The following is a 57,671-nucleotide window of genomic DNA, read 5'->3' as shown; positions in this document are numbered from 1 at the left end:
CCAGGGGTGCGAGCAGGTCGGAAGTCAAGGGCTTGCCTCACGCGTCGACGACGGGCGGATCTGAAGTCACTCGCAGTCAATCTCTGCCGCCCGATTACGGTCAAGTACGATCAGGCTACGCTCAGTTAACAGCAGATTAAGTCCCGCCTCCTCCGAAAGAGACGGGACGCAGGTGGAACGTGAGGTCACTTCAGCACGGGTTGCGCCGAGCCGGGTGACGTACCCCACTCAGACGGGCGCGGGCCGACCGTGAACGCGAGCGAGCGCAGGGAGCGCAGCGCACCCGTCGTCAGATAGGTCTGGCCATGGCGGTTTCCGTCCGTGCGGACGGTCTGGATGTAGCGGTCGGTGGCGGAGGTGCCGGGCGCGGCGACGGTCAGCCGGCCGCCCGGCCAGTAGCGGCGGTCCAGGGTGAGGTCGACGCGGTCGAAGACCGGCGTGGACAGGCCCCAGGTGCCGTAGCCGGGCTGGATCGGGAACAGCCCGATGGACGACAGCACGTTCCAGGCGGACATCGTGCCCAGGTCGTCGTTGCCGGTGATGCCGGTGGGCCCGTCGGTGAAGAGGGTCAGGGCGGCGTGCACCACGTCGGTGGTCTTCCACGGCTGACCGGTGGCCAGGTAGGTGTACGGCGCGATGAGGTCGGGCTCGTTCATCGGGTTGTACTTGTCGGCGTTGTAGTACGCGTACGCGTCGCCGTGCACCCACACCTCGCGGGCCGTCTTCGCCGGGTCGGCGAGCAGCCGGTCGTAGGCGAAGAACGCGTCCAGCCGGTCGTTGGCCGCGCGCTCGCCGCCGATGAGCCGCACCATGCCGGGCACGTCCTGCGGCACGAGCCACTGGTACTGCCAGGCGGTGCCCTCGTGGAAGCCGGTGCCGAGCGCCGGGTCGGCCGAGCCGGTGAAGGCGCCGGAGGCGTCGCGGGCCCGGAAGAAGCCGGTCGTCGGGTCGAAGATGTTCCGGTAGTTCTGCGCCCGTGCCGCGTAGCGGGCGGCGTCGGCGTCGTGGCCGAGGCCGCGCGCCATCTGGGCCAGCATGGCGTCGGCCAGGGCGTACTCCAGCGTGACGGAGGCACCGTGGTGGTAGTCGGAGTCGCCCATCTTGGCGTACGGCCGGTCCTTGTCGAACGGGGCGAAGCCGTGCGCGAGGTACTCGGCGTTGGCCTCCCGGCCGATGCCCGGATACACGACCGGAGGAACGCCGTCGGCGTTCTTCTTCAGCGCGCGGTAGACCCGCTCCTCGAAGCCCTTGAGCAGCCCCGTCTGGTAGGCCGTGGTCAGGAACGGGGTGACCGGGTCGCCGCTCATGACGTTCGTCTCGACCGGGCCGTAGCCCCACTTGGGCAGCCAGCCGCCGTCCTCGTCGACCGCGAGGACCGAGCGGGCCATGTCCCGCGCCTCGCGCGGGGCGAGGAGCGCGAGGAGCTGGGCCTGGGTGCGGTAGGTGTCCCACAGCGACCAGTTCTGGTAGTACGTGAAGCCCCGGGCCCGGTGGACACGGCGGTCCCAGCCGAAGTAGCGGCCGTCGGCGTCGCTGCCGACGTTCGGCGCGAGGAAGGACCGGTACAGCGAGGAGTAGAAGGTCCGGCGCAACGTACTCGTGCCGCCCTGGACGCGGACGGCGGCGAGCCGCCTCTCCCACTCCTCGCGGGCCCGCTCCCGCACCGCCTCGAAGGACCGTCCGCCCTCGGCGGCCAGGTTGCCGGCCGCGCCGCGCGCGTCGACGTACGACAGGGCGGTGGTCGCCTCGACCGTACGGTCCTTGGTGGTGTCGAAGCGGACGTAGGCGCCGCCGGGTCCGCTGCGGGAGCCCGGGGTGAGCGTCCCGCCGTCCCAGGTGCCGTACGCGGTGAAGGGCCGGCTGAAACGGGTGATCGTGTGGACCGTGTAGGGGCCGGTGTCCCGGCAGAAGCCGTGCCCGGTGATCTCGGTGCGCACGGTGCGGTCGTCGAGGATCTCGACGGAGCTGGAGACCCCCTTGTGCAGCGACTGGGCGGCGTTCAACAGGACGTTGGCCTTGTCGGTGGCCGGGAAGGTGTAGCGCTGCACGCCGGTGCGCTCGGTCGCGGTCAGCTCGGCACGGATGCCCGAGGAGAGGCCGACCCGGTAGTAGCCGGGGCTCGCCGTCTCGTCCTGGTGCGAGAAGCCGGCCGCGTACCGGGTGTAGTCCGTCTGCGTGACCTCGCCGGTGGTGGGCAGCACGGGCAGGTCGCCGCCGATGCGGCAGCCGACGCCCGAGAGATGGACCAGGGAGAAGCCGCGGATGCGGTTCTGTGTGTAGTCGTAGCCGGTGTTGTGCCCGGTGTCCGGGGAGAACTGCACCATACCGAAGGGCACGGCCGCACCGGGGAAGGTGTTGCCCTCGTCCTGGCTCCCGATGAACGGGTTGACCAGGTCGGCGAGGTGGCCGTCGGTCCGCTCGGCGGCCCGTGCGGCGGGGGTGGCGATCAGCGTGGACGCTGCCATCACCCCGGCCAGGCACAGCCGCGTGCGCCGGGTCCCTCTCATGTCGCATGACCTCCGCAGGTTCGACATCGATGTCTGAATCCTGAAGGTCGAACGACTCAGATCCGGGCAAGGTACGGCGATCGGATCAAACGCGTCGCGCCCGGCAGGAGCCGGATGGTGACGGTTAGTCAGAGTGCCGGCCTGAAGCCCAGCCTCGCGCGCGTGCCCGTGCCACGGCCCGCTCCCTCAGGCTCCGGCCGAGCCCGCCGCCACGCCGGTCCGCGCGGATGCGCACCGCCTCGACCGGCGCCCGCTCGGCACCGCCCTTGCCGGGGCCCGGGATGTACGTCGCCTGCAGACGGCCCACGACCGTGCCGGTGCCGGCCCCGGAGGGGACCGGCAGCTCGTTGCGCGGGTCCTGCTCGACCGCCGCGAAGGCGCGTTCGAAGGCCTCCGTCACCTCGATGGCCGCCGGGTCCCCGGCCCTCTCCTCGTCGGCCGGCAGAGCGAGAACGGCGGACGGGCCGGCTCGGGTCGCGGGCCGGAACACGAGCGCGGCCGCATCGGACACGCGTCCGACCCCTACCCCCCGCTGCCGGGCGGGTCCCAGGGATGTGGTTCCGGGACGACGTCCTCGAGCTCGATCAGATCCTCGGCCGCGGCATCCAGTTCCCGCCGGTCGTACTCCGTGAGGAAGGGAAACAGCGCTCCGCAGTCGCGGCAGGCGCGCCCGAGGGAGGCCACGAACTCCGGCCGGGGCTTGAACAACCCCGGTCGGCGGAACCTCAGCCGCAGCCGCTCGAACCGCCTCTCCCCCGAGGAGAGCTCACCGACCGGGCTCAGCCGGTCGGAACCGCATATGGCGCATCGCATGCCGCGGACCCTATCCCTAGGGCACCCGCTGCCCCTTCCCCAGGGCGATCACCCCGCCCTTGGACACGGTGTACAGCTCGGTGTCCCGTTCCGGGTTGACGCCGATGGTCGCGCCGGGCGGGACCTCGACGTTCTTGTCCAGGACGGCGCCGCGCACCACCGCTCCGCGGCCTATGCGCACGTTGTCGTGCAGCACCGAGCCCTGGACCACCGCGCCCGGGTCGACCCGTACGCCCGGGGAGAGGACCGACCGGGTGACCTGACCGCGGATCAGGCACCCCGCGCTGACGATGGACTCGCTCGCGATGCCACCCGCGCTGAAGCGGGCCGGGGAGAGCTGGCCCGAGTGGGTGTAGATGGGCCACTGGCGGTTGTAGAGGTTGAACGCGGGCCGCTCGGCGATGAGGTCCATGTGTGCCTCGTAGTAGGCGTCCAGGGTGCCCACGTCCCGCCAGTAGCCCTGGTCACGGGTGGTCTCGCCGGGCACGTGGTTCTCGCCGAAGTCGTACAGCTGGGCCTCGCCGCGCAGGGTGAGCTGGGGCAGGATCGAACCGCCCATGTCGTGCACCGACTGCTCGTCCTCGGCGTCCCGGTGCAGCGCCTCGATCAGGGCCTTGGTGGTGAAGACGTAGTTTCCCATCGAGGCGAAGACGGTCTCCGGGTCGTCCGCCAGGCCCGGCGGATCGGCGGGCTTCTCCAGGAAGCGCCGCACCGTGCGGCCGTCCGAACCCGGCGTGATCACCCCGAAGGACGAGGACTCCACGCGCGGCACCCGGATGCCGGCCACCGTCACGCCGGCCCCGCCGTCGATGTGCTGGGCGAGCATCTGCCGCGGATCCATGCGGTAGACGTGGTCGGCGCCGAACACGGCCACGTACTCGGGCCGTTCGTCATGGATCAGGTTCAGCGACTGCAGGATCGCGTCGGCGCTGCCCAGGTACCAGCGCGGGCCGAGCCGCTGCTGGGCCGGGACCGGTGTGACGTAGTTGCCGAGCAGGCTGGACATCCGCCAGGTGGTGGTGATGTGCCGGTCCAGCGAGTGCGACTTGTACTGGGTCAGCACGCAGATACGCAGCACGTCGGCGTTGACGAGGTTGGACAGGACGAAGTCGACGAGGCGGTAGGTGCCGCCGAAGGTGACGGCTGGTTTGGCACGGTCGGCGGTCAGCGGCATCAGCCGCTTGCCCTCGCCGCCCGCCAGTACGATCCCGAGTACGGAAGGCCCTCCACGACGCATGGCCGCTCCCCTCACCCTGGTTGAACCATGGCTGCCCCGACCGGACGGGACTAAGCCTGCTTGAGGATCTCCTCGTACAGCGCGGTCGTGCGCCGGGCCACCGCGTCCCAGCCGAACTCCCCCACCGCGCGCTCCCGTCCGGCCTCCCCCATCCGCCGGGCCGCCTCCGGGTCGCCGAGGACGGCGTCCAGGGCACCCGCGAGACGCGTCTCGAACTCCTCGTCCACGTCGACCAGCACACCGGTGCGGCCGTCGTCCACGACCTCCGGGATCCCCCCGACCCGGGAGGCCACGACCGGGGTGCCGCAGGCCATCGCCTCCAGGTTGACGATGCCGAGGGGTTCGTACACCGACGGGCAGACGAACACGGCCGCCCGGGTGAGGAGTTGGACCACCTCGGGGCGCGGCAGCATCTGCGGGATCCAGAACACACCCGCGCGGATGCGGCCCAGCTCCTCGAACAGATCGCGGAACTCGCGGTCGATCTCGGGGGTGTCGGGGGCGCCCGCGCACAGCACGACCTGGACGCCCGGGTCGATGTCCCGTACCGCGCGCAGCAGATGGGGCACGCCCTTCTGGCGGGTGATGCGGCCGACGAACAGGACGTACGGGCGGGCGGGGTCGATGCCGTGCCGGGTGAGGGCGTCGGTGCCGCGGTCGGGCCGGTAGAGGTGGGTGTCGATGCCGTTGTGCACGACGTGCACCCGGTCCGGGTCGAGCGCCGGGTAGCAGGCAAGGATGTCCTCACGCATGGCGCCGGACACGGCGATCACCGCGTCGGCGGCCTCGACGGCGGTGCGTTCGGCCCAGCTCGACAACGCGTATCCGCCGCCCAGTTGCTCGGCCTTCCAGGGCCGCAGCGGCTCCAGCGAGTGGGCGGTGAGCACGTGCGGGACGCCGTACAGGAGTTTGGCGAAGTGACCGGCGAGATTCGCGTACCAGGTGTGGGAGTGGACGAGTTCGCGGCCTTCGAGGGCGGCGGCGATCGACAGGTCCACGGAGAAGGTACGCAACGCGTCGTTGGAGCCGTCGAGCGCGGACCAGGGGCGGTGGCGTACGACGCCCACGCCGCGGCCCTCGCCCCAGCAGTGCACCTCCAGGTCCACCAGGGAGGCCAGCTCCCGGGCCAGGAACTCCACATGGACACCGGCGCCGCCGTACACGTCCGGGGGGTACTCCCGGGTCAGCAGTCCCACACGCACCTGACAACCCCCTTGTACCTGCGGCAGGTTCCCTTCATGGTCACCCAGAAGCCGCTCCTGGGGAAGAGCGCGGCGGCCGGGTGAAGCAACAGTCGCCGCAGACCCCGCCGCCGGGCACTCGGTAGTACAGGCAGCAGCTGCGGCGGCGGAAGGCGGTGCCGGCGCGGGTGCCGGTGGTGCGCAGGAGGGGGTGCGCGAACAGTGCGTCCGTCAGGGCGCGGACCCGTCCGGCCACGTCCGTACGGTCGTGCGCGCGGGCCCAGTGGTCCAGTTGCCGGGCCGTCCCGGCGAGCGCTGAGCCCGCGTTGCCCCACAGCAGTCCGGGGGCGCTGCCGTAGCCGGTGCTCAGGGCCTGCGCCAGGGGTTCCAGGTGTCCGTGCAGCACGGCGGCGGCCAGGCCGGCGGCGTCGCCGGGCCGCGGGCGCAGCTCGGTCAGGTACAGGTCGTCGGGGGCGGAGGCGAGCGGGTCCCAGCGCAGCAGGCACGGGTCGAGGTCGGGCAGCCGGCCGTATAGGGCGGCGCAGCCGAGGGCCGCCGACCACAACCGGGCGGCCAGGCCCTGCTGGGCGATGGAGGCTGCCACCCGTGGCTCGCGGGTGCCGAGCCGGTCCGCGACCACCGCCACCCGCACCGCCAACGGGTCCGACGTCACCCGTTCGTAGGTCTCGGCGAGGGTCGGCAGTTGCCCGGGATCGGGTCCGCCGGCGGGTCCGGGCGGGCCCGGAACCGTACGCAGGACGAAGAAGCCGCCGAGCGGGCGGAGGACGGCGAGAGCGGGGTCGAGGTCCACAATGAGTACTGCTACCAGGCGCGTTCCCCGGGCCCTGCACGGGGTGTCCGTCTCGCGTCACCCGCCGCGAGGATGATCGCGCGACGGGTGTACTCCATCGGCAGTAGGACGCATTGCGTGCTTAGGGACGACGACGGGAAGAGGGCGGCCGGGCAGAGTGTTGGCCATGGAAGCCGACCGTACGTCGCGCTGGGCTCAGGGCCCCCGCCGCCCGCACAGGAGACGCCGATGAGCGCCCTCGCCTTGTCCGTGCTGCTCTCGTTCGTGTCCGCCCTCGCCTACGCGGCCGGCGCGATCGTGCAGGAGCAGGTGGCGCTCTCCTCCCCCGGCAGCGCGTACCTGCCGCTGCGGCGGCCCGGCTGGTGGGGATCCCTGGCGCTGAACGGTCTCGGCGGGGTGCTGCACGTGGTGGCGCTGGCCTACGGCCCGCTCAGCCTCGTGCAGCCGCTCGGCGCGCTGACCATCGTGTTCGCCCTGCCCATGGCGGCGCTGTGCGTCGGCCGCGCGGCCGGGACGACCGCCTGGCGCGGCGCGGTCATGGCCACCGCGGGCCTCGCCGGGCTGCTGGCCCTGGTCGGCTCCTCCGACAGCCACTCCCTCGACGCGGCCCAGCGGGTGGCGGTGGCCCTGGTCACGGGCGGCGCGGTCGTGGCGCTGATGTGCGGGGGCAGGGCCGCGCACCGGCACCCGGCGGTGCGCAGCGTGCTGCTCGCCACCGCCTCCGGCATAGCGTTCGGCATGTCGTCGGTGTTCACCAAGACCGTCGCCGTCGACTGGACGCACGGCATCGACCTGGACGACCTGCCGTCCCTCGCGGTGATCGCCCTGTTCGCCGTCGCCGGCGTCCTGGTGTCGCAGGCCTCCTACCGGGGCGGTGGCCTCGCCGCGCCGCTGGCCACGCTCACCGTGGTCAACCCCGTGCTGGCGGCCGCCGTCGGCATCCTGATGTTCGGCGAGACGTTCCGCTACGGCGGCGCGGGCACCGCGCTCGCCGTGAGCTGCGGGGCGGTCGCTGCGGGCGGCCTGATCATGCTGACGACCGAGCGGATCGAGCGGGCCGAGCCGCCCGTCCTGCCGGACGGCGGCCCGGAACCGGTCTCCGCCGCGGAAAGGTTCCCGGACATGCCCCAGCAGCGACGGGCGGCGGCACAGACCGAGCCGGGGCGGGGCGTTCCCGGGGCCGACGGCGCGTCCGACGCGCCGGTGCTGCGGGAGATGATCGTGCCGGGCCCGGGCGACGGCCTGGTCCCAGGACCGCGCCGCGGCCCGGTTCCGGGACCGGGTGGCTGCGGCGAACCGCCGGAGGTCCGCTCGCTCCCCGCGTCGTACCTCGCGCTGCCCGCGTGCGTCGGGGCACCGCTGCCGGTCCTCGACGCGCACGGCACGTGCCTCAGATCCTGACGCCGCCGGCCCGCAGATAGGCGAGCGGGTCGATGTCCGTACCGAAGCCGGGTCCGGTCCGCACCTCGAAGTGCAGGTGCGGACCGGTGACGTTCCCGGTGGCTCCGGAACGGCCGATGCGCTGGCCCGCGGCGACGTTCTGCCCGATCCGCGCCGAGATGGCCGACAGGTGGCCGTACTGGGTGTAGCGGCCGTCGGCGTGCCGGATCACCACCTGGTAGCCGTAGGCGCCGCCCCACCCCGCGGCCACCACCTGCCCGGCCTCCGCGGCCTGCACGGAGGTGCCGGTCGGCACGAGGAAGTCGACGCCGGTGTGGTAGCCCTTCGACCAGTGCGAGCCGGCCACGCGGTACCCGGTGCCGATGGGCGCGTCGACCGGGGGGACGAGGGTACGGCCGGTGCTCTTGGTGGTCCTGGTCCGGTGCGGTGCGGTCCGGTGCTCCGAAGGGTCCTTCTTCTCGGGGGACTTGGTGCCGGCGACGGCCGTACCGCGCAGGCTGAGCCGCTGGCCCGGCAGGATCAGGTCGGGATCGGCGCCGACCGTCGTGCGGTTGCGGGCGTACAGCCCGCGCCAGCCGCCGCGGACGTGGTGCTCGTCGGCGATGCCGGAGAGGGTGTCGCCGTGCACCACGGTGTACATCTCGGCCCGGCCCGCGCGGGACTGCGGGGTGGTGTGCGCCTGTACGTCCTTCAGCGCGGCGCTCTTCGCGGGGCGCACGGTGGTGCTGTCGGTGTGCACGCCGGGGTCCGCGTCCCCCCGGGTGAGCCCGGCCCGCACCGAGCAGACCGGCCAGGCGCCCGGCCCCTGCCCGTCGAGGACCTTCTCGGCGACGGCGATCTGCTGGTCCCTGGTCGCTTGGTCGGCGCGCGGGGCGTACCGGGTGCCGCCGTACGCCTCCCAGGTGGACTGGGTGAACTGCAGGCCGCCGTAGTAGCCGTTGCCCGTGTTGATGCTCCAGTTTCCGCTGGACTCGCAGGCGGCGACCTTGTTCCAGGTGGAGGCGTCGGCCGCGTCCGCCGCGCCGGCGGCGACCAGCGGGATCGCGAGGCCGGCGCCGCCCGCCGTGACCGTGAGTGAGGCGCGGTTGATCCTGTTCGGCTGGTACCGGCGATGCCGGCCGCGTACGGCCATGTCCGAATTCCCCTCGGCATGCGTCAGGAGGGGGCAAAAGTAAGCGCCGCGAACAGGCCATGACAAGACGGAAAACCGGCCTCCCGCACCGCCCAAGTGGCCGGGAACGGCCCCCGCTTGGCCCGGATCGCCGGAGACTGAGGCCGAGGGCGGCATGCGCACGTACAAAGGCGTGGCGGGTCGGATGTGCGCTCGCCGTGACGGCACGCAAGGATGGGCGAGGACCCGTACTGACGGAGCCGTAGTCACGAGGCAGCTAGGGAGCAGGCGGTATGAGCACTTCAGCGCAGATCGGTGTCACGGGCCTCGCGGTCATGGGCCGCAACCTCGCCCGGAACTTCGCCCGCAACGGCTACACGGTCGCCGTGCACAACCGTACGGCGTCGCGGATGAAGGCGCTGGTGGAGGAGTTCGGGAACGAGGGTGACTTCATCGGGGCCGAGACCGCCGAGGAGTTCGTGGCGGCGCTGGAGCGCCCGCGCCGCCTGGTGATCATGGTGAAGGCGGGCGAGCCGACGGACGCGGTGATCCAGGAGTTCGCGCCGCTCCTGGAACCCGGCGACATGATCATCGACGGCGGCAACGCGCACTTCGCGGACACCCGGCGCCGGGAGCGGGAGCTGCGCGAACGCGGCATCCACTTCGTCGGCACGGGTATCTCCGGCGGCGAGGAGGGCGCGCTTCACGGGCCGAGCATCATGCCGGGCGGCTCGACGGAGTCGTACGCGTCGCTGGGCCCGATGCTGGAGAAGATCTCCGCGAAGGCGAAGGACGGCGCGCCCTGCGTGACGCACTGCGGTCCCGACGGCGCCGGTCACTTCGTGAAGATGGTCCACAACGGCATCGAGTACGCCGACATGCAGCTGATCGGCGAGGCCTACCAGTTGCTGCGCGATGTCGCCGGGTACTCCCCCGCCGAGATCGCGGAGATCTTCCGTACGTGGAACACGGGCCGTCTCGACTCGTACCTCATCGAGATCACGGCGGAGGTCCTGTCCCACGTGGACGCGGCGACGGGCAAGCCGTTCGTGGACGTGGTGGTCGACCAGGCCGAGCAGAAGGGCACCGGCCGCTGGACCGTCCAGATCGCGCTGGACCTGGGCGTTCCGGTGTCCGGCATCGCCGAGGCCGTCTTCGCGCGCTCGCTGTCCGGTCACGCCAAGCTCCGCGAGGCCTCGCAGGGGCTGGCGGGCCCGAACGCCGTGCCGCTGGGCAAGGAGGAGGCGGCCGCCTTCGCGGACCGGGTGGAGCAAGCGCTGTACGCGTCCAAGATCGTGTCGTACACGCAGGGCTTCCACGAGATCGCCGCGGGCAGCGAGGAGTACGGCTGGGACATCGACCTGGGTGCGGTGGCCTCGATCTGGCGGGGCGGCTGCATCATCCGGGCCGCGTTCCTGGACCGGATCCGCGCCGCGTACGACGCCCGCGCCGATCTGCCGAGCCTGCTGTCGGACGAGACCTTCGCGCGCGAGATCGCCGAGGCGCAGGACGACTGGCGGGAGGTGCTGATCGCCGCGACGCGGCAGGGCGTGCCGACGCCCGGCTTCGCGGCGGCGCTGGCGTACTACGACGCGCTGCGGGCGCGGCGCCTGCCGGCGGCTCTGACGCAGGGGCAGCGGGACTTCTTCGGGGCGCACACGTACCGGCGGGCGGACCGGGAGGGTTCGTTCCACACCTTGTGGGGCGGGGATCGGTCGGAGGTGTCCGCCTGAGGCGTTCGCCTGGGGGCGGGGGAACTCGCGGCCGGCGTGTGGGGTGCGTCGCGGCTGGTCGCGCCCACGCGGCGGAGCCGCATGTCGACAGGGCCAGGCTCCCCTTCGGGGCGCATGTGTGCCCGGCGCTGTCAGGTGAGGGGCGGGCCCGGCTCGGGGTTCGGTACGGGTTCCGGGCCCGGCGGAATCGGAGACGGTGACGGCTCCGGCGGGCCGGGGGCCGGGGGCGCCGGGGGTGGGGTCGGGTCGGGACCCGGGGGCGGTGGTGTGGGCTGGGGGCCCGGCGGGGGTGGGGTCGGCTGGGGGCCCGGCTCGGGCGGGGGGACGGGGCTCGGGTAGGGATCCGGTGTGGTGGGACCCGGACCCGGTGTCTGCCCCGGGGGGACCGGGTGGAGATGCGGGTTCGTCATGGCGTCCTCCGGGCAGTCGCTGAACGTCGCCTCTGGACTACTCCCCCGCCTACCCGACCCCCGCGCGGCCACTCACCCGACAGGGCGAGCCGCCGCCCGCCCAGAGCCACGGGACGCCCTCGCACTCGGCGAGGGCGTCCGGCCTCGCGGCTCAGGCCCGGACGGCCTGCGGGCTGCGCTCCTGGTCCGTGCCGGGCACCGGCTCGGAGGGGTCGGCGCCGAGGGAGACGATCCGGTTGCCGGCGTCGACATGCACGACGCGCGGCTTCAGCTCCCGAGCCTCGGCGTCGGTGACCTGGGCGTAGCTGATGATGATCACCAGGTCCCCGGGATGCACGAGATGGGCGGCCGCCCCGTTGATCCCGATCACCCCGGACCCGCGCTCGCCCTCGATGACGTACGTCTCCAGCCGGGCGCCGTTGGCGATGTCCACGATGTGCACCAGCTCGCCCGGCAGCAGGTCGGCGGCGTCGAGCAGGTCGGCGTCGATGGTCACCGATCCCACGTAGTGCAGGTCGGCCTGGGTGACGGTGGCGCGGTGGATCTTGGACTTGAACATGGTACGAAGCACGGAGAGACTCCCGGTTTGTCTGCTCCCTGCCTGCCTTTGCAGGTCAAGGGCGGTCTTCGGAGGCTACATCGTTTCTCGTGTCCGGTCAGCCGTCGCCAGGTGTATGAGGACGCTCACCGACCCGTTGCCGACCTTTCTGACGCCGGCCGGTCACATTACGCACCGGCGTCACGGGATCTCGCACGCTTTCCGCTCCGGTCGACGTCGAGCGCCTGGTGACCGACAAGAGGCTGTCACACGCGGACTGGAATGCGGGTCCGGCGGGCGCCGGTGCCGACTGGCATGACCGCTGCGGATCCCCCCCCAGGCGATCGAGCCCCCGTGCGACCGCGACGGCTTCCTCATCGAACTGGAGCAAGTCGCGGTGGCCGCAAGGTTCCCTGCCTTCGTACGGGCCGGTCTCGACCACGGCGGGCAGTGGACGCCGGTCGTCCGTCGGTCACGCCGCGAGTTCGGGCCGTGCACGGCGCCGCGGGCCACGTGACAGCCCGCTATTGACAGGGCGAAGCCGCGCAAGTTGTCATGAACACATGATCCTGCCTCCCGGGGCCCGCTGCACTCGCCGTATCGATGGTTCCGCCCCCGGTGCCAGGTGTGCCCCCTCGCTGAAGGGATCGCGGACGAAAGCCACGGATGCCATGGATGGGCTGCTGCAGTGGAAGCACGGTCACTGACCGGGCGCCACGAGTTGTTCGACGCCGCCCGGGTCGAACTGACGACCCGTCCTGGAGTGCTCTTCCACGGCCCCCTGGGGATCGGCAAGTCCATGCTCGTGGCAGCGCTCACGGCGTCACTGACCGCGCACGCCCCGTCGGCCGGCACGGTGCTGCACTGCTCGCCCGCGGAGGAGGACGCCCGGCTCCCGTTCGTCGGTCTCATCGACCTGTTCGCAAAGGTGCCGGAGAGCCGCCTGGAAACCCTCGCGCCCGAAGCCCGTGCGGCGCTGAGGGCAGCCCTGCTGCGTGGCACGGAACCGACGGACGACCGCGGCCGTCTCGCTGTGCGCCTCGCGTTCCTCGAGGTACTGCGCACGCTGGCCGCCGCCGGCCCCGTCCTGCTGGTCCTCGACGGCCTGCAGTGGCTCGATGAGTCCTCCGCGGAAGTGCTGGCCTTCGCCGTACGCCGCCTCGACGGCCTGGACGTACGGGTGGTCGCCGCCGAGCGGGTGGCGGACGGTGAACAGCCCGAGCGACTGCGCTGCTGCCCGCCGGGCACCACCGAACTCCCGGTGCCGTCGCTGACGGACGACGAGGTGGCCCGCCTCGTGCGCGCCGGCACCGGCGCCGAGCTGCCACCCGATGTCCTGCGGGCGATCCAGGACACCGCCGGCGGAAACCCTTTGTACGCACTGGAGTTGGGGCGAGCGGTCGCCCTGCGCGGCACGGCGCCCAGGACCTTCGGCCCGGTGTTGTCCGTGCCCCGAAGACTGCGCACCCTGCTGCTGGACCGGGCGCGCACCCTGCCGGAGACGGCGCGGCGCACGCTCCTGGTCACGAGCGCCGCCGCCCGTCCCGACCTCACCGTGCTGCGTGCAGCCGGCCTCGCCGATCCCGCCGCGGACCTGGCGGAGGCCGAACGACTCGGTGTGACGGCGACCGACGCCGACGGAACCATACGTTTCCGGCATCCGCTGCTCCGGGCCGCCGTCTATGCCGACGCCTCGGAGCACGACCGCCGGCACGCGCACACGCTGCTGGCCCGCGCGACCGACGAGCCCGTCGAACAGGCCCGCCACCTCGCCCACGCATGCCCGCATCCGGATGAGGACACCGCCCGGACCCTGATGTCCGCGGCGGAGTCCGCGCGCCGCGACGGCGCGCTCGGCGCCGCCTGCGAACTGGCCGGGCTCGCCGCCCGTCGTACCCCCGGCGACCGGCCCGCCGACCGGGATGACCGGCGGCTGGCCGCGGCGGAGTACGCGTGCGACGCCGGGCAACTGGACGAGGCGGCCGAAGCCGCAGAGACGGTCCTCGCCGCATCAGGTTCGGCACGCCGTCGGGTGCGGGCCCGGCTGATCCTGCTGCGCAACGCCGGGCAGGCGCTGGAGGGTGCCCATGCGCTCATCCAGGAAGGCCTCCGGGACGCCGTCGGCGATCCAGAGGCCGAGGCCTGGCTGCACAACTGGGCGGCCGTACGCGGCCTGTTGTGCGGGGAGTTGGAGGAGGCGGCCGGGCACGCCCGGCGCGCTGAGCGGCAGGCGGCCCTGGCGGGCGACACGGAGACCCGCATCGGCGCGCTCGCCACTTACGCCCGGGTGCGGTCCCTGGCCGGCGAACCGGTCGCGGCGGATGCCGCGCTGGGGGAGGCACTCGCCCTGGCCGGCGGCGCCGACGGAGGTCCGCAGAGTTGGCGGCTGATCCGGATGCGGGCGATCCTCGCCCTGGACGCCGACAGGGTGGCCGAGGCAACAGAGCAGGTCGCCGAACTCCTGCGGTTCATCGAGGAGTTCGCGGGGGTCGAGGAGGTCATGGCGACACTGGTGTCGCTGACCCGGATCCAGGTGCGGGCCGGAGACTGCCGCGAGGCACTGTACACCGCCGCGCGCTGCTCGGGCCCCACGGCCCAGGCGGCTCCCGCGCTGTACGCGGCCGCGCTGGCGGCCACCGCGGGCGGCACCGCCGAGAAGGCCCGGCAGCTGGCCGAGCAGGCGGTACGCGCCTCGGAAGCCGACGGCGACCGGCTGTTCCTGCTGCGCGCGCTGGCCGTGCTCGGGCAGGCCGGACTGCTCGCCGGGGACCCGCAGGGGGCTGCCTCTGCGGTCGAGGCGCTGCAGCGCGTAAGAGAACTCGGCAACGCCATGTGTGCCGCCGACCCGCCCCTGCTGCACTGGTACGGCGACCTGGCCGAAGCCCTGGTCCTCCTCGGCGAGACGGACGAGGCCGGGACCGTCGTCCGAGAGGCTTACGCCCGGGTGACCGCTGATACGCCCGGCAGCGTGCTGGCGGCTCTTGAACGGGCGGAAGGACTGCGCGAGGCGGGGATCGGCCGGGCCAAGGAGGGGGCGGCGGGGCTGCGTGCCGCCGTGGACCGGCTACGTCGACTGCCCCTGCCCGTCGAGCTGGTGCGCACGCTGATCGCGCTCGGCGCGGTCGAGCGCCGCTCGCGCCGCAGGAGCGCGGCCCGGGCGGTTCTCGGCGAGGCACTTCAGATCGCCACCCGGATCGGCGCCGCTCCGCTGGCGGCGCGGGCCAGGGAGGAGCTGTCACGGCTGGACGCCGCGGACCGAGGCGGTGAGGCGGGCGCGGGCGGACCCGAACTCACCCCCTCCGAGGCCAGGATCGCCGAGCTGGTCGGGGGCGGGGCCACCAACCGGGAAGTCGCAGCCAAGCTGTTCATCAGCGTCAAGACGGTGGAGGGGACCCTGTCGCGGGTCTACCGCAAGGTCGGGGTCCGCTCGCGCACCGCGCTCGCCCACGCGATGGCGGTCGCAGTCCTCGCCTCCGGGGCGGCCGTCGACTCCGGCAACAGCGGCCAAACGGATGTCCTGGCCGGCCGTGACGGTGAGTCGGCCCAGCCGTACACAGGCCCGCAGTGCTCTCGGCACACGCCGTTGACGTGACATCGGTTGTTAACACATCAAGCAAGGGTTCCCCCGCTTATGGGGGTGGGGCCGGCGTTTCTACGGTGAAGTCGTTCCGCTTCCGGAACAACTCCCCCACTCCCCGGAGGACTTCAGTGAAGTCACGTCTGAAACTGGTCGGTCTCGTCGCCGCGCCGGCCCTGATCACCGCGGTCGTCCCCGCAGCCTATGCCGCGAACGGCGCGCAGCCCCACGCGAACCGTGCCGCCATCGCCGGAGACGTCCTGCCGGGTCTGAAGCAGAACGCCACCCGCACCGGGAAGGTCGCGGCCGGCAAGCGCATATCGGTGGCGATCAGCCTGATTCCCAGAGGCGGCGGGGCACTTGACTCCTTTGTCACCAAGGTCAGTGACCCGCGCTCGAGTTCGTACGGCCACTACCTGACGAAGCGGCAGTTCGCCGCCCGCTTCGGCCGGACCGACGCCGAGATCAAACAGCTCAAGGACTACCTGCGCGCCCACGGCCTGACCGTCGGCACCGTCCACTCGGGCAACCTGCTGGTCGACGCCAGTGGTACCGCCGCCCAGCTGGAGAACGCCTTCGGCGCCAGGCTGTCGACCTGGAAGGACACCACGACGGGGCGTTCCTTCTACGCCAACGACAGCGCGCCCACACTGCCGACCGCCATCGCCTCCCTCGTCAGCGACGTGGCAGGCCTCAACAACCGTGTCCAGCTGCACCACCAGGCGACGCCACATACCGTCAACCCGCACAACGGCCCGGGCGGCGGCTACACCCCGGCCCAGCTCAAGGGCGGCTACAACGTCTCCGGCACGTACTCCGGCAGCGGCCAGAAGATTGCGCTGCTCGAGTTCGACGGCTTCCAGCAGTCCAACATCACCGCGTACGACAACTACTACGGGCTGGGTTCGCCCACCCCGACCGTGCAGAAGGTGGACGGCGGCTCCGGCGCGCTCGGCGACGGCCAGGTCGAGGTCGAACTGGACATCGAGGTCCTGCACGCCATCGCCCCCAAGGCGAACGTCACCGTGTTCGAGGGCCCCAACTCCGACGCCGGCGAGGTCGACACCTACCAGGCCATCGTCGACAGCGGTATCCCGACCACCTCGATCAGCTGGGGCGCCGCCGAGAGCGCCCGCACCACCTCGGGCATCAACGCGGTCGACGCCGTCTTCAAGGCCGGCGCCGCCCAGGGCCTCGGCTTCTACGCGGCCTCCGGAGACGACGGTTCCGACGACGCGGGCGACGGCGGCACGTCCGTGGACTACCCGGCCAGCGACCCGTACGTCACCGGCGTCGGCGGCACCAGGCTGACCGTCACCTCGTCCAACACCTGGAGCAGGGAGGTGGCCTGGTCCGGAGGCGGTGGCGGCAAGTCCTCCGTCTTCAAGATCCCGAGCTGGCAGACGGCGGTACAGAAGAACGCCGGCGGCGGCTACCGCCAGGTGCCTGACGTCTCGGCCCACGCCAACCCCAGCCCCGGCGTCTCCATCTACTCGCAGGGTTCCTGGAGCTCGGTCGGCGGCACCAGTGCCGCCGCACCCGAGTGGGCGGCGTTCGCCGCCCTGTACAACCAGCAGGCCGCGGCGGCCGGCAAGGCCAGACTCGGCTTCGCCAACCCCGCCCTCTACTCCGCGAGCGGCACCGGCTTCCACGACATCACCAGCGGCAGCAACGGAGCCTACTCCGCGGCCACTGGCTGGGACTTCACCACCGGCTGGGGCTCGTACAACGCCGCGACGCTGGCGAGCAAGCTGCTCGGCTGACGACCGGCGGCTGACGACCGACCGTCGCAGCGCGGGCCGGCGGTGATCCCCGGCCCGCGCTGCGACGTGACGTCGAAATCCAAGTACGCCCGGCCAGGTGCTCACCGCCCGGCTGTGCGCCCACCCTCGGTCCGTGCGGCGCCCACGGCGCGATCTGTGTGCGGGAGCTCAGGCCCTGCTTTTTACGGATCTTGTCCAGATGCGTGGCGACCGTGTGGACCGAAAGGCCGAGCCGGTCGGCGATCTGCCGGTCGGTCAGCTCTTCGGCGACGAGTTCGGCCACCGTGGACTCCCTTGCGGTGAGCACCCTGGCGAACTCCGGCGTCAGCCGGGTCTTGCCCACACCGCCCGAACCGGTCAGCGTGAGCAGGCGCGAGCTCCTCAGGAGGGTGCGCAGGCCCGACAGCTCGTGCCGCCGGCCGACGAAGGAGTCGAGCGCCGGCGGCAGAACGCTCCCACCGGCCGTCGGGACCGCAGGCGTGGCACCCTCAGCCGCCCGTCGCCGCCGCGCCCGCTGCCGGCAGGCGCTGGAGCAGTACCGAGCCGGCCGACCCCCGTGCGGCCTCACGATCAGCGCCGCACCGCACACATCGCATGTTCGACTCCGGCTCATCCCCGATTCCCGGCCGCACCGCCCCGGAACGAAACCATCGCCTTCAGCCATGTGTCTCGACACAGGCCGCACCGGGCGGCTTCGGCGGGAGCGGAGCGGCCAACGTTCACCCTGCGAGGGCCGACACCGTGGCGGACATCCCCCACCACAACACCGCGCAACCGCAGGGCGCCCCCGAGCCGTCGGACCTTTCCGCGGGTGCCACCCGCAGGTCCGTCGCAGCCGCCCTGGGCGGCGCCGCCCTCGCCGTGACCGCGGTGGGTCTCGCCGCCACGCAGGCGACCGCCGCCACCGGGCACCAGACCGCGGCCCGCGCGCGCCGTCCCCGCGTCGCGTCCGTGACGATCCGGCATCAGCAGGAGGGCCGGTCGCCAGCCCGTGCCCCCGCCCGGCTCCGTCGGGAGGAGCGTCTCCGGCGGATGCTTCGGGCGCAGGTGTGCGATCGCGCTCGGAGGACGGTGCAGCGGGCTGGTCTTGCGGGTGCCGGAGGTCGGCGCACGCATGGCGGCAGCGGACACGACGGCACAGGTTGCCCATGGCCTTCTGCCTGTCCTACGGCACTGTCCCGCGGCGTGGCTACTTCTCCCAGCCCACCGTCTCCGGGAGCGGGTTGTAGAAGATGGTCGCGCCGACGTTGGCGAGGCCCTTCTTCACGCCGTAGGTCGAGGGGCCGCTGAACAGGGGGAGGAAGGCGTACTCCTGGAGCGCCTTCCGCTCGACCTGGTCGGCCGCCGCGGCCTGCTTGCCGAGGTCGGCGATCTTGCCGGTGGCACGGATCTCCGTATCCAGCGCGGGCGAACCCGCACCGGTGATGTTGGAGTCGCGGTCGGAGCAGTAGAAGTCGCACAGGTAGCGGGCGCCGAACGGGTCCATCGAGCGGTTGCCCGACAGGAACAGATCGAACTTGCGGTCGCTGAGGATCTTGGAGAAGTCCGCCTCGTCGGCCTTCCTGATGTCGAGGCGGATGCCCACCGGTTTCAGCATCGCCGCGAAGGCGCCGGCCGTCGCCTTGTCCAGCGGGTCGTCGCCGAGGAGGGTGTAGCCGACTTCGAGCTTCTTGCCGTTCCTGACCCGTACGCCGTCGCCCCCGGGCTTCCAGCCCGCCGCGTCGAGTGCCTTCCTGGCGTCGTCCGGCGCGTACTTCAGCACGGCCGAGAGGTTGTCCTGGTAACCCTTCTGGAAGCTGTAGAGGATGGCGGAACCGGGCAGCGGCTCCTTGTAGTCCAGGCCCTGGAACCGGATCTTCGCGATCTGCGTGCGGTCGATGCTCTCCTCGATGGCCTTGCGTACGGTCTTGTCGGCGAGGGCGGAGGACCTGGTATTGAAGTAGAGCGAGTACTCGAAGGGGCTTCCGCCACTGCGGATCTCCGTGCCTTGGAGCCCCTTGATCTGCTTGAGGCTCTCGGCGTCGACCGCGGAGACGTAGTCGAGTTGCCCGTTCTTGAAGGCGTTGATCGCCGCGGTTGATTCCAGGTTGACGTAGACGCGTTTGTCGAGCTTGCCCTTCCTGCCCCACCACTTCGGGTTACGGACGAACGTGATGTCGCCCGAGTGGGTGTCCCACTTGCCGACGGTGTACGGCCCCGCGCCCCACTCCGGGTGGGCCTTCTTGACGTAGGCGTTGTTGAAGTTCTGCACCGTCGCGGCCTTGGGGTGCAGGAAGGTGGTGAACAGGCTCGACCAGGAAGGGTTCACTCCCCTGAAGGTGATCACGGCCTGCTTGGCGCTCCTGCCCTTCTCGACCGAGGTGATCTGGTCGTAGCCGTCCGTGGAGGAGGCGGCGTAGGCCTTGTCGGAACCGTTGTCGGCCTTCCACGTGGCCTTGATCGCGGTCCAGTCGATGGGTGTGCCGTCGTTGAAGACGGCCTTGGGGTTGATGGTCAGCGTGACCTTCTGGTTCCCGCCTTCCACAGAGACCTTCACATCGCTGAAGTAGTCCGGGTTGTACTGCACTTCACCGGTCGGCGAGTAGGTGATCGCGTCCGCGTTGTACCAGGCCCAGATACGGGACGCCATCAGCGTGGCATTGACGTTGAACGGGTTGCCCTGGTCGTCGAAGGTCCCGACCGTGGTGTACGTGCCTCCCTCCTTGATCCGGTCGTACGGCGTGGGGTTGTAGTCGGCGACGGACGATGCGGCCGAGGGGGTGTTCTTCGCGTCCGACTGCGCGGAGTCCTTCCCTGATGAGGACTGGCACGCGGTGGCGGTGACGGAGATGGCGGCGATCAGAACGACGGGCAGGGCCAGTCTCGTGCGCATGATGGAAGGTTCCTTAGAACTCGGTGAGGGACAACGTCGCCAGGGCCGGTGTTCAGACGCCGTGGCAGGCGTACCGATGGCCGGGGTGCCCGGCCACAGAAGTCGGCACGGGGGGCTCCGTGCGACAGCGGTGCCGCAGCTCCTCGTCGGCAAGGCGGTACAGCGGGCAGCGGTCGACGAAGACACACCCCGCGGGCATGCGCGCGGCGTTCGGCTGCTCACCCTCCAGCACGACGCGTTCGCGGGTGCGTTCCCGCTCGGGGTCGGGTATCGGGATCGCCGACAGCAGCGCACGGGTGTAGGGATGCTTCGGATCGGAGAAGATCGCCTCGGTGTCCCCGGTCTCGACGATGTGCCCCAGGTACATCACCGCGATGCGATCGGAGATGTACCGGATCACGGCCAGATCGTGGGCGACCACGAGGTAGGCGAGTCCGAGTTCCCGCTTGAGCCGCGCCAACAGGTTGATCACCCCGGCCTGCACGGAGACGTCCAGGGCGGAGAGCGGTTCGTCGAGCGCGAGCAGCTTCGGCTCGGTCGCCAGGGCACGGGCGATACCGATCCGTTGGCGTTGGCCTCCGGACAGTGCGGCCGGGAAGCGGTCGGCGACCGAGTCGTCCAGGCCGACCAGGGTGAGCAGTTCGTGGACGCGTGCGCGGATCGACTCGCGATCACGCCCGATCGCCCGCAGGGGCTCGGCCAGCAGGTGGAAGACGGGCATGCGGGGGTCCAGGGCCCCCAGGGGGTCCTGCATGACGATCTGTACGTCCTGCCGCAGCTCGCGTGCGCGCGCACCGGATGCGACCGTGGCGACGTCGGTGCCGGAGATCTCGATCCGGCCGCCTTCGGGCCGTCTGAGCCGGAGGATCTCCAGCAGCGTCGTGGTCTTGCCGCTGCCGGACTCACCCACCAGGCCGAGCGTCTCGCCGGCGCGCAGTTCGAAGCCGACCCGGTTGACGGCGTGCAGCGTGCCGATCCGGCGCTTGAGGAGGGCACCTTTGGTGACCGGAAAGGTCTTGACGAGGTCCTCGACACGGAGCACCACCTCGCCGGCCTCGGCACGACGCGAGGGCGTTGGTCGGCCGACGCACGCGGCATCCCCCGTCGGGTCCAGGGATCCGTCCGCGATCTCGGCGGCGCGCAGGCAGGCCACGTGTCCGTGCCCGGTGACATGGCGCAGCTCCGGTTCGTCGGAGCGACACGCGTCGAGGGCGACGGCACAGCGGGGTGCGAAGGGGCAGCCGTCCGGGAGGCCCGCCAGGGCGGGTGGCTCCCCACCGATCGGGACCAGGGGACGGCGGGCTCCACTGTCCACGGTCGGCACGGCGGCCAGCAGCCGCGCGGTGTAGGGCATCGTCGGCCGACGGAAGAGTTCCTCGACGCCCGCGTGTTCCACGAACCGGCCCGCGTACATGACGGCGACATCGTCAGCGTGGCCCGCGACGACTCCGAGATCGTGTGTGATCAGGACGAGACCGGCGCCGGTCTCCTGCTGCGCCAGCCGCAGCACGTCGAGGATCTGGGCCTGCACGGTGACGTCGAGTGCGGTGGTGGGTTCGTCGGCCACGAGCACGGACGGCCTGTTGGCGATGGCCATGGCGATGACCACGCGCTGGCGCATGCCGCCGGAGAACTCGTGCGGGAAGGCGGCGGCCCGGCCGCGCGGGTCGGGGATGCCTACGAGATCGAGCAGTTGCACGGCTTGCTCCCAGGCCGCCCGCTTCGTCAGGTCCTGATGGACCCGCAGGGCGTCGGAGAGCAGCCTGCCCACCGAGAAGATCGGTGTGAGGGCGGACAAGGGGTCCTGGAAGACCATGCCGATGGAGTTGCCGCGGATCTTCGACAGCGCCCGGTCGTCGAGGCCGATGAGGTCCTGTCCGCCGAGCAGCACCTTGCCGCGCAGGTCGGCGGTGGGCGGCAGCAGACCCATGATGCCCATCGCGGTGGCCGACTTGCCCGAGCCGGATTCGCCGACGATGCAGAGGGTCCGGCCGGGCAGCAGGTCGAAGCTCACGCCGCGCACCGCCGCGACGGTTCCCGCCTCGGAGGGGAAGGAGATCCGCAGATCCCGCACGGAGAGGACGGGAACTGCGTCGGTGGGTGGTACCGGGGCGGGCAGCGGGATCGTGAGGGTCATCGGCGGCCTCCCGCCGAGCCGGTCACCGACGTGGGGTCGAGGGCGTCGCGCAAGCCGTCGCCGATGAAGGTCATCGACACGGTGAGCAGAACGACCAGCCCGGCGGGAAAGGCGAAGAGCCAGGGGGCGCTCGTGACGGTGCTCGCGCCGTCCGCGAGCATCGTGCCGAGAGAGACGTCCGGGGTCTGGACGCCGAACCCGAGGAACGAAAGGGCGGTTTCGCTGAGCACCGTCGCCACGACGCCGAGGGTCAGATTGACGATCAGCAGGGAGCCGAGGTTGGGGATGATGTGGCGGAAGATGATCCGCAGTGGACCGACTCCCATGAACTCGGCCGCCTTCACATAGTCCCGTTCGCGCAGTGAGGTCGATACGGACCAGATCACCCTCGCGGTGGACATCCAGCCGAACACGGTCAGCACGATGATGAGGACGCGCCAGTCGCCGGCCAGCCGGTGGGAGACCAGAGCGAGGATGAGGAACGAGGGGACGATCAGGAGGAAGTGGATGACGGCGAGGGTCACCCGCTCGACCCGGCCCCCGAAGTACGCGGCGCCGGTGCCGATGATCGCGGCCAGGACGATCGTCAGTGCCGACACGCTCACGGCGATCACCAAGGAGCGCTGGAGCCCGTGCACGGCACAGGCGTAGATGTCGTTGCCACCCTGGTTGGTGCCGAACCAGTGAAGGCTGCTCGGAGGCTGGGTGAGTGCGGTGAAGTCGGCGTCGGTGTACGCGTAGGAGGTGAATCGACCGCCGAAGGCTGCGAACAGCACCAGCAGCACGAAGATCACCACGCCGACGACGCCGAGGCGGTTGCGCTGGAAGCGCCGCAGATAGAGCCGGCCGAGACCGAGGTTCGAGTACTTCCGCGCGGTGGCCGCCGCTTCCGGAGTCTGCTCCGCGGTCGGACGGGCAGGCGCGTCGGTGGTCACGTCAGCTCACCCGCACTCTCGGGTCGAGGAAGACCGTGGCGATGTCCGCGAGGATCGCACCGATCGCGGTCAGGGCCGCGGCGAAGGCAGCCGTCGCGACCGCGCCGTGTACGTCGTTCTTGCTGATGGTCTGGATGAAGTAGCGGCCCATGCCGTTCCAGCCGAAGATCGTCTCCGTGATGACGGCACCGGTGAAGACGGCCGGGACGCTGAACGCCACGGATGCCGCCGTCGGGATGAGCGCGGCCCTCAGGGCGTGTCTGCGGATGGCCTGACTACGTGTGAGCCCGGTGGCCTGGGCGGTTCGCACGAAGTCGGCGTGGAGCGTGTCGAGCAGCAGCGAACGCTGCGTCAAGTGGTAGCCGACATAACCCATCAACGTGAGCGTCAGGGTCGGCAGGATCAGGTGCAGGAGGCGGTCACCGATCGTGGGGAGCAGTCCTTCGACGCCCGGCGAGTTCTCCCCGGCGACGTAGAGGAAGTGCAGCCCGGCGTGCTGGTTCAGCCAGATGGCGACGAAGACCACGGCGAGGGCGGCGACGGACGCGGGGATGTTGAACACCACGATGGACACCGCCTGCGACACCCGGTCGGCCCAGCCGTACTGCCGTGCGGCGGTGTAGACGCCGAGCGCGACGCCGAGTACGACAGACAGCACGGTCGCGATGACGACCAACTCCGCGCTGACCAGCGCCCGGTAGCCCACTTCGCCGTTGACGGAGACGCCGGTGGGGGACTTTCCCCAGTCGAAGCGCAGGGCCACCGAGGTCAGCCAGTCCCACCAGCGGTGCACCAACGGCACCCCGGGGTCCAGGTTGTACGGCGCGAGGGCCCGGTCGATCTGTGCCTCGCTGCGGACGGGCCGCAGTTCCTTGAAGTTCGACCGCGGATCCAGGAACCAACTGGCGAGGAAGTAGGTTGCGTTGGTCGCGACCACGATCATCGAAAGCCAGCCGAGCGCCTTGCGTGTCACATAGCGCACCACGCGCGGCACCTCCTCACCACACACGAGATGTGTGCCTCGGGAGCAGCGGAGAGACAGGTCGAATACATGCGCGGCGAAGCTTTCTGCGGGTACGGGAGGAAGGCATGGAGATGTACACGTCAGCTTGGTCCGTACTTTGCCGCGGCACCAGGTTTTGCCTGGCGACGCCACGAGGTCGACATGTTGCCGTAGCACACAGTCCGGAATACAGCGCAATTCGGATGATCCGGCTCGCCGAGAAGTGCCCAGGTGCGCCGCCGATCCTCCTTTCCCGCGGTCACCGCGCTAACGCGCGGGTCAGTCGTGGAACTGGTTCGCCGGTACCGGGAACCCGTAGTGCTCGCGCAGGGTCGTGCCCTCGTACTCCTCGCGGAACAGCCCCCTGCGCGCAGGATGGGGGGTCCGGCGATCCGCTGGGCGAACCCTCCGATGAGCAGACCGCGTTCGCCGGTCAGCGGATGCACCCGCACGGACGAGTGCTCGGCCTCGTACGCGTCGAGACGAACACCCGGTCGTACTCCTGTCGCACCGCCGTCGTGGCGGAGGGACGGGCGTAGTCGTACTGGTCGGTGTGCACGACGCGCAAGGAGTCCGCGAGGGCGCGCAAGGGTTCGGGCAGGTCGCGGTAGGCGACGGCCGCGTTCGCGATGAGCGTCGCGCCGCCGTACGGCGGGACCGCGAGGGACCGGAGGGTGGTGACCTGCGGCGGGTTGACCACGAAGGTGACGTCCGTGTGCCACTCGTTGGCCTTGGACGTCTCGCTGTCGACGGCGAGCACGTTCCTCGTACCGTCGGCGGCCGGCACGTTCGGGTGAGCGGTGGTGAGTTCGCCGAACCATGCGGCCACGCGCTCCTGACCGGCGTTGTCGAGGTTCACCTGGTCGAACACGATGGCCTTGTGTTCGTTGAGGGCTTGACGGAGAGTCGTAAAGGTCGAGGGGTCGGCCGCTGCGGTGAGGTCGACGCCCTCGACGACCGCGCCGATACGGCTGGTCAGCTTGCGGATGGAGGGAGGCATGCGGATGTCCTTCCCGAGGAGGCAGGCGCACCACAGGGTGCTGAGGGGCGAAGAGCTGAGGTGAAGGGGCGACTCGCGGGGCCGGCCCACCAGGCATTCGGTGGTCGTCAGGACGCGATGCGGGAGGGACGGAACGACGGCGCCGAGGGCGTCTGATGCAGGTATGGCGACCCGTGGGCCGGTACCGCCCCAGCTGACTCACCGGCACGTCGCGTCACAGCTCTGAAGTCCGGCCGGCCGATCATCCGATCCTCGATGACGGTATCGGCCTGCTCGCACCGGAGAGCCGAGACGTGGGGAAGAACTGGAGAAGGAGACCTTCACAAGGTGGAGACGGAGGTCTGGCAGAGCACCGTATGCCGACGTGCCGGCTCAGCGACAACAGAACGCGCTGGAGACGTGCGCCAGATCGATGTGGCGCCGCCGAGTGAGGTCCGCGCGCTGGTTCACGGGACCGGAGTTCAGCAGAGGCCCGTCGCGCCGGTCAAGAACTTCCCGGACGGGTCTTGCATGGCGGACACGGACAGCCCTTGCGTGTCCGGGAGCCCAGCCGCCCTGTGCCATGGTGATCGCATGGCCAGTGAGATCAGGTTCGAGCCCGGCCTCTACCGAGGCACCGCCGAGTACTACGACCGGTTCCGCCTCCCCTACCCCGACACGATGATCGCCGATCTCGCACGCCGGGCAGCACCGTCTGGGCAGGGACGCCTGCTCGACCTGGCATGCGGCACCGGCCAGCTCACCTTCCCCCTGCGGAACCGATTCGCTGAAGTATGGTCCGCGGACGCCGAACCGGGCATGACCGAGGTGGTCCGCGCCAAAGCGAAAGCCTCCGGCGCAGCCCACATCAGGACGGTCACCATCGGCGCCGAGGACCTCCATGCCGAGCCGGGCGGCTTCGAGTTGATCGTCATCGGCAATGCCTTCCACCGGCTCCCCCGCGCCCTGGTCGCCCAGCGCGCCCACGGCTGGCTCAAGCCCGGCGGCTGCCTCGCACTGTGCTGGTCGACCAGCCCCTGGACAGGTCCTCGGGACTGGCAGCGGGCGCTCGACGGCCTGCTGCGCAGATGGCAGAACGCCCTCGACGCGTCCGGCCGCGTGCCCGCCGGCTGGGACCAGGCAAGGAAGCAGGACCCTGACCACGACGTCCTGTCCCGTGCCGGGTTCGAGCCCGCCGGACTCCACGAGTTCTCCGTCGAACACCACTGGACGATCCGTGAACTCGCCGGGTACATCCGCTCGACATCGTTCCTGCCGCCGCCGGTACTCGCGGAGCACGCCGCCGAGTTCGACGCCGACCTCGCCGCCGAACTCGGCTCCCATGCAGCCGACGACCGCCTCACCGAAACCGTCGGCTACGCCTACCGACTGGCCCGCAAGCCGGGTCTCACGTGACCGCCCCTCCGGGCCGCCCGCGAAGCGGGTGTACCGACGGTCCCTGACGGTCGGCACACCGGTGGCGGTCCGTGCGGGGCTGGCGGCGTCGAATTGTCACCCGGGGGCCGGACGCTCGCTTCGCAGAACCGCCATGCCCCCGTAACGCCGGCCCATTGACCAGTTCCGTGGTGCTTGTCAGCATCGGCCCATGACGACGGTGAACTGTCTCCACGGCCGGTAGCCCTCCGCGCAGAGGGCAAGGTATGCCGCCATGCGGCCGAATCCGGACAGAGGATCACCGATGCTGCCAACGCTCATCGCGATGCCGGGCCGACGTCCTGTCCCCGACCGGCCCGACAATGCGGCCGCCGTGCTGCGCGCCGTACTGCACCGGGGGCCGCTGGCTCGTACCGCGATCATTCGGGAGGCGGGGCTGAGTGGGGCTGCCGTTTCGCGGCACACGGCCGAACTCCTCGCGTTGGGACTGGTCTGGCAACCGCCGGAACACGAGCAGCGGCCCCGGCCCGGACGCCCCCGCATCCCGCTCGACATCGACACCTCCCACCACGTCGCGGCCGGCGTGCACATCGCCGTGCCACGGCTCACCTTCTCCCTCGCTGATCTACGCGGGCGCGTCATCGCTCGTGAGCGTGTGCCCAGGCAGTCTCACCCCGGCGCGGTGCTCCACGATGTCGCCGCACGGTTGCCGGGGTTCCTGCGCCGGTACGCGAAGGGGCGCTCCGTACTCGGACTCGGCGTGGTCACAGGCGGCTGGGTGGATGTGGACGCGGGAGTCCTCGTCGAAAACGCGGCCCTCGGCTGGCGCGACGTCCCGCTGCGGCGCGTGCTGCAGCCGGTGGTCCGGCTGCCTGTCCATGTGGAGAGCCACGCCCGGGCGTTGACCCACGCGGAACTGTTGTTCGGTACGGTGGGCAGTGGAGACCTGCTGCACCTCTTCGTGGGCAACGCCGTGGACGCGGCGATCGCCACGGGCGGCGCCCTGCTGCACGGTCGTCGATACGGCGCCGGCGGCGTAGCCCACCTGCCCGTTCCGGGGTCGACCACGCCGTGCCCGTGCGGTCGCACCGGCTGCCTCCAGGTCACCGTGGCCGATCGCACCATCGCCGAGCGCGCTGCCGCCGGTGGTGTCACCGCCCACGCCGACCTGCGCCTGCTGCTGCGGGCCGCGCGGGAGGGGGACGAACGCGCTGTGGAACTGTGCCGCTCCAGGCTCCGGATGGTCGCGCGCGCCGTACGGCCGATGCTGGACATGATCAGTCCGGACGTTCTGGTCCTGACCGAGGCCGTCACCCTCCATCTGCCCCAGCTGCTGCCCGAGTTGAGCAGCGAACTGGGTGGCGCCGGCGATCTGGTGCGGACCGGCTCCTTCGGCACCGACACGCTCGCGGTGGCTGCGACCGCGCCGGTGCTCGCCGCCGTCTACCAGGACCCGCTAGGACTGCGCACCTCCGGCAGCGCTCGGTGAGCGGAACAAGGCGGGGTTTCTTCCGTGCTGCCACAAACCATTGTCCGCACGGTCGCGCGGGCCGCAGACTCCTTCCATGGACGCGCAGCACGAGGCCACGATCCGGGCAGCCGCAGACCGGCACCCCGTGAACGCCTTCAGCGCGCACCACTTCGCCGGACTGGGCTGTTGCACCCGCCGAGCGGCATTTCGCCACGGCGCGTCCTCGTGACCGCGCCGCGGCGCTGACAGGCACAGCGTTCTTCCTTCACACCCTGCGCGGCAGCGCCAGGCCGGTCTCTTCCACGCGTACGAGCAAGGGACCGGCGCGGGGACGCCACCCCTGCCCTGACGTCGCCGTGGTCCCACCCCGACATGGCCCGAAAGGACACCGTCCGCATGAGCACGCTCTCCGTCCGCCCCGTCGCCGGTCACATCGGCGCCGACATCGACGGCATCGACCTCGCCCAGCCGCTGTCCACCGACACCGTCGAAACGATCAAGCACGCCCTCTACCGCTACAAGGTCGTCTTCTTCCGTGGGCAGCGGCTCGACCATGCCTCCCAGATCACCTTCGCCCGCCACTTCGGTGAGCTCACCTACGCCCACCCGCACGACGACGCCCCGCCGGAGGACCACCCGGAGATCTTCACCATCGACCCGCGCCGCTTCGAGCAGCGCTACGGCAAGGACTTCCGTGACGAGTACCGAAAGCGCCAGTACAGCTATGTCGATGGCTGGCACACCGACGTCACCGCCGCCGTGAACCCGCCCGCCGGCTCCATCCTGCGCGCCGAGACCGTCCCGCAGGTCGGCGGGGACACGCAGTGGACCAACCTCGTTGCCGCGTATGAGGGCTTGTCCGCCCCCGTCCGCGCCTTCGTCGACACACTTCGTGCCGAACACCGCTACGGCGGAAGCAGGCGGGTGGACGGCGACAGCGAGTACGCCCGCCGCATCAACGACAACCTGCTGGTGGCGATCCACCCCGTGGTACGGGTGCACCCGGGGACCGGGGAGCGTGCGCTGTTCGTCAATCCCGGCTTCACCAGCCACATCGTCGACGTCACCGCGGGCGAGAGCAAGCGTATCCTCGACCTGCTGTACGCCGAGATCACTCGCCCCGAGTACACGGTGCGCTTCCGCTGGGAGCCGGGACACGTCGCCTTCTGGGACAACCGTGCCACCGCCCACCTCGCTCCACGCGATCTGGACCACCTGGACGTCGAACGGCGTCTGCACCGGGTGACTCTGATCGGCGACATACCCGTCGGACCGGACGGACGCGAGTCCGAACTGGTCGCCGGACGCCCTTTCACCGCCGACCACCGTGTCGCCGTGGCCTCCTGACATCGCCGAACGACGCAGCAGCCGCCGCCGTGCCCGGCCAGCTCCGCCACACGGCGGCCGGCTCATGCTCACGGAAGCTCACGCCTTTCGCTCATCGTCGTCGGCAGTCACGATCAGGCTGCTCATCCGGCGGCCGCCAGCAGCGCCGTACGACTGCCGAGGGCTTCGGAGAACTGGTCGACGACCTGTTCGAGGGCCTCGGCCGGACCCGGTGCAACGGTCAGCGTGCCGTCCTCGCCCACCGCGATGTCCTTGTCCAGCGTGAACCAGCCCTGGACGATGTGCCCGGCGCCCATGGAACTGAGCACCGGGCGCAGGGCGTAGTCGGTCGCCAGAACGTGCGCCGTGGTTCCGCCGGTTGCCAGCGGAAGGACGGTCTTGCCGGCCAGACCGTACTGGGGCAGTGGAGCGCCCGGTTTCTCACCGAGCCCTCCCGCGCCGGTCGACTCGAGCGCCAGTACGCGGCGGAGCAGTGGTGCTGGGGTGGTGGTTTGGCCCGTCAGGAATCCCCTCCGACGTTGGCCAGGGCTCGCGGCGGCCATGTGCTCCACGGTCGGCGGAGCTACTCCACCGGAGTCCTGGTCGCCGACCGCCTCGCCGTACGGGCCGTGCGGGCCGACACCATGTCTTCGACTCGAAGACCTTGAGAAAACTCGCGCGTTACTGTGACCAGCCTTCTCACCTGCACATTTCTGCGCCAGCGAGCTGTCGTCAAGCCGCCGGCCAGAGGCATGCGCGAGGAACCGACCCGGAGAGGCAGCCCCGCCACTGGCGCAACCTCACCGTACTCGCGAGCCTTCTGGCCGTCCTGCTCGCCGATCCGGGGGCGACAACGACCAGCGGTTCCGCGTCTGGAGGTTGTGGATCCCGTACCTCGCCACCCACCTTCCGTCGGATGTTGGGGAGGAAGGGCTGAATCCGGCCACCCCTGGCAGCACCAGCGGTCCCCTCGAACCCCCTCCGGTTCACAGGAGTCACACAGGTACCTCCTGGGTTGCACACTTGATCACCGCATTCCGGATGGCTGTCGCTGCCGGAGTTGCTTTCACGCCGGGCCGACATAGCTCCTGCTCTCGCCCCTTGACCGGCATGAACATGCTGCGTGAGAGTGGCCGGGCCGTGGGCGAATGGACCAGACCAAACATCCGCCCGTCGGCTTGTCGTTGCGCGTCGGGGGTGCGCGTCCGTGTGCTGATCCGCCTCCCGGACGCGTTCGCTCCAAACAGGGGGAAGCTCTTTGCGTTTTGCCAGATCCGCCGCCGCTACAGCTGCCACCGCCGCAGCCCTGGCCGCCGGCGTTCTCACCGCAGTACCCGCCTACGCCGGGACCTCATACGTGCACAACGACTGCACGTCCAGTGACAGGGGCCATCCGAACCACTGTTTCCGGATTCACTTCAACTCGCGGTCGGAGACCACGACTCAGTCGGACAGCGCATGCTTCGCGACCCGCCGTGACCGCTCCAGTGAGTTCGGGTACACGGTGAACGGGGGCGCGGTCGTCGTCCGGTTCGTCTTCGAGGACTTTCCCTCCGACGCGTACGGCGGGATGCCTTACCCGTGCGGTCACAGCAAGGGGGACGGCGACGGGCAGGGCGTGGAAAACAATGCCGCGTCCGCGTGGAACCAGGACCCCTATGCCGCGTACTCGGTGTATTCCGAAGGCGGCTACAGCGGGGAGAACCAGTGGTATCCCAAGGCCGACGGCTACGCCCGGAACCTGGGCTCCGGTATCAAGAACCACAACGGTTCTCACAAGAGGTATGCCTGATGCGACAGACCCGATCCCTCGTGCTCGCCGCCACCGGCGCGGTCCTCGCCTTCACGGCGGCCTGCAGCGCCAACTCGGCCACCGACAAGAGTGCTGGAAGTCAGCAGAAGATGAAGACGGTGGCGATGCAGCTGCCGGACGCGAAGGTCCGCGCCAGCTGGCCCAAGCAGGACGTGGCCTCCGGACTGGCCAAAGGCATGCGGCTTCCGCTGGAGAAGTACATGCTCGGCTATCCCGACATGGTGGACATCGAGAACGCCAAGGACGTCGTCAAGTCGGCGTGTATGAAACGACTCGGGTTCTCCTACACGCCCAAATTGATGGGCACGCAGCCGGCGGCCTCCTACAACGAGATGAATATGGAACGTCGCTACGGCATCACCGACCCCGCGAAGGCCGCAGCCCACGGGTTCGCGGTGGCCCAGGACACCGGCGGGCCGAGCCAGGCGGACCAGGACGCCGAACTCGCGCGGGAGGACCAGGAGTCCTCGGCCGAAGGCTGGGACAAGGCGATGAACGAGACGTGCATCCCCGAGGCCAACCAGAAAGTGGGCGTGCTGCTTCCCACCGACACTGCCGGAGACCTCGCCGGGCAGGCCCTCAAGGCCACCCGCTCCCAGCCCGTGGTGCAGCGCGCCCTCGCGTCCTGGTCCTCCTGCATGGCAGACCACGGACACCAGGTGAAGAGCCTGGACGACGCCGAGGGCCGGTTCGCCCAGCCCGGCAGGACCGGGGTCCAGCCTGAGAAGGCAGAAGTATCGATGGCCACCGACGACGTCGCCTGCAAGAGCACCGCCGGGCTGGTGTCCACCTGGTACACGGCGGAAACCGCCTACCAGAACAAGCAGATCACGTCGCACGAACAGCAGCTGGAGGCTGCGAAGACCCGCGACGCCCGGCTGCTCAAGAAGGCACGTGCCGTCCTGGCAAGCGTCAGCACGGCACGCTGAGCCGTCCTGCCGTCAGATATCAGAGGAGACATGGTGGTGGCCAGGAGAACTGTCGTTGGCTGGATCGTGGCTGCCGCCGTCGTCTTCGGGGCAGCAGCCTGGCTCGCGCACCGCATGAATGCCGGCACCCAGCCGGACACCGGCTCGCCGGAGTCGGTGAAGATCACGGACTCCGGCGTCCGGTACGAGCACGGCAAGCAGGTGTTCAGCGCCGACTACGCAATCCACAACGACGAGGGGCACGCGGTCACTTACACGGTGGTGTTCGACTTCGAGAACGGGACCACCCAGACCGTGACCAGGCGTATCGGGCCCGGCGTGTCCGTGCAGGGAACGATCAGCACCCCGTTCGAGAAGCCGCGTCCCTCGGCCGATGGCACACCCTCCGAGGTACGCGTCGCCAACGTCAGCACCTCAGAGTGATCCACAACCCGCGCACCGTTCTCGCCAAGGCCGGCAACCAGCAATAGGGCCCGTTGTCGGCTCCCTGAGTCGACCGCCTTGCCCCGTCCGGGGCAAGGCGGTTTCTGTAACCGGCCCGGAAACCTCCAGCTACCGCCCTGTGATTCGCCCTTGCGCGCCCATGGTCCAGTCAAAACGTGCCCGCAGACCAGGGCACGGGACATCCCATCACACGAGAAATTCGGGGAACTTCTTTGAGATCCAGAAGACGATCATCCATACCTTTGGCCGTCCTTGCGGCGTGTACGGCGCTGACGGGCGGCCTGCTGCAAGCCGTCCCGGCCACGGCGGCCCCTACCTCTCCAGGCGGTCACAGCCCTGCCACAAGCCCCGCTCCGTCGCCGTCGCCGTCGCCTGCAGGACGGGTGGCCGATCCGGACCAGAGCCTGGGTGAGGGGTGGAAGACATCCACGGACCGGGTGGTCACTGGCGTGGCTGACGCCACATCGTTCAAGATTCTTGTCGCGGAAGAAGCCGACGCGTACCAGTGGAAGACTGCCGCGGCCTTGTCCGAGCCGGGCATGCCGGCGGATTCGTGGATCGGCAACACGTGCGTGATGGACCGCGACCATGTGGCTGCTGTGTACGCGCCCCGGTCGTTCACGAACAAACCGGACCTGATGCAGGGCGGTGCGTTCACGGCGATCATCGACACCAGCACCGGTGACGTGACGAAGCTGCCGTTCACCGGGACACTCGCCTACTTCGACCCCTCCTGCAACCCGCAGACCCACACGGCCGCGTTCACCGCCTTCCGTGACATGAACGAGCCGTCCGCCACTCGGACCCGTGTCATGACCGTCGACACCGCCGGTAAAACGCTGAGCGCGTCGGCCACCAAGGGGGAAGTCACCAGCGCCGTACCCGTCAAGGACGGTGTGATCGGCGCACTCAGCCGCCATCTGATCCACCTCGACCACAAGGGCAAGGTCAAGGACCTGCTCACAGCCGGTGGCGTCCCGTTCGACATCCAACCCGTCAACAGCGGTGACGTCGCCTTCGTCGAGCGCAACGGCGCCAAGCGCGCCCGCGCCCGGGTGTGGAGCGCGAAGGGCAAGACCTCCGTCATCGCCAGTGGCAAGCTCGGTGACCTCGACCTGACACGAGGCGGCTCCTCCAGCGTGTTCCTCGTCGGGCATCCCACGGGTGCCACGCACACCTCAGGCAGCGGCATCACCCGGCTCAACGCCCCGGTGAACACAGACGTCTCCAGCCTGGGCCGGCTCGCCGTCAACCCTGTTCTCGCACCGGGGCTACGTGCGGGCATCGACCGGATCAAGGATGCCGGCAAGGGCTTCACACGGACCGAGCCCGCTTCACAGCACACGTCGCCAGCTCCAGGCATGGTGAAAACCGCCACGTCCCTGACGGTGACCTCCACCGCCACAAGCACCGGCACCAGGCTCAGCCAGCAGGTCACCCTCACGCCACCCATGGCCGAAGCCCAGTTGTCTCCCGCCCTCGCCTCGGCCTCCAAGGCCCGCGCCGCAGCCGGCATCGGCTCAGGCAAGCAACCGCAATCGGCACGGGTCACCGCGGTGACGTCGATCGTGTCGCACGACCCCACCGACCCCGACCGCTGGTGCTCCGTCTCTCGCAACGACGTCAAGGCTCAGGCGTTGCAGCCCACTCCCAACCAGGTGGAGTGGGCTGTCGACATGGCGGTACGCGGTGACCTGCACGCCGGCTACCTCAACCAGGGCGGCTACCGCAACCAGGCCGGCCTCGGCACCATCGACCCGCAGGGCCTGTTCCCGCCGCCCACCCTGACCGGCGCGAGCAACGCGCGCATCCCCGTCAACGTGATGCTCGGCATCATGGCCCAGGAGTCCAACCTGTGGCAGGCCGAATCCGGCTCCATCCCCGGCCAGATGGGCAGCCCCCTGGCAGCGGTCGACGGCTACTACGGGCATCAGATCGATCCGGGCAATCCGGACTCGTACTGGAACATCAACTGGGACAAATCAGACTGCGGCTACGGCGTGGGCCAGGTCACCGACGGCATGCGCCTCAAGGGCCATGAGAAGCCGGGCGAAACCAGCCTGTCCCCAGCCCTGCAGAAACTCGTCGCCATCGACTACGCGACGAACATCGCCGCCTCCATGAAGATCCTCGCCGACAAGTGGAACGAGGTCCACAAGGCCGGCCAGACGATCACCGTCAACAACGACGACCCCTCCTACGTGGAGAACTGGTTCACCGCGGTCTGGAACTACAACCTCGGCTTCAACCCGCCCTCCCAGGCATCGCAGCACGGCGGGCACTGGGGCCTCGGCTGGTACAACAACCCGGCCAACCCCATCTACGCCAAGGGGTGGGGTCATCCGTTCATGAACACCGACGTGGACGGCACCGACGCCAACCACGACGCCGCACACCCACAGGACTGGCCGTACGAGGTGAAGGTGATGGGCTGGGCCGCCTGGTCCATCGACACCGGCTACTCCTACGCCACCTCCGGCCGCCAGGACTGGCCCGGCGAGTCCGGCTTTTCCTCTGCCGGCTTCCGCCCCGCCTACTGGAACGGAGCGGACCTGCCCGTCGAGATCAAAGGCAGCGCGCGCTACAACCGGGCACACGTCACGCCGGACCTCGACGTGTTCTGCAACTCCAAGAACAACTGCGACCCCAACACGCCGCCGAACTGCGGCACCGAGGAGTGCTACGCACAGTACTGGTGGAACCAGCCCAACGCGACGTGGAAGACCGACTGCGCCTCCACCTGCGGCCACGAGAACATCAAGTACCAGTCGCTGGTGTCGGAACCGGGACGCGGCTACCGCCTGAAGAACGGCACACCGGTGTGCTCCGGAGCACCCAGCGGCGCACAAGTGGTGGCCTCGGTGCCCAACGGCACCGACACCTACAGCGACTGCGGTCCCGTCACCTCGTCCGGCAGCTTCCAGTTCACGTTCTACGCCGACACCATGGGCACGCACTTCAACGCGAAAGCCGACCTGCACCAGGTCGGCGGCGGCTACGGCGGCCACTTCTGGTACGCCCACGAACGCGACACCAATCACCTCGGCGGCGACGGCGGCAGCATGACCATCGACGGTGACTGGAAGCTAAACAAGCCCATGGACAAGACACAGGCCATGGTCTACGTACACGTGCCGGATACCGGAGCGCAGACCACTCAGGCCGTGTATGAAGTTGTGACGGCCTTCGGAACCAGGAAAGTCACCGTCGACCAGTCCGCCAACGCGTCCAACAAATGGGTGTCTCTTGGCGCCTTCCGCTTCAACGATCGCATCCCCGAGGTCAGACTCTCCAATACCACCAGCAGCGGCAGCGCTGACAAGGACATCGCCTGGGGAGCGGTCGCCTTCGTGCCCGGCAACTTCGACGTGTCCGGCGGCCGGATGGCCGGTCTCGAACTTCCCGACCCCGACTACAACGCCCCCGACGTCGACTTCATCGACAACGACCAGCAGAAGCAGCCGGCGCCCACCGGTCTGGTTACTCCTTCTGCAGCCTCTTCACTCACGTCCAACAACCAGTGCGCCAAGGGCCTGAAGAACGGCCAGAGCCGCCAGTGCGTCACCTACGAGCCGCTCATCAAGCGCCCCTCCATGACGCGGACGGCCGGGACAGGTGCTCTGTCCACCACGCTCGTGCCGTGGTGCGCTCAGACCGGCTTGACCCAGACCTACACGATCGAACGCCGTGAAGGGTGCCTCGCCTTCACCACTCTCGTCCACTGGACCAAGAAAGACCCCGACGGCACCATCGAAACCGCGTCCGCCGCGTTCAACATATTCGTAGAGACGAAGACGCAGAACAAGGCAACCTTCACGGAACGCATGTCGATCGTGCCCGTGGACATGGACACCGATCTCGGCGCCGTCTCCCTGGACTACTGGCAGACCCCCTGCACCCCGAACTGCGACGCCACCTACACCACGAACTGGACCGACGCGACCTGGACAAGCCTGACCGACAAGCACTGGGCGTCCGCGACGAAGTCGAACACATGGACCACGCCGACCGCCGGCACCTCCGAGAAGTTCGACCGAGGCGTGTACCTGAGCTTCAAGGCAGACAGCCCCAAGTGGCAAGGTGTTGTTCCCGTCGACAAGCCAGAGATCTCGCTGTTCGACCAAATCCGCTGCGACAACTCGGTGACCGTCCCCAACTCCACCGGATGCATCTTCTACAAGCACATACCGACATACACCGTGAACGATCGGAAGTACCCGGCCGCTGCTGCGTACTACTGGCTGCTCCGCGAGGAACTGCCGTCACACCCGGGCAGCGAGGAACACAAAACGCCGCTCCACCGGGAGATCGACCAGCGCGTGCGGGACAAGAACAGAGGAGTGGTGTGCCCCAACTCCTGGAAGCCATACGACAAAGCAACTCCTGAGGCGACCACAAACAGCCCCGACGGCCGGCAATGCGATGAGTACCCCTTCGCGTCGACGAAGGAAAGCGGCGGTCAGTTCGTCGACAGCGGCGACAAGTGCATTCAGCTGTACGCCCAGAAGAGTGCCAGTGACGGCAAGTGGCGCCTGTACTACGACGACCGCCCGGGAGTCGCTGCGCCCACGTGGCAGGAAGTCTGCGGACGGGCATCGATGTCCGCGAAACAGAACGAGGGCGCGGGCCGCGACGTCGGCTCCTTCTACAAGAAGGCCCGCGTGGACGACAACGATCCCTTCTACATCAAGGCCCCGGACCTCGAGGGCTGCCGCCCCGATGAAGTCTGCGTGGTTCAGCCGCACTAGCTAGTTGGAACAAGGTGGCGGTCCGGAGTGGTTTCCTGCTCCGGACCGCCTCAGTGCTTCATGCCCACATCACCTGTGCATCATGACCTGCGCCGCTCACGCTTGGCGTCTGCGGCTCGGCATAGTCGGCAAGCCGCATGGGAACTTCCTCCGTGAGGGCTCCCAGAAGCTGCTGGAACATCTGATGAAGACTGTCCCAAACCTTCACCGGCGCGTCCGTGTCACCGGTCTGCAGGCCGTATAGCACGTTCCCGAACCCGTCTCCGGCACGGTGATCAACGATGAGCTTCCCGCCCGTGAGATCAGAGGCGATCGGAACCCACCGTACGTGGAACGAGTACCCATACACACCGTCGTAAATGTCACGTAGGTCAGGGTCTTCCGACTCGTTCGCATCGATCCACTCAGCGATGCCTTCCTCCATCCACCGCTGACCGTCACGCATTCCAGCCGAGGTGAGCAAGATGAAACCCCCAGGAAGGATGACCCCTGGGCCCGCATGGCTGGTGGCGGACGACCCGTCATGACGCCGCAACCACGTCACGAGATCGGGATGCAGGTCGAACCGTCGGTCAGTAATGGCGTCGATATCATCCTGCGTAGCCGGAGGATTCAACGCAGCATAATCCGCTGGAGCGTTAGCCCCCAGCCACGCATCGAGGTGGCCCAGTACGTCATCGAGTGAATCAGTCATGCGACGACCCTAACAACTGCCAATCCATCACACTCCAGGTTTAGTACTGCGACGGTGCTTGCTGTGACTGATGGCCAGGTCAGGGACATCAACTGCCGTATTTCGGCGAGGCTGAGGTGGCTGAGCCGGGAGGAGCCGTTTCTGCTTTCCCGGCATGCAGCTCGCGGGCTCGCAGCGCGGTCAGGCAGGCGTGGGCGGCCGTGGCCAGGGTCATGTGGCGGTGCCAGCCGGGATAGCGGCGGACTTGGTAGTCGTGAAGGCCGCATTCCTGTTTCGCGCTCTGGAAGCATTCCTCGATGGCCCATCGACTGCCCGCGATGCGGATCAGCTCGTCCAGGGTGGTCCCGGCGGGGCAGTACGCGATGTAGGAGGAGATCTCCTGCGGGCGGGCGACGCTGCGGCGGGCAATCACCCAGTGGCGGCGGTCTGTCCGGCGCCAGGGCCGCACCTCGACGCGTGCCCAGTCGCAGATCCGCAGGCCGTGAGCTTCTACTTCGACCTCGGTCTCAAACCGAAGGACGAACCCTTCTCCGAGTGCGCGGCCCGAACTCCTCGCGCCGGCCATGACATCGGACCGCTCGCGCGCCTACGAGCTCTTCCTCCACCTCATCCGTTCCGGGACCGCGCTGTGTCGTAGCCGGCCTCTTCTCGCTGCTTGGCAAGGGCATCCCAGAACCGAGCCACGCATCAAGCCTTCCGAGCAGGGCGATGGGCGGGGCAGCAGGCCCAGAACCGTGACGCCGCCTGGTCGGCAAGCCCCTATCGAGACCCACCCGGCCGGCCCGGTACCAGCAGCGCACCATCCCCGGCCGGCGGTCGACACAGCGTGAGCAAGACACCCCCGGTCACTGATCTCAAGAGTCGGACCCGCAGGACAGCACCTGCCGATTCTCCCCAGACCCAGAGCTCCCCGACCGGGCCCGCACAACATGCTCGATCCCAGCTCTGGAACACCCTGAAGTCGACTCGGGCCGACCACAAAGGACCGCGAAGGTCGACATCACGTTCGACCTCGATACTTCAGCGGCCGTGAGCGCATGCCCGGGCCGTCGGTCGCCCTGTTCCTTCTGTGTGATCACGGGCGGGGTGCTCAGCGCCCGCGCGACCCGCGAAGCCACCCCGGCACCCGCGGCGGTCGCTGTGGCTGCGGATGCCCTCCTGTCCTGGGGCCGGGGCAGCGGGCAGATGAGACGGTTGCCGACCTGAGCGCCGGTACGCTTCCGGCGTCGGGTCGTATCGAGCGCTCGTCGGATCACACAGGCAGTGGATCACCCTGTCCCGCTCTCCGGGTACCGTCAGGGTATGAGTCATCCACACCCCGAGTTGAAAGCCGCCCCGCCCCTTCCCGAAGGGGGGCTGCGGGTCGTCGCCCTGGGCGGCCTGGGTGAGATCGGCCGCAACATGACCGTCTTCGAGCACGCGGGCAAGCTGCTCATCGTCGACTGCGGCGTACTGTTCCCCGAGGAGACCCAGCCCGGTGTGGACGTGATCCTGCCGGACTTCACCTCGATCCGGGACCGGCTGGACGACATCGTGGCCGTGGTCCTCACCCACGGCCACGAGGACCACATCGGCGGCGTGCCGTACCTGCTGCGGGAGCGGTCCGACATTCCCGTCGTCGGCTCCAAGCTGACGCTGGCGTTCCTGGAGGCCAAGCTCAAGGAACACGGCATCCGGCCGCGCACGGTGCGGGTGCGGGAGGGCGACCGGCGTGGCTTCGGGCCCTTCGACTGCGAGTTCGTGGCGGTCAACCACTCCATCCCCGACAGCCTCGCGGTCGCGATCCGCACCCGGGCCGGGATGGTGCTGCACACCGGCGACTTCAAGATGGACCAGTTCCCTCTCGACGACCGCATCACCGATCTGCGCGCCTTCGCCCGCCTCGGCGAGGAGGGCGTGGACCTGTTCCTCACCGATTCCACCAACGCCGAAGTGCCCGGCTTCACCACCTCCGAGCGTGAGCTGAATCCGGCGATCGAGCAGGTGATGCGCACCGCGCCGCGCCGGGTCATCGTCTCCAGCTTCGCCAGCCACGTGCACCGCATCCAGCAGGTCCTGGACGCCGCTCACCAGCACGGCCGCAAGGTCGCCTTCGTCGGCCGGTCGATGGTCCGCAACATGGGCATCGCCCGTGACCTGGGCTATCTGAAGGTCCCCTCCGGTCTGGTCGTGAGCACGAAGGAGCTGGAGAAGCTCCCGGACCACAAGATCACTCTGGTGTGCACCGGCTCCCAGGGCGAACCGATGGCCGCGTTGTCACGGATGGCCAACCGCGACCACATGATCCGCATCGGCAAGGACGACACCGTCCTGCTCGCCAGCTCCCTCATCCCCGGCAACGAGAACGCCATCTACCGGGTGATCAACGGACTCACCCGGTGGGGCGCCCACGTGGTCCACAAGGGCAACGCCAAGGTGCACGTCTCCGGGCACGCCAGCGCCGGCGAACTCGTCTACTGCTACAACATCGTCAAACCCCGCAACGTCATGCCCGTGCACGGCGAATGGCGCCACCTGCGGGCCAACGGCGACCTCGCCATCCGCACCGGTGTCGACCCCGACCGGGTCGTCATCGCCGAGGACGGCGTCGTCGTCGACCTTGTCGACGGGCGCGCGTCCATCACCGGCAAGGTCCCCGCCGGCAACGTCTACGTGGACGGCATGGAAGTCGGCGGCGCCACCGAAGCGTCCCTCAAGGACCGCCTCACCCTCGCCGCCGAAGGCGTGGTCACGGTGGTGGCGATCGTCGACGCGGACACCGGCGCCCTCGCCGAGGCCCCCGACTTCCTGGCCCGGGGTTTCGTCCACGACGACACCACCTTCGAGCCGGTCATCCCCGTCATCGAGAAGACCCTGGCCACCGCAGCCGAGGAAGGCGTCGGGGACGCGCGCCAACTCGAACAACTCCTCGCCCGCGCCGTGGCGAACTGGGCGTTCCGCACCTATCGCCGCAAGCCCCTCATCATCCCCGTCATCATCGACGCCTGAGCCATGGCCCGGCAGGCACGGTCTCCGTTCCGGCCGGGCCCCGCCCGCGACGGACTCCCCGGGCGGTGCCGCCGCACGCCTCTTCCAGATCGTCGGCCTCGGGTGAGGGAGAGGCCGCCGACGCAGGCGATCCCCTCGCCAGGGCAGAGACGACGGCACACCCGGAGCGCGCCATGCAGGCGAAGCCGGTGCCCTGCGAGCCGGCACACCGCCTCATTCCGAAGGAATGCGAAACTCGAATTCGGGACGGTCCCACACGACCGCGGGCGGGTTCGCGAGGGTCGTCCCGATCCGTACGGCACCGACGCGGTGGTAGAAGTCCTCGGCGGGAGGGTGCGACACGACCCTGACACGGTCGAGCCCGGCGGCACGGGCCTCGGATTGCATGTGCGCGACGAGCTGTCGTCCAATACCCCGTCCTTGCGCTTCGTCGGCGACGAACAGCAGGTCGAGCTCCGGTGGGGCGAGGACGAGCGAGTAGAACCCGAGGACCCGGCCTCCATACTCGTCGGAGCCGACGGCTACGTAGGCGCGGTGGGCCTCGATGTAATCAGGACCGACCCGGTAGCCCGCGACTGCGGCTGCGTACTCGCCCTCGTAGGCGCCTGAGCCACGCACGAGCCGTGTGAGCCTTTTGGCATCCCGCGCGACGGCCCTCCGTATGGTGATCGGCTCACTGATCGGGGAGGTGAGTGAACTCATCGGGAGAGTATTCCGCACCCGGGGGGTGCCTTCGTTCGGAGGGGTCGGCTGCTCGGGCAGGCGTTCCTGCACCGCTCGCGGGAACGACTCGTCCAGGCCCGCCCTGCTCCTGTCCGGTACCGCGGCAGCGCGCTCGGACAGGGAGCCGGAGCACTCATCAAGGCGTTGCGCGAGCGGCGCCAGTCCGTCCGTGCCCTCGCCGGCCCGGCTCATTGAGCCGCAGCACCCGGTCAGCGGCTGCAGCGCACATTCGTGGCGTGTGGGTATGGCATATGGCCGCCGGTCAGGGGTGAAGGATCTCCAGGAAGCGACCGTGGGCCGACGTGACATGGGCGAGCGTAAGTGCCGTCGGCGCAGACAGGCCAGTGCGGTGGCGGGGCCCCTCCGGTGCCGATCAGAGCGGCTGGGGCCAGGGAGCGCGCCGCGAGCGTTCGGCTGGCCACCGCGACGGGCGGCGTCTTCGTGAGCCCGGCGTTCCAGTGCGAAGCCGAGTTCGGGCCCACCCTGTCTCCCACCGTTCCCCGGCAGGCACATCACAGCCGCCGCAGGCATGCGCCTGGAGACGAAGCGGTCGTCCGGGAGGTACACGGCGGCGGCCGGGTGGAGAGTAGCGTGGCAGCGAGGCGGCGAGTCGCGATGCCCTCGGCGGCAGTCACTCCCTCACCGCCATCGGCGGTCGGCGGCCTGCAGGCACCTACAGACCGTCTCGACGACGCCATGCACGCCATCACGACCGTGCCGATGGCCACCCTCGTCCTCGCCCGGCTGGAAGGCCGGGACACGGGGCCCTGGACGCTTCGCTGGACCAGTGCCGGGCACCCGCCTCCCCTGCTGCTGACCCCCCGGGGGGAACGCGCAGTACCTCGAAGCCGGGCAGGGACTGATTCTCGGAACCCACCTGGGCGTCGGCAGTCATCGTCCGAGTGCCGCTCGCGCCCTGCCGCCGGGGTCCACGCTCATGCTGTACACCGACGGCCTGATCGAGGCTCCGGGCAGCGACCTGGACAGCGGGCTCGGCCGACAGCGCAGCCATGCCCTCGCCCTCGCGCACGAACCGCTGCACACCCTGTGCGACCAGCTGTCCGCTCGGATGCCACCCGGCAGCACCGACGACATCGCCCTCCTCGCCCTGCGCCTGCCCGTGCGCTGACCGGGGCGGGCCGTGATCGATTGCCCGTGCGCTGACCGGGGCGGGCCGTGATCGGTGACGGCGCTGCTCATGCCCCCGCAGTCAGCACCAGCACGCGGCACGAGCCGGGCGGTCCGGCCGTGCGGGTGTCGTCTCCGGCGCTCCGCCACCCCCACGACATCAACGTCTCAACCATCCCGGCGTCCCGGGCTTCCACCAACGTGACTCCGAGCGCGGCGCCGTGGTCGGCGAGCAGTCGCCGCTGCAGGCGCCGGGCGAGGTTCCAGGCGCGGCCCTGGTTCTCCCGGCGCACGCGGGACGGGACGACGATCCCGGAGACGACGAAGAGCCGCCCGGGCGCGACACGGCGGAGCAGGCTCTCCCGAACGTCTCCGTCGAAGCCCGCCCACCACGGACCGGCGCCGCCCACGGGAAAGCCGTAGGCGCATCCGGTCAGGACCGTGGTCTCCGCGATCAGCAGCGAGAACCCCGGTCGTCGTGCGTCGGCCGCGAGGTGTCGCAGGAAGGCGGCACGCGCCTGGTTCCACGCCCAGGGGCCGCCGCCGGAGACCTCCGCGTACAGGTCACCCAGCTCCTGCAGGCGGTCCTCGACCTGGCCGCGCGTCAGCGGGCGGAGGCGTTCTCCCTCGTGGGGCGAGGATCCCTGCTCCCGCATCGGTCGGCCCGGCCTGCGCGTGTGCGACCTGCCCGGTGCCGGCCGGGGCGCGGGGAGGTTCGAGGTCGTCGGGAGGAGCATGTGCGCGCTCATGGGTCGAACCCTGCTCCGGGCACGGACCAGGGCCCACCCGGCGTCGCCGATCACCGAGAGCGGCACCGGTGCCGGAGCCGGTGCGCGGCATGCCCTCGGTGTCTCCACCGTACTCCCGGCCGGGTCCGCCACGGTGGCGCGGCGGCCGACGACTGCGACAGCCCGTTCCGGGAGAGCACCGGTCTTCCGCGAGGGGTCGGTCGTGGCACGCACGCTCCCTTGCCCGGCATACCCTTCAAAAAGGGGGTGGCCGTGGTGACGCGCCGCAGTCCGCACCGACGACGGTCGGGCAGCGACCTCAGTCGGGGTTGCACCCTCACCTGCCAGGAGGTCCGTATGAAGCACGAGCCCTTTCCCTCCGAAAGCCACGCCGAGGTCCGCATCGTGGCCGCGACGCCGGAGGTCGCCCGGCGCGTCGCCGAAGTGCTCCGGCACTGCTTCGCTTCGACCGAGCAGCGCAGCTATCCCGCGGGCCACGCAGGAGGGACCCGGCTCCACATCACCCTCGACACCGCTCAAGCGGCGGAACCCGCACAGTCCTGGCTCACGACCAGCACCTCGACAGAGCAGACACAGACACACGCCGACGAGGTGTGACCCGGATCCGAGCGGCCGAGGATCCGCCGTCGCCTCGTCCCCGCGCGGCCGTCAAACCGGAGAACGACAGCCATGACGAAACTCCGCGAACGCAAGAACAACCGGAAGGCGGTCCTGCGATCCCTGTACGGGGCCGTCGAGCGCAACCGCCCCGAGGTCAATGGATCGGCGCTGCGCGCCGAGCTGGCCCTGCCCGACGAGGACCTCTCCGCCGCCTGCGCCTATCTGACCGACGAGGGTCTGATCAGCGTGGACTGGACGTCACACCACACCCCCGCCACCGTCTCGCTGACGCACGAGGGTATCCGTCTGATGGAGGAACTGGAGGAGGAGGAAGAGGAGGAACAGGGGAAGCCGGAGGAGGTACAGCCGGACGACTGACCCGGCCCCTTCTCCTCGTCCAGAGGTAGCCTGCCCGAACCGAGAGTTTTTCGCGCAGCGCGACCGGCGGTCCCGTTCCCGGCGAGTGACGAAACGGGCAGTCGTCCCACGGCTCCCGGGACGGGACCGCATGATGGAACCCGGCGGAACACCGGCCGAAGGCGCGTCTTCGGCCGAGGCGCACACGTATCGCATGCCCACGCCTCGCCTGGCCCTCACCCCGGACGTCAGCCACGGCCCGTTGGACGGGGCCCGGTGGCCGCACTGCGATGCGCTGGAGCTCGAACTTCCCTCGCTCGTCGGCTCGTTGGGGCCGGACCCGGACACGACGGTTCGGGTCACCGTGGACCCCGCCGAATGGTCCGACGCCCCGCGCACCGTCATGCCACCCGGCCGGGTGATCGCCGTGGAGCCGGCCGGCCCCGGGGGCGAGGCGCACGTCATCTCCCTGGACTGCGGCTCCGTGGGACGCTGGGTGCTCCTGGTCGTCCCGCCGGATGAGCCGGCCGGAACAGCCGCCCGGCTGCTGGCCGCCGCGGCCGACCCCGAGAACCCGCTGACCGCCGCGAGCATGCTGGCCCTGGGGCGCCCACTGCCGGCACTGCCATCCCGGTCTGGGGCGCGCTGCTGCTGTTCTGGCCCGGCGCCGGCTCCACCCGTGCCGACGGCCCGAGCCCTGAACGGGTCCGTGCCGCCGGTCGGCGCCTGGGCCGGTTCCTGCGCGACGCCGCCGGCACCGGCCACGCCCTCGGTCCGGGGCCCGCACCCCGCACCCTGGTGCAGCCGCCCGCCCGCAAGCGGGGGCCGGCCGAGGCACTCGCCGCGGCCGGCCGGCGAGACGACCCCGAGGATGTGAATTCGGCACGGGAGCAGAAAGGCCGCCCTTTCTCTCACGTCTGTCATGCGGGGTGCTCTGCGTGTTTCATGGAGGTGTGGTCTGCGGTGCGCCACCATACGGACGCGACACAGCACATTTTCCAGCCGGTGGGCGCCATGGCGTGCTGATTGTGTGGGTCGACCTGCTCGACACCAGCAAAGCCAACGACGTCAAGAGCGGCAGCCGGCGGAAGGAACACACCGAGACAGGAAGAAGGACGGGCATGTCCCGCAGTGAAAGCGAGAATCCTGCAATCCCTTCGCCGACGCCCACACCGACTCGGCGGCCCAGGACGAATCGGGACTGGTGGCCGAATCAGCTGGACCTTCAGGTTCTCCACCAGCACTCGCCCGGCGCCAACCCGATGGACGAGGACTTCGACTACGCGAAAGAGTTCGGGACCCTCGACGTCGACGCGCTGAAGCGTGACGTCTTCGAGGTGATGACGACATCCCAGGACTGGTGGCCTGCCGACTACGGTCACTACGGGCCGCTCTTCATCCGGATGAGCTGGCATGCCGCGGGCACGTATCGCATCGCGGACGGCCGCGGCGGTGGCGGCAGCGGCGCACAGCGCTTCGCCCCCCTCAACAGCTGGCCGGACAACGCGAGCCTGGACAAGGCGCGCCGTCTGCTCTGGCCGGTCAAACAGAAGTACGGCCGGAAAATCTCCTGGGCCGATCTTCTGGTCTTCGCCGGAAACTGTGCCATGGAATCCATGGGGTTCAAGACGTTCGGCTTCGGTTTCGGGCGCGAGGACATCTGGGAACCCGAGGAGATCTTCTGGGGGCCCGAGGACACATGGCTCGGAGATGAGCGCTACAGCGGCGACAGGGAACTCACCGGTCCTTTCGCCGCCGTACAGATGGGACTGATCTACGTCAATCCGGAAGGGCCCAACGGAAACCCCGACCCGATGGCTGCCGCCCAGGACGTTCGGGAGACGTTCGGGCGCATGGCGATGAATGACGAGGAGACGGTCGCACTCATCGTCGGCGGCCACACCTTCGGCAAGTGTCACGGCGCGGTCGAAGCCAGTTATATCGGCCCGGAACCCGAGGCGGCCCCCATCGAGCAACAGGGCCTCGGCTGGCGGAACACGTACGACAGCGGCACGGGCCCCCACGCGCTCACCAGTGGTCTGGAGGGCGCATGGACCACCAAGCCCACCACGTGGGACAACGGGTACCTGGACAATCTCTACGGGTACGAGTGGGAGCTGACGAGCAGCCCCGCCGGCGCCCACCAGTGGACTCCCAAGGATCCCGCGGCCAGGAACACCGTGCCCGACGCCCATGATCCGTCGAAGCGGCACGCCCCCATGATGCTGACGACGGACCTCGCGCTGAAGGTGGACCCGGTCTACGGCCCGATCACGAAGAGGTTCCACGAGAACCCGGACGAACTCGCGGTGGCGTTCGCCAAGGCGTGGTACAAACTGCTGCACCGCGACATGGGACCCCGCTCCCGTTACCTCGGCCCGTGGATTCCCGAACCGCAGCTGTGGCAGGACCCCGTTCCCGATGTCGATCACGAACTGGTCGGGGACGAGGACATCGCCGCTCTCAAGGGCAGGATCCTCGCCTCGGGCCTTTCCGTCTCCCAGCTGGTCACCACCGCCTGGGCGTCGGCGGCGAGCTTCCGCGGCACCGACAAGCGCGGCGGGGCGAACGGAGCACGAATCCGGCTCGCGCCGCAGAAGGACTGGGAACTCAACAACCTCCCCGAGGTGACCGAGGTACTGCGCACGCTCGAACGGATCCAGCAGGACTTCAACCTCTCCCAGACCGGCGGAACGCGGGTCTCCCTCGCCGACCTGATCGTCCTCGGCGGGTGCGCGGCCGTCGAGCAGGCCGCGAGGAACGCCGGGTACGACGTCACGGTTCCGTTCGCACCGGGGCGTACGGACGCCTCGCAGGAGCAGACCGACGCGGCGTCGTTCGCTGTGCTGGAGCCCAAGGCGGACGCTTTCCGCAACTACCTTCCGGCGGGCGAGAAGCTGTCGCCGGAGACCCTCATGCTGGACCGCGCCAACCTGCTGACGCTGACCGCTCCCGAGATGACGGTGCTGATCGGCGGCATGCGGGCCCTGAACACCGGCTTCAGGGGATCCCCCCACGGTGTCTTCACCCACCGGCCGGAAACCTTGACCAACGACTTCTTCGTCAACCTGCTCGACATGGGCACGGAGTGGAAGGCGTCGGCCACGGACGAGAACGTGTTCGAAGGCCGGGATCGCGCCACCGGCGAGGTCAAGTGGACGGCCACCGCCGTCGACCTGATCTTCGGTGCGCACTCCCAGCTCCGAGCCGTCTCGGAGGTCTACGCGTCCCAGGATGCGAGAGAGAAGTTCGTACGTGACTTCGTGGCAGCGTGGAACAAGGTGATGAATCTCGACCGGTTCGACCTCGCCTGAACCCGACGTCCCGGTCCGCCCTCATCGGCCGCCCGGGACGTGGCGGAGCAGGGCACTCTGCGGTACTGAGCCAAGTGTCGGCGTGAGCGGGCCGGCTCCACGGGTGCAGGGTGCCCGAGTGCCCCCGTGTGACGGACTGTGCGACCAACCAGGCCGAGACCGTGTCCAGCCGTCCTGTCCGACCTGTGCCGACCGGCGCGTGTCGAGGCGGTGGAACAGTTCACGCATCACATCCGTCTCCTCCTGGCCGAAGCGACGGCGGGTGCCGGGAACCATCCGTGGACTCGTCCTGAGCGCCGAAGCCGGCCGCCTCGTCGCGCTCAGGGCGCTGGTGAAGCGGCCGGGTCCCGGAACTGATCGACTCAGCCGCCGCTCTTGCGCCTGAACGACCGCTGGCTCGCAGCCGGGCCGTGCGCCGCACGCACTTTCGACGCATTGGGGTTGGCGGCCGTATCGGCGGCGTCCGCCTGCACACCGCGCTTGCGCGCCAGGGCTTCGCGGAACTTGCGCTTGAGGTCGTAGTTGCCGTCGCTGTCCGGAGCCAGAGAGGACGTCTCCGGGGCAGCCGGCTCCGAACCTTCCGTAGGTACGGGCTCTGCGGTCATGGTGACCTCCTGGGTTCGGGGGTGGGCAAGCACAGCTTGTCATGCCGGGCGCAGTGCGGGGCGCCGGCAACATCATCCTGGTCCGTTTCGGCGGGTATGCCTCTCGCGGCCAAAGGCGTTCACTTCGTGGGTGAGGCCCGCAGGACGCGGCTTCGGGCCTGGCCAAGGGGTGTCGATCCCGTGGCCAGGACGTCCACTGCCGGGGCAACGCCTCTCAGCCGTTGCGGCGCACGAGGGCGGCCTTGCGGGCCTCGGCGAGCTTGCGGGCCTCGCCGGCCTTTCGTGACTTGCCGCCGGCGCCGCGGGAGGTGCCCTTGCTGGTGCCGAGGCCGCGGAAGGGAGCGTTGGTGTTCTTGGGCCGGGGGACGGCGGGCCCGCCGTCGAGCGGGGTCCCGGAGGGAGCCTTGGCACCGGTGATCCGGCTCAGCTCCGCCTCGCCCGAGCGCACCTTGGTGACGGTTGCCTCGATGCCGGCCCCGGCCAGCATGCGGCTCGTCTCGCGGCGCTGGGCCGCCAGCACGAGCGTGACCACGCTGCCGGACTCACCGGCGCGGGCGGTGCGGCCCGCCCGGTGCACATAGTCCTTTGGGTCGGTGGGCGGGTCGACGTTGACCACGAGATCGAGGTCGTCGACGTGCAGGCCACGGGCCGCGACATTGGTCGCCACCAGAACGGTGAGCTGGCCGTCCTTGAACTGCGCCAGGGTCCGTGTGCGCTGGGGCTGTGACTTGCCGCTGTGCAGCGCCCCGGCGTGCACCCCGCTGGCCCGCAGATGCCGGGTGAGCTGGTCGACGGCGTGCTTGGTGTCGAGGAACAGCAGTACGCGGCCGTCGCGGGCGGCGATCTCCGTGGTGACGGCGTAGCGGTCAGGGCCGTGGACGACCAGAACGTGGTGCTCCATCGTCGTGACCGTGCCCGCGGACGGGTCGACCGCGTGGACGACGGGGTCGTGGAGGTAGCGGCGGACCAGCTGGTCGACGTCGCGATCCAGCGTGGCCGAGAACAGCATCCGCTGACCGTCGGGGTGCACCTGGTCGAGGGCGTCGACAACCTGCGGCAGGAATCCCAAGTCGGACATCTGGTCGGCCTCGTCCAGCACGGTGATCCTCACCCGTCCCAGGCGGCAGGCGTTGCGCTCGATCAGGTCGTGCAGGCGTCCGGGGGTGGCGACGACCACCTCGGCTCCCTGGCGCAGCGCGGCGACCTGCCGGCCGATCGACATGCCGCCGACGACCGTGGCCATCCGCAGCCGCAGTGCCTCGGCGTACGGCGCCAGCGCCTGGGTGACCTGTTGGGCCAGCTCCCGGGTGGGCACAAGGATCAGAGCGAGGGGCTGCTTCGGTTCGGCGCGCCGCCCGGCCGTACGGGTCAGCAGCGGCAGGCCGAAGGCGAGCGTCTTGCCCGATCCGGTGCGCCCGCGCCCGAGGACGTCGCGCCCCTGCAGGGCATCGGGCAGTGTGGCGGCCTGGATCGGAAAGGGCTCGCGCACCCCCAGTCCGCTCAGTGTCCGAACCACCTCCACCGGCAGTTCCAGACCCGCGAAGGAGACGGCCGGGGGCAGCGCCGGGGTCGTGGCCTCGGGCTGGGCGGGACCGCCGTGAGCGATGCCGGAGTCATCGGGATGCTTCATGAACAACCTTCCGCAGGGGAACGTACCGAGGAAGGCCCGGCAGGAGTGAACAGCCCACGCACAAGCGGAACCGAACAGGCAGAATCGCCCACCGCGACGACCACGCAAACGCACGAGACTAACACAAGACATAACATCGCGCCGAGAAAGGATCACCCCGGCGTCGATGACCCGACACAGCACGACAGCCCTTCCGGCGCAGGGTGCGGGTTCCCGTCTCACCGGACCGGCTTCGCGGCGGGCCTCCGCAAGCCGGGACACTGCCCGGCCAGGTGCTCACCGCCGGGCTGTCCGCCCACCTTCGGTCCGTGCGGCTGCCCACAGTGCGATCTGGATGCGGGAGCGCAGGCCCAGCTTGTCGCGTACCTTGTCCAGGTGCGTGGCGACCGTATGGACCGAAAGGCCGAGCCGGTCCGCAATCTGGCGGTTGGTGAGCCCTTCGGCGACGAGTTCGGCCACCGTGGACTCCCGTGCGGTGAGCAGGAACCGATCGTCTGCGGCCCGGACATCACGCCGCGTTCGGTGGTCCCCGCTCCCTGCCCCGAGCGCGTACGCGACCAGCCGCTCTCCGCGCAGTCCACGGGCACCGGCGACGGCAGCCTCCCGCGCCGCCGCCGACAGCTGAGTCCGGGCACGCGCCGCCGCCTGCTCCATCCTGTGCCGCCAGGGACCCTCGGGCTCGGTGTCCAGGCGGCGCCGTGCCTGCACGCTCGCCTCGTACAGCCGCAGCGCACGCTGCATGTCGCCGCTCTCCGCGGCCACGAGGGCCAGGCCCTCCACGGGGTACAGGGCATGGAAACTGGCTCCTGGAGCGATCCGCAGCACCTCGGCGAACAAGGTCTCCGCGCTGCGCAGACGCCCCAAGGCCAGCCGTACGGCCCCCGCGGTGTGCAGCGCGGCCGCGGTCCGAGGCCACGGCGCCTGCTGCCTCAGCACGGGCAGACACCGTGACATCAGGTCGTCGGCCTCCAGCTCCCCGCCGGCCTGAAGCAGCGCCCAGGCCAGGTGATGGCTGCACCAAGCAGTGTCCTGCGGCGTGCCGAAGGAGGCGACGACCTCCAGGCACTCCCTCAGATCCGCGACGGCCTCCGCGAACTCACCGCGGCACAGTCGCGCCGCAGCCCGGGCGTCCAGGGCGTTGGCCAGTCCGGCGGGGTCACGGCGCATCCGCTCGCTCTGCACCGCCTCCTCGCCCAGGCGCAGTGCCTCTTCCGGATCGGCCTGCTGGCAGGCCACGCGTGCGGCGAGCGCCGGCACCTGCCCACCCAGCGCCCGGCCCCCGGGCCCCCGCAGCAGTCCGGTGAGTAACGCACGGGCGGCCGACGGCTGCTCCTGCTGGTAGTGCACACGCGCCAACTCCAGTGTCAGCCGCACCCGTACGGCATCGCCGTGGGCGGCGCTGCAGGCCAGTACCGAGGCGAGATTGTCCCGTTCCGCTGCGAGCGGGCTGCCGGCCTGGTCGGCGAACACCTCCCCGCGGCCTCGCCCGGCCAGCTCGGTCAGCCACGCGAGCGCCCGGTGCACGGTGGCGTGCAGCTCGCCGGATGCACGCAGACGGTCCAGGGCGCAGACACGGATGGCGCTCAACTGCCTGAAGCGTGTGGGCGCCGTGTCTCCCGGCAGACGCACGACGAGCGACTTCGCTTCCAGGGCGCGCAGGGTGCGGAGGACCTGCCGCCGGCCCATGCCGTCCCCGGCGCAGACTGTTTGCGCAGCGGTCGCGTCGAACCCGCCGACCAGGACCGAAAGGCGCCGGAAGACCGTCTGCTCGGCCGGATCCAGCAGCCGATGGCTCCAATCGACCGCTGCGGCGAGCCCGCTGTGGCGTGCGGGTCCGGTTCGGCTTCCCCCGGTCAGGAGGTCGAGCTGGGAGAACTGGTCCTCCAGCCCTGCCAGGATGTCGCTCAGCGCGAGCGCACCGACGTGGCGGGCCGCGAGTTCGACGGCGAGCGCCAGGCCGTCCAGCCGCCTGCAGATCTCGGCCACCAGGTGGCTGTTGCCGCGATGGAGTGCGAACCCCGGGGAATTGCTCGCGGCGCGGTCGACGAAGAGCCGTACGGCCTCGGAGCGCATGAGGGCCGTCACATCGACAGCGGCGTCGGCCGGCGGCAGGGACAGCTCGCCGACCCGGAACACGGTCTCTCCGGGGACCCTCAGGGCCTCCCGGCTGGTGGCCAGGATCCGTAGACGGGGGCAGCGGCCCAGCAGGGTCGCCGCCAACCGGGCGCACGGTTCGGCCAGATGCTCGCAGTTGTCCAGGATCAGCACCCTGGGGGCGTCACCGATCGCCCGTACCAGCACGTCGACGCCGGTGCGGCCCGCTCGCTCACCCGCCCCCAGCGCGGCGGCCAGGGACTGCGTCAGCAGCGCGCTGTCCTGGAGTGATGCGAGTTCCACGAGGTCGACTCGTGCGAAGCGCTTCGGTAATGCCTTGGCGAACTCCAGCACCAGCCGGGTCTTGCCCACACCGCCGGCACCGGTGAGCGTGAGGAGGCGCGAACTCCTCAGGAGGGTGCGCAGGCACGACAGCTCGGGCTGCCGGCCGACGAAGGAGTCGAGCGCCGGCGGCAGGACGCTCCCACCGGCAGTCGGGACCGCAACCGAGACGTTCGAAGCCGCCCGTCGCCGCAGTGCCCGCTGCCGGCAGGCGCTGGAGCAGTACCGAGCCGGCCGACCCCCGTGCGGCCTCACGATCAGCGCCGCACCGCACACCTCACATGTTCGACTCCGGCTCATCTCCGATTCCTGGCCGCACCGCCCGGGAACGAAACCATCGCCTTCGGCCATGTGTCTCCGCGCGATGGCCGACACCCTGGCAGGGCCGGCCACCGCGGGCATCCCGGTGCGTCAGGGTGTGGCGGCGGGGTCGATGCCGAGTACGACGGTTCCGGTCACTCCCTTGCCGAGGTCGCCGCCTGCCTGGGTGAGGGTCAGCAGGGTCGAGGACCCGCCGTTGCGGTAGATGCCGTCCCGTGCGTTGAGCGTGCGGGTGGCCGTGTTGTTCCGGTACGGGGACAGGGCGGCGATCCTGGTGTTGTACGCCTCCGGGAAGTAGAGCTGGCCCGTGTGGGACACGTGGCCGCCGTGGTACGTCCCGTTGGACACGGTGCCTCCCGCATGCGTCTTGACGTGGATGTGGAGGGCCCGGCCGACGTACCAGCCGGGGTAGACGGTGGTGAACTCCGCGACACCGGTGGAGTCGGTCAGCTGCACGCCGCGCAGGAATGTCGTGTCCGGGGTGGAACCTCCGGCGACATAACCGGAGTAGATCCCAAGCGCGTCGCAGTGCCAGATGTCGACCGCCGTCTGGGGCAGCGGCGCGCAGGTCGCTGCGTCGACCACCGTCACGCGGAGGGTCAGCGGAACGCCGGCCTTCCCCTCTGTGATGTTCTTGCGGACCGTCTCCAGGTCCAGGTAGTACGGCCCCTCGGTCTGTTCGGGCGTGAGGACGCAGTCGGCGGCCGGCCGGGCCGCGGCCCGGTGCTCGGTGGCGGCGGTCGCCCGCGTGGCGGCGAGACCCAGCGCGGCCACTCCGAGGGTGGCGCCGCCCAGGGTGGCTATGACGGACCTGCGTGTGGCACCTGCGGGAACGTCCGACGCCTCGAGGTCGCGCTGCGGTTCCGCGGTGTTGTGGTGGGGGATGTCAGTCATGGTGCGAGCATGACGCCGGTGACGGCCCACGGGATCGCACGGACGACCCACGAGGCCACCGCGTTACGAAACCCACGGGACCGGCCCGAGCACGCTGGTGCAAGGATCAGCGGTGCCAGGTCATCCATCCGCCCCGGGTGCCCAGCCGGGCGGCCCGAACAGATACCCGACCCGGTCGCGCCAGCGGCGCGCCGCGCGGACGTCGCGCCAGGCGGCCGCGAACTCGTGGAAGGCCACCCGCACCGGGTGGTAGGTGTCGATGTTCTTCGTCAGGCCGTACGCCACCCGCACGCCTTCCGGTTCGAACGTGCCGAAGAGCCGGTCCCAGACGATGAGGATGCCGCCGTAGTTGCGGTCCAGGTAGACCTTGTTGGAGCCGTGGTGGACGCGGTGGTGGGAGGGCGTGTTGAAGAACCACTCCACCGGCCGCCACAGCCTGTCCACCCGCTCGGTGTGCAGGAAGAACTGGTAGACGAGGCTGAAGGCCTGCTGGAGCAGGATCATCCACGGCGGAATGCCGAGCAGTGCCAGCGGCAGCCAGAAGGGCAGGCCCGTCATCGGCGTCCAGCTCTGGCGCAGGGCGGTCGAGAGGTTGAAACGGACGCTGGAGTGGTGGACCACATGGCTCGCCCACAGCACCCGCACCCGGTGGTGGGCGCGGTGGAAGGCGTAGTACGCAAGGTCGTCGCCGAAGAACAGCAGCACCCACGTCCACACGGAGGACGGCGACAGGTGCCAGGGGGCGACGGCGAAGAGAGCCGCGTACAGCACGATCGTCACTGCCTTCCACGGCACCGCGACGACCTGGCTGCCGGCGCCCATGGACATGCTGGTGACGGTGTCCCGCAGCTCGTAGCCGCGTTCGTCGTCGTCCGGGAGGAAGCGGTAGGACAGTGCCTCGACGACGACCAGCAGCACGAACACCGGTATCGCGTAGACCACGGCCGGGATCATGTCAGCGCACCGCCTTCCGCGGCGTCGCGGGCACACTGCGGGACAGCAGCTCGCGCGCCAGCCGTTCGGCTGCCTCGGCTTCGCGTGCCGCGATGTGCGCTGCCAGCCGCTGATGTGCTTCGACGTCGAGGAGTTCCGCGGTCCGCAGGTCGTCCGGCACGTCGGCCACCGGGAGTGTGCCACCCACCAGGCTGTTGAAGGCCAGCAGGTAGGCGACGTTCCCGGAACCCTCCACGACCAACCGCCACCAGGCGACGTCCGCATCGCCGAGCTCGGTCAGATCGGGCCCGGTGCGCGCGTACCGGCCCGCGGCCTCGACGATCTCCCCGGCGGTGTCCTCGGAGCACCGGATCGCGCACAGCCGGGCCGCGTCGGCGCCGATGCACGCCCGCATCTCCAGGGCGTCGCGGGCGAGGTCCTGCACCGAGGGCCCGGCGTCGGCCGCCGCGATGCCCATGGCGAGGTCGAGGCCGGCGGTGTGCCGCCAGTCCAGGACGAGCGTGCGGCCGCCGTGGCTGACCTCGACCAGCCGTGCCTGCTGAAGCCGCTTGACGGCCTCTCGGACGGCATGCCGGTTCACCCCGAACTCGGCTGCCAGATCCCGTTCGGCGGTCAGCGCGGCACCGGCCGGCAGTTCCCCGCCGAGGATCCTGTCGCGCAGTAGCGCGAAGAGCTGGTCGGAGACCGCCTCGCGCCGGATGAGTCCACGGTTCATGGCGATCAGGGTGAACGCGACCGGCTCACTGGTCAACTGGTTGGACCAGCCTTTCTGCGGCGTTCCGCGCGCACAGATCGCCATGGGCGGACCAACCTGATGCTTGTCCATGTCGGCATCCCCGGCGAGCTGTGCAGCGCGCCGTTGTCTCCGGCGACGGTCGTGGGCGTACGCACCTGCTGTGGTCGGCGGTGCACGCTGCCGCCGCGTCGGCAGCACTGAGGCCGACGACCCGACAACCGGTCACCCCGGACCCGCCGCGGCTACCGTCACCGCCGCGCTCCCCTGCGCGCACGCGAACTCCCGCCGGGCTTCCCCGCATTGGCGAGCGCCGTGGCGCCTGCGTCCGAGGGTCAGGTCGGCGGCGGCGTGGAGGCCACGTGTCACCCCGACCCGTGCGGGCCCCTTTCATCTGCGTCACGATGTCTGACGCCGGCCGAACAAGCGGTCAAGTGACCGCCGTGTGCGGTCGGAGGCGGCCGGGGTACCGAAGAGCTGGATCTCCTGGTTGAGGGCCAGGTAGAGGCCGACCAGCTCGTACGCGACCTGTTCCGGGTCGGTGTCCGCCGGCAGTTCGCCCACTGTAACGGCCGCGCTCACCTCGGCGGCGAGGCGCCGACGCCAGATCCGGGCGAGCCGGGCCACTGCGTCGCGGACCGGGCCGCGACGGGCGTCGAACTCGACGGAGGCCGTGGCGAACAGGCACCCGCCGGGGAAGACGTCACGTTCGTTCTCGAGGTAGGCGATCCAGGTGTCGCAGATGGCTCTGAGGCGGGGCAGGCCCGGCCTTTCCTCCGCCGCGGGCTCCCAGACCATGCGCGAGAACGCTGCAGCGGCCCCTTCCAGCGTCGCCAGCTGAAGAGCTTCCTTGGTACCGAAGTGCCCGAGCACACCGGCCTTGCTCATCTCGAGGTCGGCCGCCAGGCGCCCGATGCTGAGCCCTTCGAGACCGTCGACCGAGGCGAGCGCCATGCCGCGCTCGACGATGCGCTGCCGCGTTCTGCGTGCTCCGGCTGCGGAGTTGCGAGGGCTCATGCCGTCCATCGTAGCGAGCTGCGGACTTTTAGCTTCCGACCGATCGGTTGCTATATTCCGCTGCATCGACGCCGAGCGAGGAGATCACCTGTGCATGCCACCGTGCCGGGCAGCCGCATCACCGCCGTGGGCCACTACCAGCCGACGCGCGTCCTCACCAACGACGACCTGGCCACCATGGTCGACACCAGTGACGAATGGATCCGGCGCCGTACCGGCATCGCCACCCGGCGCATCGCCGCCACGGACGAATCGGTGACCGACATGGCCGTGGCAGCCGCGAGCAGGGCGCTGGCCGCATCCGGGCTGGAGCCTGCCCGGATCGGACTGATCACCGTGGCCACCTGCACGGCCATCGACCGATGCCCCTCCATCGCCGCCCAGGTCGCCGGACGTCTCGGTCTGCCCGCCCCCGTGGCCTTCGACCTCAACAACGGCTGCGCCGGTTTCTGCACCGCACTTGCCTGTGCCGATCACGCGATCCGTGCGAACACTGCCCAGCATGCTCTGGTCGTCGGCGTCGAGAAGATGTCGGACGTCACCGACTGGGGCGACCGCCGCACCTGCGTCCTGCTGGGCGACGGCGCCGGCGCCGCCGTGCTGAGCGCGGCGGACAGCGCCGGGATCGGCCCGGTCGCCTGGGGCTCCGACCCCACGCGCGGCGACGCCGTCCGCCTGGTCGACGGCTGGCACCCCTCCTTCGCCCAGGAGGGCCAGACCGTGTTCCGCTGGGCCACCGGCGAACTGCCCGCCATCGCCCGAGAAGCCTGCGCACGGGCCGGCCTGTCCTTGTCCGAGTTGGCCGGCGTGGTCACCCATCAGGCGAATCTGCGCATCATCGACGCTGTCGTCAGACAACTCGGTCTCCCCGAGAGCACGGTGATCGCCCGTGACGTCGTCGAGTCCGGCAACACATCGGCCGCGTCGGTCCCTCTCGCCCTGTCCAAGCTCGTCGAGCGGGGCGAACTCCGCACCGGCGCCCCGGTCCTGCTTCTCGCGTTCGGGGGCGGACTGTCCTGGGCGGGACAGGTCATCGACTGCCCTTGAGTCCTTCGAACGAGCACGGCTGGGAAGCACATGCCGTCGGGCAGGCGGCGGATCGCCCGGCGCTGGGGGAAGCGATCCGCCTTGAAGTACGGGTGGTCGACGACCTGTCGTTTCCCAACACATTTGAGTACGGGCACTCATGTGCCCTCCGCCCGCTTGGGCGCAGCATGCCAGAGCGCACCCTCGGTGGGCGCTGAAGGGGGAGAGCGAACATGGCGGGATCACGCAGGACCGCATGGGGGACGGTTGCCACGATGGTCGTGTTGGCTCTCTCCGCCTGCTCGTCCCAGGACGGTGCCACGAGCCCGGAAGAAGTCCGCAAGCTCGCCGGCAGCGCTCGAGCAGTA

44 protein-coding genes and 4 pseudogenes (2 of these 48 cut by a window edge) are annotated in these 57,671 nt (G+C 70.1%); 21 read left to right on the top strand and 27 right to left on the bottom strand.

All coding sequences use genetic code 11. The features are described 5' to 3' along the window. The 7 genes from LMU33_RS10910 to LMU33_RS10880 form a co-directional block, all read right to left on the bottom strand. Positions 1 to 28 carry the beginning of a wax ester/triacylglycerol synthase family O-acyltransferase gene (locus LMU33_RS10910; RefSeq protein WP_228619547.1) on the bottom strand. Its footprint begins 1,304 nt before the window's first position, so the window shows 28 of its 1,332 coding nt (coding positions 1-28); it begins with the start codon at positions 26 to 28; its stop codon lies beyond the left edge, outside the window. Between the two features lie 157 nt (positions 29 to 185). Further along, a complete protein-coding gene (locus tag LMU33_RS10905) occupies positions 186 to 2,507 on the bottom strand; it encodes a GH92 family glycosyl hydrolase (RefSeq protein ID WP_228619546.1) in 2,322 nt (773 codons plus the stop codon). Positions 2,508 to 2,631: 124 nt separating this feature from the next. Beyond that, a complete protein-coding gene (locus LMU33_RS10900; RefSeq protein WP_228619544.1) occupies positions 2,632 to 3,018 on the bottom strand; it encodes a GNAT family N-acetyltransferase in 387 nt (128 codons plus the stop codon). Between the two features lie 11 nt (positions 3,019 to 3,029). Further along, entirely contained in the window at positions 3,030 to 3,320 is a 291-nt protein-coding gene (locus tag LMU33_RS10895) for a hypothetical protein (protein WP_228619543.1), read from the bottom strand. Positions 3,321 to 3,336: 16 nt separating this feature from the next. After that, on the bottom strand, positions 3,337 to 4,557 hold the full coding sequence (glgC, locus tag LMU33_RS10890) for a glucose-1-phosphate adenylyltransferase (protein ID WP_228619541.1): 1,221 nt from the start codon (positions 4,555 to 4,557) through the stop codon (positions 3,337 to 3,339). 50 nt (positions 4,558 to 4,607) lie between these two features. After that, positions 4,608 to 5,759, bottom strand: a complete 1,152-nt coding sequence (glgA, locus tag LMU33_RS10885) for a glycogen synthase (RefSeq protein WP_228619538.1) — start codon at positions 5,757 to 5,759, stop codon at positions 4,608 to 4,610. A gap of 40 nt (positions 5,760 to 5,799) precedes the next feature. Beyond that, positions 5,800 to 6,549 (bottom strand): (2Fe-2S)-binding protein, encoded by a 750-nt coding sequence (locus tag LMU33_RS10880; protein ID WP_228619536.1) that lies wholly within the window; start codon positions 6,547 to 6,549, stop codon positions 5,800 to 5,802. 228 nt (positions 6,550 to 6,777) lie between these two features. Here LMU33_RS10880 and LMU33_RS10875 point away from each other — a divergent pair, with 228 nt between their 5' ends. Then, a complete protein-coding gene (locus LMU33_RS10875; RefSeq protein ID WP_228619534.1) occupies positions 6,778 to 7,950 on the top strand; it encodes a DMT family transporter in 1,173 nt (390 codons plus the stop codon). Here the strand turns inward: LMU33_RS10875 and LMU33_RS10870 are convergent. Further along, positions 7,940 to 9,082: a transglycosylase family protein gene (locus LMU33_RS10870; RefSeq protein ID WP_228619532.1), complete on the bottom strand. Its 1,143-nt coding sequence runs from the start codon at positions 9,080 to 9,082 to the stop codon at positions 7,940 to 7,942. The genes LMU33_RS10875 and LMU33_RS10870 overlap by 11 nt on opposite strands. A 272-nt stretch (positions 9,083 to 9,354) precedes the next feature. Here LMU33_RS10870 and gnd point away from each other — a divergent pair, with 272 nt between their 5' ends. After that, positions 9,355 to 10,794, top strand: a complete 1,440-nt coding sequence (gnd, locus tag LMU33_RS10865; protein WP_228619531.1) for an NADP-dependent phosphogluconate dehydrogenase — start codon at positions 9,355 to 9,357, stop codon at positions 10,792 to 10,794. Positions 10,795 to 11,355: 561 nt separating this feature from the next. Here the strand turns inward: gnd and panD are convergent. Beyond that, positions 11,356 to 11,775, bottom strand: a complete 420-nt coding sequence (panD, locus tag LMU33_RS10860) for an aspartate 1-decarboxylase (RefSeq protein WP_228619529.1) — start codon at positions 11,773 to 11,775, stop codon at positions 11,356 to 11,358. Positions 11,776 to 12,430: 655 nt separating this feature from the next. Between panD and LMU33_RS10855 the strand changes: the two genes are divergently transcribed. Beyond that, complete coding sequence (locus tag LMU33_RS10855) at positions 12,431 to 15,334, top strand: helix-turn-helix transcriptional regulator (RefSeq protein ID WP_228619527.1); 2,904 nt, start codon at positions 12,431 to 12,433, stop codon at positions 15,332 to 15,334. Positions 15,335 to 15,450: 116 nt separating this feature from the next. After that, entirely contained in the window at positions 15,451 to 17,082 is a 1,632-nt protein-coding gene (locus tag LMU33_RS10850; RefSeq protein WP_228619525.1) for a S53 family peptidase, read from the top strand. On the opposite strand, the gene LMU33_RS41935 is transcribed toward LMU33_RS10850, so the two are convergent. The 6 genes and pseudogenes from LMU33_RS41935 to LMU33_RS10825 all read right to left on the bottom strand — a co-directional run. Beyond that, positions 17,024 to 17,695: a response regulator transcription factor gene (locus tag LMU33_RS41935; protein ID WP_372477920.1), complete on the bottom strand. Its 672-nt coding sequence runs from the start codon at positions 17,693 to 17,695 to the stop codon at positions 17,024 to 17,026. The genes LMU33_RS10850 and LMU33_RS41935 overlap by 59 nt on opposite strands. A gap of 576 nt (positions 17,696 to 18,271) precedes the next feature. Beyond that, positions 18,272 to 19,954: an ABC transporter family substrate-binding protein gene (locus tag LMU33_RS10845; protein ID WP_228619523.1), complete on the bottom strand. Its 1,683-nt coding sequence runs from the start codon at positions 19,952 to 19,954 to the stop codon at positions 18,272 to 18,274. Between the two features lie 52 nt (positions 19,955 to 20,006). Further along, entirely contained in the window at positions 20,007 to 22,091 is a 2,085-nt protein-coding gene (locus LMU33_RS10840) for a dipeptide ABC transporter ATP-binding protein (protein ID WP_228619522.1), read from the bottom strand. After that, positions 22,088 to 23,026, bottom strand: a complete 939-nt coding sequence (locus LMU33_RS10835; RefSeq protein ID WP_228619520.1) for an ABC transporter permease — start codon at positions 23,024 to 23,026, stop codon at positions 22,088 to 22,090. The genes LMU33_RS10840 and LMU33_RS10835 overlap by 4 nt, the downstream gene beginning before the upstream one ends. Before the next feature lies 1 nt (position 23,027). Continuing rightward, on the bottom strand, positions 23,028 to 24,011 hold the full coding sequence (locus LMU33_RS10830) for an ABC transporter permease (RefSeq protein ID WP_228619519.1): 984 nt from the start codon (positions 24,009 to 24,011) through the stop codon (positions 23,028 to 23,030). Positions 24,012 to 24,412: 401 nt separating this feature from the next. Further along, a pseudogene (locus LMU33_RS10825) lies at positions 24,413 to 25,029 on the bottom strand (TauD/TfdA dioxygenase family protein); the annotation flags it as partial. Positions 25,030 to 25,602: 573 nt separating this feature from the next. Between LMU33_RS10825 and LMU33_RS10820 the strand changes: the two are divergent. The 4 genes from LMU33_RS10820 (at position 25,603) to LMU33_RS10810 (ending at position 29,221) form a co-directional block, all read left to right on the top strand. Then, entirely contained in the window at positions 25,603 to 26,424 is an 822-nt protein-coding gene (locus tag LMU33_RS10820; protein WP_228619517.1) for a class I SAM-dependent methyltransferase, read from the top strand. A 283-nt stretch (positions 26,425 to 26,707) separates the two neighbouring features. Next, on the top strand, positions 26,708 to 27,892 hold the full coding sequence (locus LMU33_RS10815; protein WP_228619515.1) for an ROK family protein: 1,185 nt from the start codon (positions 26,708 to 26,710) through the stop codon (positions 27,890 to 27,892). A gap of 76 nt (positions 27,893 to 27,968) precedes the next feature. Continuing rightward, positions 27,969 to 28,103, top strand: a complete 135-nt coding sequence (locus tag LMU33_RS41370) for a hypothetical protein (RefSeq protein ID WP_283844113.1) — start codon at positions 27,969 to 27,971, stop codon at positions 28,101 to 28,103. A 167-nt stretch (positions 28,104 to 28,270) separates the two neighbouring features. After that, a complete protein-coding gene (locus LMU33_RS10810) occupies positions 28,271 to 29,221 on the top strand; it encodes a TauD/TfdA dioxygenase family protein (protein WP_228619514.1) in 951 nt (316 codons plus the stop codon). Between the two features lie 122 nt (positions 29,222 to 29,343). Here the strand turns inward: LMU33_RS10810 and LMU33_RS10805 are convergent. Then, positions 29,344 to 29,625 (bottom strand): annotated as a pseudogene (locus LMU33_RS10805) (NAD(P)H-dependent oxidoreductase); the annotation flags it as partial. A gap of 833 nt (positions 29,626 to 30,458) precedes the next feature. Between LMU33_RS10805 and LMU33_RS10795 the strand changes: the two are divergent. The 4 genes from LMU33_RS10795 to LMU33_RS10780 all read left to right on the top strand — a co-directional run bounded on the left by LMU33_RS10795 (position 30,459) and on the right by LMU33_RS10780 (position 37,134). Further along, positions 30,459 to 30,992: a peptidase inhibitor family I36 protein gene (locus LMU33_RS10795; protein ID WP_228619512.1), complete on the top strand. Its 534-nt coding sequence runs from the start codon at positions 30,459 to 30,461 to the stop codon at positions 30,990 to 30,992. Continuing rightward, complete coding sequence (locus LMU33_RS10790) at positions 30,992 to 31,942, top strand: hypothetical protein (protein WP_228619510.1); 951 nt, start codon at positions 30,992 to 30,994, stop codon at positions 31,940 to 31,942. Before LMU33_RS10795 ends, LMU33_RS10790 begins: the two co-directional genes overlap by 1 nt. Before the next feature lie 36 nt (positions 31,943 to 31,978). Then, positions 31,979 to 32,365: a hypothetical protein gene (locus tag LMU33_RS10785; RefSeq protein ID WP_228619509.1), complete on the top strand. Its 387-nt coding sequence runs from the start codon at positions 31,979 to 31,981 to the stop codon at positions 32,363 to 32,365. A gap of 470 nt (positions 32,366 to 32,835) precedes the next feature. Then, positions 32,836 to 37,134 carry a golvesin C-terminal-like domain-containing protein gene (locus tag LMU33_RS10780; protein WP_228619507.1) on the top strand — a complete coding sequence of 1,433 codons (4,299 nt, stop codon included), beginning with the start codon at positions 32,836 to 32,838 and terminating at the stop codon, positions 37,132 to 37,134. Positions 37,135 to 37,192: 58 nt separating this feature from the next. Here LMU33_RS10780 and LMU33_RS10775 read toward each other — a convergent pair whose 3' ends face one another. Continuing rightward, positions 37,193 to 37,828, bottom strand: a complete 636-nt coding sequence (locus LMU33_RS10775) for an SMI1/KNR4 family protein (RefSeq protein ID WP_228619505.1) — start codon at positions 37,826 to 37,828, stop codon at positions 37,193 to 37,195. 88 nt (positions 37,829 to 37,916) lie between these two features. Beyond that, positions 37,917 to 38,315: pseudogene (locus LMU33_RS10770) on the bottom strand (IS701 family transposase); the annotation flags it as partial. A gap of 815 nt (positions 38,316 to 39,130) precedes the next feature. Here LMU33_RS10770 and LMU33_RS10765 point away from each other — a divergent pair. Then, positions 39,131 to 40,816 carry a ribonuclease J gene (locus LMU33_RS10765; protein ID WP_228619504.1) on the top strand — a complete coding sequence of 562 codons (1,686 nt, stop codon included), beginning with the start codon at positions 39,131 to 39,133 and terminating at the stop codon, positions 40,814 to 40,816. Between the two features lie 213 nt (positions 40,817 to 41,029). Here LMU33_RS10765 and LMU33_RS10760 read toward each other — a convergent pair whose 3' ends face one another. Continuing rightward, positions 41,030 to 41,518, bottom strand: coding sequence for a GNAT family N-acetyltransferase (locus LMU33_RS10760; RefSeq protein ID WP_228619502.1), 489 nt, complete (start codon positions 41,516 to 41,518; stop codon positions 41,030 to 41,032). Between the two features lie 636 nt (positions 41,519 to 42,154). Here LMU33_RS10760 and LMU33_RS41640 point away from each other — a divergent pair. Next, positions 42,155 to 42,328: pseudogene (locus tag LMU33_RS41640) on the top strand (hypothetical protein); the annotation flags it as partial. Positions 42,329 to 42,398: 70 nt separating this feature from the next. Continuing rightward, a complete protein-coding gene (locus tag LMU33_RS41140) occupies positions 42,399 to 42,668 on the top strand; it encodes a SpoIIE family protein phosphatase (RefSeq protein WP_308280770.1) in 270 nt (89 codons plus the stop codon). Positions 42,669 to 42,735: 67 nt separating this feature from the next. Here the strand turns inward: LMU33_RS41140 and LMU33_RS10750 are convergent, their stop codons facing one another. Then, positions 42,736 to 43,416, bottom strand: a complete 681-nt coding sequence (locus LMU33_RS10750) for a hypothetical protein (RefSeq protein ID WP_228619500.1) — start codon at positions 43,414 to 43,416, stop codon at positions 42,736 to 42,738. Positions 43,417 to 43,752: 336 nt separating this feature from the next. Here LMU33_RS10750 and LMU33_RS10745 point away from each other — a divergent pair, with 336 nt between their 5' ends. From LMU33_RS10745 to katG, 4 genes are all read left to right on the top strand, one after another. Next, positions 43,753 to 44,013, top strand: a complete 261-nt coding sequence (locus tag LMU33_RS10745) for a hypothetical protein (RefSeq protein WP_228619499.1) — start codon at positions 43,753 to 43,755, stop codon at positions 44,011 to 44,013. Between the two features lie 72 nt (positions 44,014 to 44,085). Next, positions 44,086 to 44,394, top strand: coding sequence for a hypothetical protein (locus LMU33_RS10740; protein WP_228619497.1), 309 nt, complete (start codon positions 44,086 to 44,088; stop codon positions 44,392 to 44,394). A 193-nt stretch (positions 44,395 to 44,587) separates the two neighbouring features. After that, positions 44,588 to 45,250, top strand: a complete 663-nt coding sequence (locus tag LMU33_RS10735) for a DUF5994 family protein (RefSeq protein WP_228619495.1) — start codon at positions 44,588 to 44,590, stop codon at positions 45,248 to 45,250. 244 nt (positions 45,251 to 45,494) lie between these two features. Then, positions 45,495 to 47,687 carry a catalase/peroxidase HPI gene (gene katG, locus LMU33_RS10730; protein ID WP_228619493.1) on the top strand — a complete coding sequence of 731 codons (2,193 nt, stop codon included), beginning with the start codon at positions 45,495 to 45,497 and terminating at the stop codon, positions 47,685 to 47,687. A gap of 362 nt (positions 47,688 to 48,049) precedes the next feature. Here the strand turns inward: katG and LMU33_RS10725 are convergent, their stop codons facing one another. The 7 genes from LMU33_RS10725 to LMU33_RS10695 form a co-directional block, all read right to left on the bottom strand. After that, positions 48,050 to 48,292: a DUF5302 domain-containing protein gene (locus LMU33_RS10725; RefSeq protein WP_228619491.1), complete on the bottom strand. Its 243-nt coding sequence runs from the start codon at positions 48,290 to 48,292 to the stop codon at positions 48,050 to 48,052. Positions 48,293 to 48,506: 214 nt separating this feature from the next. Beyond that, complete coding sequence (locus LMU33_RS10720; protein WP_228619489.1) at positions 48,507 to 49,922, bottom strand: DEAD/DEAH box helicase; 1,416 nt, start codon at positions 49,920 to 49,922, stop codon at positions 48,507 to 48,509. A gap of 276 nt (positions 49,923 to 50,198) precedes the next feature. Continuing rightward, entirely contained in the window at positions 50,199 to 52,658 is a 2,460-nt protein-coding gene (locus LMU33_RS10715) for an ATP-binding protein (RefSeq protein WP_228619487.1), read from the bottom strand. Positions 52,659 to 52,769: 111 nt separating this feature from the next. After that, positions 52,770 to 53,573: an intradiol ring-cleavage dioxygenase gene (locus tag LMU33_RS10710; RefSeq protein ID WP_228619486.1), complete on the bottom strand. Its 804-nt coding sequence runs from the start codon at positions 53,571 to 53,573 to the stop codon at positions 52,770 to 52,772. A gap of 120 nt (positions 53,574 to 53,693) precedes the next feature. Next, positions 53,694 to 54,527: a sterol desaturase family protein gene (locus tag LMU33_RS10705; protein WP_228619484.1), complete on the bottom strand. Its 834-nt coding sequence runs from the start codon at positions 54,525 to 54,527 to the stop codon at positions 53,694 to 53,696. A 1-nt stretch (position 54,528) separates the two neighbouring features. Next, positions 54,529 to 55,353, bottom strand: coding sequence for a FadR/GntR family transcriptional regulator (locus tag LMU33_RS10700; RefSeq protein ID WP_228619483.1), 825 nt, complete (start codon positions 55,351 to 55,353; stop codon positions 54,529 to 54,531). 306 nt (positions 55,354 to 55,659) lie between these two features. Next, positions 55,660 to 56,277, bottom strand: coding sequence for a TetR/AcrR family transcriptional regulator (locus LMU33_RS10695; protein ID WP_228619482.1), 618 nt, complete (start codon positions 56,275 to 56,277; stop codon positions 55,660 to 55,662). A gap of 102 nt (positions 56,278 to 56,379) precedes the next feature. Here LMU33_RS10695 and LMU33_RS10690 point away from each other — a divergent pair, with 102 nt between their 5' ends. Next, positions 56,380 to 57,324, top strand: coding sequence for a beta-ketoacyl-ACP synthase III (locus tag LMU33_RS10690; RefSeq protein ID WP_228619768.1), 945 nt, complete (start codon positions 56,380 to 56,382; stop codon positions 57,322 to 57,324). A 254-nt stretch (positions 57,325 to 57,578) separates the two neighbouring features. Then, positions 57,579 to 57,671, top strand: partial view of a hypothetical protein gene (locus LMU33_RS10685; protein WP_228619480.1) — the 5' end (the start) only. It continues 600 nt past the right edge of the window; only the first 93 of its 693 coding nucleotides appear in the window; its start codon is at positions 57,579 to 57,581; its stop codon lies off the right edge, out of view.

It is taken from the genome of Streptomyces barringtoniae (assembly GCF_020819595.1).
Classification (GTDB): Bacteria; Actinomycetota; Actinomycetes; order Streptomycetales; family Streptomycetaceae; genus Streptomyces; species Streptomyces barringtoniae.
Note: the sequence above shows the minus strand (reverse complement) of the source record. Positions and strands in the feature narration are given on the sequence as shown.

Excerpts from the sequence above, each read along its gene's own strand:
- LMU33_RS10905 (WP_228619546.1), bottom strand. The coding sequence starts at position 2,507 with ATGAGAGGGACCCGGCGCACGCGGCTGTGCCTGGCCGGGGTGATGGCA.
- LMU33_RS10895 (WP_228619543.1), bottom strand. The coding sequence starts at position 3,320 with ATGCGATGCGCCATATGCGGTTCCGACCGGCTGAGCCCGGTCGGTGAG.
- glgC (WP_228619541.1), bottom strand. The coding sequence starts at position 4,557 with ATGCGTCGTGGAGGGCCTTCCGTACTCGGGATCGTACTGGCGGGCGGC.
- LMU33_RS10875 (WP_228619534.1), top strand. The coding sequence starts at position 6,778 with ATGAGCGCCCTCGCCTTGTCCGTGCTGCTCTCGTTCGTGTCCGCCCTC.
- LMU33_RS10870 (WP_228619532.1), bottom strand. The coding sequence starts at position 9,082 with ATGGCCGTACGCGGCCGGCATCGCCGGTACCAGCCGAACAGGATCAAC.
- gnd (WP_228619531.1), top strand. The coding sequence starts at position 9,355 with ATGAGCACTTCAGCGCAGATCGGTGTCACGGGCCTCGCGGTCATGGGC.
- LMU33_RS41935 (WP_372477920.1), bottom strand. The coding sequence starts at position 17,695 with ATGAGCCGGAGTCGAACATGCGATGTGTGCGGTGCGGCGCTGATCGTG.
- LMU33_RS10845 (WP_228619523.1), bottom strand. The coding sequence starts at position 19,954 with ATGCGCACGAGACTGGCCCTGCCCGTCGTTCTGATCGCCGCCATCTCC.
- LMU33_RS10840 (WP_228619522.1), bottom strand. The coding sequence starts at position 22,091 with ATGACCCTCACGATCCCGCTGCCCGCCCCGGTACCACCCACCGACGCA.
- LMU33_RS10820 (WP_228619517.1), top strand. The coding sequence starts at position 25,603 with ATGGCCAGTGAGATCAGGTTCGAGCCCGGCCTCTACCGAGGCACCGCC.
- LMU33_RS10815 (WP_228619515.1), top strand. The coding sequence starts at position 26,708 with ATGCTGCCAACGCTCATCGCGATGCCGGGCCGACGTCCTGTCCCCGAC.
- LMU33_RS41370 (WP_283844113.1), top strand. The coding sequence starts at position 27,969 with ATGGACGCGCAGCACGAGGCCACGATCCGGGCAGCCGCAGACCGGCAC.
- LMU33_RS10810 (WP_228619514.1), top strand. The coding sequence starts at position 28,271 with ATGAGCACGCTCTCCGTCCGCCCCGTCGCCGGTCACATCGGCGCCGAC.
- LMU33_RS10790 (WP_228619510.1), top strand. The coding sequence starts at position 30,992 with ATGCGACAGACCCGATCCCTCGTGCTCGCCGCCACCGGCGCGGTCCTC.
- LMU33_RS10775 (WP_228619505.1), bottom strand. The coding sequence starts at position 37,828 with ATGACTGATTCACTCGATGACGTACTGGGCCACCTCGATGCGTGGCTG.
- LMU33_RS10765 (WP_228619504.1), top strand. The coding sequence starts at position 39,131 with ATGAGTCATCCACACCCCGAGTTGAAAGCCGCCCCGCCCCTTCCCGAA.
- LMU33_RS10760 (WP_228619502.1), bottom strand. The coding sequence starts at position 41,518 with ATGAGTTCACTCACCTCCCCGATCAGTGAGCCGATCACCATACGGAGG.
- LMU33_RS10750 (WP_228619500.1), bottom strand. The coding sequence starts at position 43,416 with ATGAGCGCGCACATGCTCCTCCCGACGACCTCGAACCTCCCCGCGCCC.
- LMU33_RS10745 (WP_228619499.1), top strand. The coding sequence starts at position 43,753 with ATGAAGCACGAGCCCTTTCCCTCCGAAAGCCACGCCGAGGTCCGCATC.
- LMU33_RS10740 (WP_228619497.1), top strand. The coding sequence starts at position 44,086 with ATGACGAAACTCCGCGAACGCAAGAACAACCGGAAGGCGGTCCTGCGA.
- LMU33_RS10735 (WP_228619495.1), top strand. The coding sequence starts at position 44,588 with ATGCCCACGCCTCGCCTGGCCCTCACCCCGGACGTCAGCCACGGCCCG.
- katG (WP_228619493.1), top strand. The coding sequence starts at position 45,495 with ATGTCCCGCAGTGAAAGCGAGAATCCTGCAATCCCTTCGCCGACGCCC.
- LMU33_RS10725 (WP_228619491.1), bottom strand. The coding sequence starts at position 48,292 with ATGACCGCAGAGCCCGTACCTACGGAAGGTTCGGAGCCGGCTGCCCCG.
- LMU33_RS10720 (WP_228619489.1), bottom strand. The coding sequence starts at position 49,922 with ATGAAGCATCCCGATGACTCCGGCATCGCTCACGGCGGTCCCGCCCAG.
- LMU33_RS10715 (WP_228619487.1), bottom strand. The coding sequence starts at position 52,658 with ATGAGCCGGAGTCGAACATGTGAGGTGTGCGGTGCGGCGCTGATCGTG.
- LMU33_RS10710 (WP_228619486.1), bottom strand. The coding sequence starts at position 53,573 with ATGACTGACATCCCCCACCACAACACCGCGGAACCGCAGCGCGACCTC.
- LMU33_RS10705 (WP_228619484.1), bottom strand. The coding sequence starts at position 54,527 with ATGATCCCGGCCGTGGTCTACGCGATACCGGTGTTCGTGCTGCTGGTC.
- LMU33_RS10700 (WP_228619483.1), bottom strand. The coding sequence starts at position 55,353 with ATGGACAAGCATCAGGTTGGTCCGCCCATGGCGATCTGTGCGCGCGGA.
- LMU33_RS10695 (WP_228619482.1), bottom strand. The coding sequence starts at position 56,277 with ATGAGCCCTCGCAACTCCGCAGCCGGAGCACGCAGAACGCGGCAGCGC.